Below are 57,671 nucleotides of genomic sequence, written 5' to 3' on the forward strand. Positions count from 1 at the left end.
TCGTGCAAAATATGCTGAGTTAACGTATGCGAAGCAGGGGTTGCAAACTTTTTTCCTGGTTACTTTATTAGTAGCAACCTTGCTGGCTATTATGTTGGCATTGGTTGTAGCACTTTATTTTGCGCGCCGTTTTGTTGAGCCTGTTTTATCGTTGGCAGAGGGCGCAAGAGCTGTTGCAAAAGGTGACTTTTCTCAAAAAAGGCCTATTTATCGAAATGATGAGTTTGGCAGGTTAACACATTTGTTTAACCATATGACGGAGCAGCTTAGTATTGCTAAAGATGTAGACGAGCGTAACCGTTTGCAGCAAGAAGCAGCACGCCATTATTTGGAATGTGTGTTAGCCAGTTTGACTACGGGCGTTGTGACTGTCGATGATACAGGCCGTCTGAAAACATATAATGAAAGTGCCGAGCATATTTTGGGTGTATCATTGAAAGAGTTGGAAGGAAGTAGTTGGTATAATTGGACAGGGAAGGCACCACAACAAGCAGTTTTAGCAGAAACATTTGCATCAATAGTTGATACTGCACCACTGGATAAACCTATTCAGTTAAGTTATGCAGCACCGGATGAAACCCGTATTTTATTAGCTAAAGCCACTATTTTGCCTGATGATAACGATAATGGGATTGTCATGGTATTTGATGATATTACTGCTTTAGTTCGTGCTCAAAAAGAAGCTGCATGGGGCGAGGTGGCAAAAAGATTGGCACATGAAATACGTAATCCGTTGACACCGATTCAACTTTCGGCGGAAAGGTTGGCATGGAAATTGCATGATAAGTTGGATGGCGTAGATGCGCAGATACTTACTCGTTCTACCGATACCATTATCAAACAGGTTGCAGCTTTAAAAGAAATGGTTGAAGCATTTAGAAACTATGCTCGTGCTCCTTCTCTTAAATTCGAACAGCTTAATTTAAACCAAATCATTGAAGAGGTTTTACTTTTATATGAAGGTAGTGCATGTACATTTAAGGCTGATTTGAGTAATATAGCCCTAACTATAGCAGCCGACACAACGGCCATGCGTCAGGTTTTACATAATATTTTAAAAAATGCAGCGGAAGCTGCAGAAAGTAGTACTTCCCCGCTTGTGTATGTTCAGACTTATCTGGATGGTAGTCAGGTTGTATTGAAAGTATCGAATAATGGCAAAAGCTTTAGTAAAGAAATGTTGCATCATGCTTTTGACCCTTATATTACCGATAAGCCGACAGGCACAGGTTTGGGATTGCCTGTAGTAAAAAAAATCATTGAAGAACATGGCGGTCGCATTAGCTTGAGTAATCTTGTAGAAGGTGGTGCGTGCGTCAATATAATCTTACCCGGATTGGTAGAAACTTATGCGCAGTAGCGATATTTTAATTGTTGATGATGAAATCGGTATCCGTGATCTTTTATCTGAGATTCTTCAGGATGAGGGATATACAGTAACTTTGGCTGAAAATGCCGAAGAAGCTCGTCAACTCAGACATCAAGTACGCCCAGCTATGGTATTGCTGGATATTTGGATGCCGGATTGTGATGGCATCACTCTTTTAAAAGAATGGGCAAAAAACGGGCAGCTTAATATGCCGGTAGTTATGATGAGCGGTCATGCGAGTATTGATACTGCCGTAGAGGCAACGAAAATCGGTGCGCTGGATTTTCTTGAAAAACCTATTGCATTACAAAAACTGCTCACTACTGTTGATAGGGCATTAAAATATGGTGAAATGCAGGCAGCATCTGGTTTATTGCTAGATAAATTAGGTAATAGCCCTTCTATTCAAGAACTCAATCGTACACTTGATGTAGCTATTAAAAAAAATAAATCTGCCTTGCTTTATGGTGAGCCCGGTTCACCTTTTGAATTAGTTGCACGCTATTTTCATAAAAGTGGTACACCATGGGTTGAGCCGAGTAAAACTGAACATATTGTCGATATTCCAAATGAGTTACTACAGAAAGCTTCCGGCGGTATTCTATATTTGGGAGATATTGCTCAATATAGTAAAAGCTTACAACAAGGGATCGCATTTTTATTGTCAAAGGCAGAGCGGAGTAATGTACGTATTATTTTTGCCAGTAGTCGCTACCAAGGTGATGCGATAGAAAATCAGATAGATACAAAACTGCAAGATACTTTACCTTCTTGTATTGTTGAAATCCCTCCGTTGCGCAATCAGTCTGAAGATATCGTTTTTTTTGTTGAACAAATTCTAAGTGAATTGGCAGAAACTCAAAAAATTCCTTTAGTTAAATTTAGTCCTGGTGCATTGAGTATGTTAAAACAATATGATTGGCCGGGTAATCTTGAGCAGCTAAGAAGCATCGTAAAAAATTTAGCATTGGCATCTAAAGAAAATTTTGTAGATGAGCCTGAGGTTAGTGCTGTGTTAGGTGATGTGACACGTCTACCAGTATCAGAGATGGTTGGTGGGTTTAATTTTAATATGCCTTTACGTGAACTTAGAGAAGAGCTTGAGCGACGCTATTTTGAATATCATATTGTTCAAGAAAATCACAATATGAGTCGTGTTGCTCAAAAAGTAGGCTTGGAGCGAACACACCTTTATCGCAAGCTAAAGCAATTAGGTATTAATTTTTCCCGTAGAGGAAGTGATAAAAAACAATTGGAATCATAACTTATTTTGATATACCAAAACATTAGGCCGAGACCTTTGCGAAATAGTCCTTCACCCGACAGCCGAACTCCAAACACAGGATTTCGGCTGTTTTTGACCGCAATATCCCCTTTATTACTCCTCAGATGCCTAATTAATAGGCATCCGGCTGCCTTTTAGGCAGCAATAGGCGCACGTAGCCTGTTGGCCGCCTTCAACAGGTTCAGACATATCGCTTTCAGATGGCTTTGCGCCGAGACTTTCTCCAGCCCGAAGTAGGCTGCCCGCGCATAGCGGAATTTACGGTGCAGCGTACCGAAACTCTGTTCCACTACATAACGGGTTTTCGATAAATGTTTGTTGCGGCGGGTTTGCGCTTCCGTCAGCGGACGGTTGCGGTGGGATTTACTCATAATGCCGTCTTTCAGTTTATATTCTTCCAGATGCTTTCTGTTTTCTGCACTGTCGTAACCTTTATCCGCATAGACGGTAGTCTCTTTGGCCATGCCTGCCAACAAAGGCAACAGATGTTTGCACTCGTGGGCATTGGCCGCTGTAATATGCAGCTTCTCAATATAACCTTCCGCATCGGTACGGGTGTGCTGCTTATAGCCTAATTGATGGTGACCGTTCTTCTTCACCCAACGGGCATCTTTGTCTTTGCTCGGTGTGGTTTGACCGGTTACCTCTCCTTCGCTATCAACCTCTATAGACTGACGTTGCTTACTGCCGGCCGTCTGAATAATCGTCGCATCAATAACGGCAGCCTGCGCTTTCTCTACCTTTAAGCCTTTTTCAGTCAGTTGGCGGTTAATCAAATCCAACAGTTCGGCCAAGGTATTGTCTTGTGCCAGCCAGTTGCGGTAACGGCAAAGGGTACTGTGATCGGGAATATTCATCTCGTCAAAATGACAAAACAGGTTGAAATCAATACGGGTAATAAGACTGTGCTCGAGTTCGGGGTCGGAAAGACTGTGCCATTGGCCGAGTAAAACGGCTTTAAACATAGCCAATAAGGGATAGGCGGGGCGGCCGCGGTGTTCTCGGATATAACGGGTTTTCTGACGATTCAGATACTGCTCTACCGGCTGCCAATCAATTACCTGTTCGAGCTTTAATAAAGGAAAGCGGTCAATGTGTTTGGCAATCATGGCTTGGGCGGTTTGCTGAAAGAACGTACTCATGAGAAATCCCTTAAATATCTTTGGTGAAAAATTTAAGGGATTTTTAGGGTTTTTGCAAAGGTCTCAGGCCGTCTGAAAAAAATTCAGACGGCCTAATATCTTGTATTTAATAGGCTTTTTTGTGTTATTCAAATAAAATATAATTTTATGTATATTTAATTTTTTAAGATGTTGTATAAGATAAATTTTTACATAAATACAACATATGATAAATAAATCTTTATATTTCTCTAAAAAATATTACATCTAATAAAAACTTCATTATAAAATTGAGTTTATGCACTAAAGTTTCATTTTATCTTTTAAGGTGCTTGTAATAGTTGATGTTGCTTATTTTGGATAGATTATTGCAATATTTCCAATCCCTACCTTTGGAGCTTCAATGCGAATTTTGTTGTATATTTTTTTAAGTAAATTCGTATTAAATGGGTGGGTTTATATAATATCTGAGTTATTTTTGATATATGAAGTTCACTATCTGATTTTAAATAGTTTAAAAGTAGAGTCTTATGAATAAATACACATTACACTATATCCCTTTATCTATTATGGCTGTTTTTGCTATGCCGGGTGTTCAGGCATCTGGTTACCATTTTGGTACACAATCTGTTTCCGCGCAAAGTACAGCCAATTCATCTGCTGCAGAAGCAAGTGATGCCTCCACACTATTTTATAATCCGGCGGGGCTGACAAAATTAGATGGACATGAAGTCTCTGCATCCATTAATTTTGTAGCACCTAGCGTCAAGTATAGCGAAGCAAATGCAATTTATAATGGTGGAACAGAAGTTACCACTAGCTCTAGAAGCGGAAAAATCACACAAGATATCGTGTTTGCACCTCACTTATATGGTGCCTATAAAGTAAATGAGGATATAACAGCCGGTTTGGGTGTTTATGTTCCTTTTGGTTCTGAAACAGAATATGATCGGGATTCTGCTCTAAGATACAATTTAAATAAAACAGAGCTAACTTCTATAGCAGTTGAGCCGGTATTGGCATATAAGCTAAATGAAAAACACTCTATTGCAGTGGGAGCCATTGCACAACACAGTTCTGCAGGATTAAGAAAATATGCAGACTGGGGAGCCTCCGCTCGTCCGAATATTGATACTAATGGGCTAGGTATTTTGGATGGGCATGCTGAAGTGAAAGGTAAAGATTGGGGATTTGGTTACCATTTAGCATGGATGTGGGATATCAATGAGAATACAAGGGTGGGTATTAATTATCGCTCACATATTAAACATAACTTAAAAGGAAATGCTGACTGGACTGCAGATGGAGTGGTGGCTAAGCAAATTTATGCCCAAACTATTGGGCAAACTATTGAAAATGGTGGAACAGGCTATGTGCCGCATGAAAAAGCCAGTCTGAAAATTACGACACCGGAATCTTTGTCAGTTCATGGGTTGCATCGTATTTCATCTAAATGGAATGTTTTTGGCGATGTAACCTGGACACGCCATTCACGTTTTAACAGGGCGGAACTAAAATTTGAAAATCCCAAACGTACACTTAGTGGGCAACAATCCAATCAAACCGTGATTTTACCTAATTGGCGTAATACTTATAAAGTGGCGCTTGGGGCATCATATCAAGTAAATGATCCCCTTCAAGTGAGATTTGGTGTTGCTTATGATCAATCTCCAGTGCGTAAAGCGCAAGAACGATTAGTTACTATGCCGGATAGCAACCGAATTTGGTATTCTGTTGGTGCTAAGTATAATTTAAATAAAAAACATGCATTCAATATTGCGTATAGTCATATACATATACAAAATGCCAATGCTATTGTATCCGGCCAACCTTCTAATGCAGCAGTAACCACGGTTGATAGTAATGTTTCATCTTTTGCGCGCTATAAAAGCCGTGCAAATATTTTGGGGCTTCAATACAATTATAAATTCTGAGCTTAAATATTATATTTAGCTATATAATATGATTAATTCTTTCGTTGAACTTAAAATGTGATTACCATAAAGCCATCTGATTCAGATGGCTTTGTTTTTGAATTTATTGGTAATAATAGAAAAAATTAATTTGAAGAGCCTTGTGTTATAATTCAAAATCGGTTTTGAAATTTAAGATTTGTGAGGAAAAAAATGTCTCTCTTTATTACGGATGAGTGCATTAATTGTGATGTTTGTGAGCCCGAGTGTCCTAATGACGCAATTTCTCAAGGGGAAGAAATTTATGAAATTAACCCTAGTTTGTGTACTCAGTGTGTCGGGCATTATGATGAACCACAATGTCAGCAGGTTTGTCCTGTAGACTGTATTTTAATTGATGAAGAAAATCCTGAAACTGAAGAAGAGTTACAGGCTAAGTATGAGAGAATTATTTTTGAAAAATAAAGTTATTTAAAATTAATGCTATAGTTGTAAGAAAAAAATAATATGGTTGAATTGTCTTGACTCAAAAAAATAAATCTATATAATCACGTTTCTCTTTATGGAGGGATTCCCGAGCGGCCAAAGGGGGCAGACTGTAAATCTGTTGCGAAAGCTTCGAAGGTTCGAATCCTTCTCCCTCCACCATAATCCAATCATAAAAATGTTGGAGCAGAGAATAAATTAAAGTAAGCGGGTGTAGCTCAATGGTAGAGCAGAAGCCTTCCAAGCTTACGGTGAGGGTTCGATTCCCTTCACCCGCTCCAAATAATCAGCCCATGTAGCTCAGGGGTAGAGCACTCCCTTGGTAAGGGAGAGGTCGGCAGTTCAATTCTGCCCATGGGCACCATCAGTTAATTGCAAACAAAAAGCTTTAGGAATAGGAAATTGCCATGGCTAAAGAAAAATTCGAGCGGAGTAAACCGCACGTAAACGTTGGCACCATTGGTCACGTTGACCATGGTAAAACCACATTGACTGCTGCATTGACCACTATCTTGTCTGAGAAATTTGGCGGTCAGGCTAAAGGTTACGATCAAATTGATAATGCTCCGGAAGAAAAAGCCCGTGGTATTACCATTAATACTTCACACGTAGAATACGAAACTGAAACCCGTCACTATGCACACGTAGACTGTCCGGGACACGCCGACTATGTGAAAAACATGATTACCGGTGCTGCTCAAATGGATGGTGCGATTTTGGTATGTTCTGCAGCAGACGGTCCTATGCCGCAAACTCGTGAACACATCTTGTTGGCTCGCCAAGTAGGTGTTCCTTACATTATCGTATTTATGAACAAATGCGATATGGTTGATGATGAAGAGTTGTTGGAATTGGTTGAAATGGAAATCCGCGACTTGTTGTCTAGCTATGATTTCCCTGGTGATGACTGTCCGATCGTTCAAGGTTCTGCATTGCGTGCTTTGGAAGGCGATGCTGGTTACAAAGAAAAAATTTATGAATTGGCAGCAGCTTTGGATAGCTACATTCCGACACCTGAGCGTGCTGTTGACAAACCGTTCTTGTTGCCGATTGAGGATGTATTCTCTATTTCAGGTCGTGGTACTGTCGTAACAGGCCGTGTTGAGCGTGGTATTATCAATGTTGGTGACGAGATTGAGATTGTAGGTCTGAAAGAGACTCAAAAAACCACTTGTACCGGTGTTGAGATGTTCCGCAAGCTGTTGGATCAAGGTCAGGCTGGTGATAACGTAGGTGTGTTGCTGCGTGGTACTAAACGTGAAGACGTTGAACGTGGTCAAGTATTGGCTAAACCTGGTTCTATTACGCCGCATACTAAGTTCAAAGCTGAAGTATATGTGTTGAGTAAAGAAGAGGGTGGTCGTCATACTCCGTTCTTTGCGAACTATCGTCCTCAATTCTATTTCCGTACGACCGACGTAACTGGAGCGGTATCTTTGGAAGAAGGTGTGGAAATGGTAATGCCGGGTGAGAATGTAACGATTTCAGTAGAGCTGATTGCTCCGATTGCTATGGAAGAAGGTTTACGCTTTGCCATTCGCGAGGGTGGTCGTACCGTAGGTGCCGGTGTAGTGTCTTCTATCATTGCTTAAAGTTTAAGGCCAGTAGCTCAATTGGTAGAGTATCGGTCTCCAAAACCGAGGGTTGGGGGTTCGAGACCCTCCTGGCCTGCCATATTAAAAATTAACCGGCCTAGTGCCGGTTAATTTTTTATTTTAATATTTGCGATTAGTTAAATTTGGTAGGTAATTTAAATAAGTAAAATAATAGATATTATGTTTTATGAGTATCTATCCTAAGTTTATTGTGTTTAATGGAAAAATGGAAAAATAATGACTGAGAATACACCGCAAGGTAAAGAAGAAAAGCTTTCGTCAGTTATAGAAACTAAAAATAAGTTATCTAATAAAAATGAAGATAATACAGGCTTTAAGGGTGCAGATGTATTTAAGTTGTTGATTGCTTTTGCATTTGTCGCAGTAGGCGTTTGGGCTTTTTATGATTATTCACACCTACCTATTTATACCCGATATTTATTTCCAGCTGTTGGCATAATCTTGGGATTAATTTTGGTGTTGTATTGGTGCGATTTTGGTAAGAGGTTGGTTTCATATATTAAAGCATCAATAGTCGAGTTCAAAAAAGTTGTTTGGCCAGTGCGTAAGGATTCACTGAGGATGACTATATTTGTGGTTATATTTGTAGCAATCTTATCATTATTTATTTATGCGGCCGATAGTTTGATTTCATGGCTGTTTTTTGACTTGTTGTTAAAGAGAGGATAAAGATGGCTAAACGTTGGTATGTTGTGCAAGCTTACTCTGGCTTCGAAAAAAATGTACAGAAAACATTACAAGAGCGTATTGCCCGAGAAGGAATGGAAAGTTATTTTGGTCAGATTTTGGTACCTGTTGAAGAAGTGATGGATATTAAAAATGGTCGAAAAACAGTTAGTGAAAGAAAATTTTTTCCTGGGTATGTGCTGATAGAAATGGAAATGACTGATGACTCTTGGCATTTGGTTAAAAGTACACCAAGAGTTTCTGGTTTTATTGGTGGTAAAGCTAATCGCCCTACGCCTATTACTAAAAAAGAAGTCGATTTAATATTGCAGCAGGTTCAATCTGGGGTTGAAAAGCCTAAACCGAAAGTTGAATTTACAGTTGGGCAGCAAGTTAGAGTTAATGAAGGGCCATTTGCTGATTTTACTGGTGTTGTTGAAGAAGTAAATTATGAGCGCAATAAATTACGCGTTTCGGTTCAGATTTTTGGTAGAGAAACGCCAGTAGAGCTTGAGTTTAATCAAGTAGAAAAAATACAATAAAACATTGTTGCTGATTTGTGTTTGATTGATTTTAATTAATTTATTAGTTATAATACTAGCTTAACTTTTTTGGGAAGCGGATTTTCTGCGTTTGACCCGTTTTTAGGAGTGTATTAAAAGTGGCAAAAAAAATTGTAGGTTACATTAAGCTGCAGATTCCTGCAGGTAAAGCTAATCCATCTCCTCCCGTAGGCCCGGCTTTGGGACAACGTGGATTGAATATTATGGAGTTTTGTAAAGCATTTAATGCTGCAACACAATCCATGGAGCCAGGGTTGCCGATTCCAGTTGTTATTACTGCTTTTGCGGATAAATCATTTACTTTTGTGATGAAAACGCCGCCGGCAACTATTTTGCTGAAAAAAGCTGCTGGTGTTCAAAAAGGTAGTTCTAATCCTTTGACAAATAAAGTGGGCAAAGTGACTCGAGCTCAGTTGGAAGAAATTGCAAAAACTAAAGAGCCGGATTTGACCGCTGCTGATTTGGATGCTGCTGTTCGTATTATTGCCGGATCTGCTCGTTCTATGGGCTTAGATGTGGAGGGTGTGTAATGGCTAAAATTTCTAAACGTTTAAAGGCTTTGCGCTCCTCTTTAGAGGCTAATAAGCTACATGTGATTGATGAAGCAATTGCTTTGGTAAAAAAATCTGCCACTGCTAAGTTTGATGAATCTATTGATGTTTCTTTTAACTTAGGCGTTGATCCGCGTAAATCAGATCAAGTTATTCGTGGTTCTGTTGTTTTACCTAAAGGTACTGGTAAAACTACTCGTGTAGCTGTTTTTACTCAAGGTGCAAATGTTGAAGCTGCTCAAGCTGCTGGTGCAGATGTAGTTGGTTTTGAAGATTTGGCTGAAGAGGTCAAAAAAGGCAATTTAAATTTTGACGTTGTGATCGCTTCACCAGATGCCATGCGTATCGTTGGTCAATTAGGTACGATTTTAGGTCCTCGTGGTTTAATGCCAAACCCTAAAGTTGGTACTGTTACACCAAATGTTGCTGAAGCAGTAAAAAATGCGAAAGCAGGCCAAGTTCAATATCGTACTGATAAATCAGGTATTGTGCATGCTACTATTGGTCGAGCTTCTTTTTCTGAAGCTGATTTGCGTGAAAATTTCAATGCTTTGTTAGATGCAGTCGTTAAAGCCAAGCCTGCTGCTGCTAAAGGTCAATATTTGAAGAAAATAGCCTTATCGAGCACAATGGGTTTGGGTGTTAGAGTTGATACTTCAAGTGTCAATTAAATAAAATTTTAAACAGCATTATATAAGTTGTATTTATTAATGCTGTTTAAAATTGGGCTACTTATTTTTAAGTAGATGTCCAAGACCGTAGGGATCGTAAGATTTAATCATAACTGCCCTACGCAGACGGTAGTCCTGAATCGAATAATCAAGTATTTCTTGTAAAATGTCTTTTTAGGTTGCCGCGCTGATGGAATACTAACAGTATTTCTTCTTTTAACAGTGGGAGGTAGACCTTGAGTCTCAATATTGAAACCAAGAAAGCAACAGTAGAAGAGATTAGTAGTGCGATTGCTAATGCTCAAACTATGGTAGTTGCTGAATATCGCGGTATCAGTGTTGCAAGCATGACTGAACTTCGTGCTAATGCACGCAAAGAAGGTGTATATTTGCGTGTTTTAAAAAATACATTAGCTCGTCGTGCTGTTGAGGGAACTTCATTTGCTGCTTTAGCGGATCAAATGGTTGGTCCTTTGGTATATGCTGCATCTGAAGATCCTGTTGCTGCTGCAAAAGTGCTGCATCAATTCGCGAAAAAAGATGACAAAATTATTGTTAAGGCAGGCTCTTACAATGGTGATTTATTAGATGTCGCCCAAGTAAGTGAATTAGCTTCTATTCCGAGCCGTGAAGAGTTGTTATCTAAACTGCTGTTCGTTATGCAAGCGCCTGTTTCAGGTTTTGCGCGTGCTTTGGCTGCTTTGGCTGAGAAAAAAGCTGGTGAAGAAGCTGCTTAATTAGTTTTGTTTTAATTATTTTTTATATAAATTTGGAGTTAAATAGCATGGCTATTACTAAAGAAGACATTTTAGAAGCAGTTGGTTCTTTGACCGTTATGGAATTGAATGACTTGGTTAAAGAGTTTGAAGAAAAATTTGGTGTATCTGCTGCAGCTGTTGCTGTTGCTGGTCCTGCAGGTGCTGGTGCTGCGGCCGCTGAAGAAAAAACTGAATTTGACGTAGTTTTGGCTTCTGCTGGCGATCAAAAAGTGGGTGTGATTAAAGTAGTCCGTGCTATCACTGGTTTAGGCTTGAAAGAGGCTAAAGACATGGTAGACGGCGCACCTAAAACAGTTAAAGAAGGCGTTTCTAAAGCTGAAGCTGAAGAGATCCAAAAACAACTGGAAGATGCTGGCGCGAAAGTTGAAATTAAATAATCATTTCGCGAGAAATAAGGCTGGTAGATTTTTCTGCCAGCCTTATTTCACTTGTTTTTATGCTGATCATTAAATATTTACATTTATTAACATTTTTAAATTGAATTATTTGAAAATAAATGTAAATATTTAAGTTTAATTATTTTCTATTAAGTTGTTACTTGTCTTGTTATTCACTTAAGTTTTAAGTGCATTAATCACTTTTTATGCTTAATTCTAAAACTTTGTTTGATGATAAAGCCTCCCACTAATGGAGTATTGTATGAGTTATTCTTTTACCGAGAAAAAACGTATTCGTAAGAGTTTTGCCAAAAGAGCGAATGTGCTTGGTGTTCCTTTTTTGTTGGCAACACAGCTAGACTCTTATTCTAAGTTTTTACAGTTGGATAAATTATTTAATCAGCGTAATGATGAAGGTCTTCAGGCTGCATTTAATTCTATTTTCCCAATTGTAAGTCATAATGGTTATGCAAGATTAGAATTTGTACATTATGTTTTAGGTGAGCCATTATTTGATATTCCTGAATGTCAATTACGTGGAATTACCTATGCAGCTCCATTACGCGCTCGCATTCGGTTGGTGATTTTAGATAAAGAATCTTCTAAACCAACGGTGAAAGAAGTACGTGAAAATGAAGTATATATGGGTGAAATACCCTTAATGACACCTAGTGGCTCATTTGTCATCAATGGTACAGAGCGTGTGATTGTTTCTCAGTTGCATCGTTCGCCAGGTGTGTTTTTCGAGCATGATCGTGGTAAAACTCACTCATCGGGTAAGTTGTTATTCTCTGCCCGTATTATTCCTTATCGTGGGTCTTGGTTAGATTTTGAATTTGATCCTAAAGATTTATTATATTTCCGTATTGACCGTCGTCGTAAGATGCCGGTAACTATTTTGTTGAAAGCACTTGGGTATGATAGCGAGCAAATTTTAGATATTTTCTATGATAAAGAAACCTTTTATCTTTCTAAAAATGGTGTTCAAACTGATTTGATTGTTAATCGCCTTAAAGGTGAAACTGCCAAATTAGATATTGTTGATAAAGACGGAAATGTATTGGTTGCCAAAGGCAAGCGTATTACTGCTAAAAATATTCGCGATATCAGCAATGCAGGGCTCACACGCTTAGATGTTGATCCGGAAAGCTTGCTGGGTAAAATATTGTCTGCTGATTTGATTGTTCCTGATACAGGTGAAGTTTTAGCTGCGGCAAACGAAGAAATCACTGAAGAATTATTAGCCAAATTAGATATTCACGCAGTTGAAAAAGTGGAAACACTTTATATTAATGAGTTGGATCAGGGGGGCTACATATCCAATACATTACGTACGGATGAGACGGCTGATCAACAAGCAGCACGAGTAGCTATCTATCGTATGATGCGACCAGGTGAGCCGCCAACAGAAGAAGCTGTAGAGTTACTCTTTAACCGTTTGTTCTTTAATGAAGACAGTTATGATTTGTCTCGTGTGGGACGTATGAAATTTAATACCCGTACTTACGAGCAAAAATTAACTGATATTCAAACGAACTCATGGTATGGACGTTTATTAAATGAAACGTTTGCGGATGCGGCAGAAAAAGGCGGATTTGTTCTGAGTGTGGAAGATATCGTTGTTTCTATTGCCACTTTAGTTGAGCTGCGTAATGGACATGGTGAAGTAGACGATATTGACCACCTGGGTAACCGCCGTGTGCGCTCTGTTGGTGAATTGGTTGAAAATCAATTCCGTAGTGGATTGGCTCGTGTTGAGAGAGCCGTTAAAGAACGCTTGAATCAGGCTGAATCTGAGAATTTGATGCCGCATGATTTGATTAATGCCAAGCCTGTTTCAGCGGCGATTAAAGAATTTTTTGGCTCTAGCCAACTGAGCCAATTTATGGATCAGACGAATCCATTATCTGAAATTACCCATAAACGCCGTGTATCTGCTCTTGGCCCGGGTGGTTTGACTCGTGAGCGTGCGGGTTTTGAGGTGCGAGACGTGCATCCGACTCATTATGGTCGGGTATGTCCGATTGAAACACCAGAGGGTCCGAACATTGGTTTGATTAACTCGTTGTCTGTTTATGCGCGTACCAATGAATATGGTTTCCTGGAAACACCTTACCGTCGTGTTATCGATGGAAAAGTAACCGATGAAATTGATTATTTGTCTGCTATTGAAGAAGGTCGTTATGTTATTGCGCAGGCAAATGCGGAATTGGATTCAGACGGCAACTTGACTGGTGATTTGATTACCTGTCGCGAAAAAGGTGAAACCATTATGGCCACGGCCGACCGTGTTCAGTATATGGATGTAGCAACAGGCCAAGTGGTATCGGTAGCAGCATCATTGATTCCATTCTTGGAGCATGACGATGCGAACCGCGCCTTGATGGGTGCGAACATGCAACGTCAAGCCGTACCTTGTTTGCGTCCGGAAAAACCGATGGTCGGTACCGGTATTGAACGTTCCGTAGCGGTGGATTCTGCAACTGCTATTGTGGCTCGCCGCGGAGGTATTGTTGAATATGTTGATGCAAACCGTATTGTAGTGCGTGTGCATGATGCTGAAGCTACGGCAGGTGAAGTTGGCGTCGATATTTATAATTTGATGAAATTTACCCGTTCAAACCAATCTACCAATATTAATCAACGCCCTGTCGTGAAGGCGGGTGACGTATTGCAACGTGGTGATGTGGTAGCTGATGGTGCATCCACCGATTTGGGTGAGTTGGCTTTAGGTCAAAATATGACTATCGCCTTTATGCCTTGGAACGGATACAACTATGAAGATTCAATTTTGATTTCAGAGAAAGTAGCGGCAGATGATCGCTACACCTCTATTCATATTGAAGAATTAAATGTGGTTGCGCGTGATACCAAGCTTGGTGCAGAAGATATTACTCGAGATATTCCGAATTTGTCTGAGCGTATGCAAAATCGTTTAGATGAATCAGGCATTGTATATATCGGCGCTGAAGTGGAAGCAGGGGATGTTTTGGTGGGTAAGGTAACACCTAAAGGTGAAACTCAACTGACGCCTGAAGAAAAACTACTGCGTGCCATTTTTGGTGAAAAAGCCTCAGATGTTAAAGATACTTCTTTGCGCATGCCAACTGGTATGAGCGGTACAGTAATTGATGTTCAAGTATTTACACGTGAAGGTATTCAACGTGATAAACGGGCACAAGCTATTATTGATTCAGAATTGAAACGTTACCGCCAAGATTTAAGCGATCAATTGCGTATTTTTGATAACGATGCCTTTAGTCGTATTGAGCGCATGATTGTTGGCCAAAAAGCCAATGGCGGACCTCTGAAATTAGCTAAAGATAGTGATATTACATCTGAATATTTGGCTTCTCTGCCTAGCAAACATGACTGGTTTGATATCAGACTGGCAGATGAATCACTGGCAAAACAATTAGAGCTGATTAAAGTCAGCTTGCAGCAAAAACGTGCGGAAGCCGATGAATTATATGAAGTGAAAAAGAAAAAGCTGACTCAAGGCGACGAATTGCAGCCGGGTGTTCAGAAAATGGTTAAAGTATTCATCGCCATCAAACGTCGTTTGCAAGCCGGTGACAAGATGGCAGGTCGACATGGTAATAAAGGTGTTGTATCCCGCATTCTGCCTGTAGAAGACATGCCTTATATGGCAGACGGCCGTCCGGTAGATATCGTGTTGAACCCGTTGGGCGTACCTAGCCGTATGAATATCGGTCAGATTTTGGAAGTCCATTTGGGTTGGGCGGCAAAAGGCATTGGTGAGCGTATAGACCATATGTTGGCCGAACAAAGAAAAGTAAGTGATATCCGCGCCTTCTTGAACCAGCTCTATAACAGCAGCGGTAAGCAGGAAAACCTTGATGATTTAAGTGATGAAGAGATTTTGGTTTTGGCTGAAAACTTGAAAGATGGTGCCACTTTTGCTTCACCTGTGTTTGACGGCGCAAAAGAAAACGAAATCTACGAGATGTTGAATCTTGCTTATCCGAGTGAAGATCCGGAAATACAAAAACTGGGCTTTAACGACAGCAAAACACAAATTACATTATATGACGGCCGCTCCGGCGAACCGTTTGACCGTAAAGTGACTGTCGGTGTGATGCATTATTTGAAACTACACCACTTGGTTGATGAAAAAATGCATGCCCGTTCTACCGGTCCTTATAGTCTTGTGACACAACAACCGCTCGGTGGTAAAGCCCAATTCGGTGGCCAGCGTTTCGGTGAGATGGAGGTGTGGGCGCTAGAAGCTTACGGTGCAGCCTATACCTTACAAGAGATGTTGACAGTGAAGTCGGATGACGTGACAGGCCGTACCAAAATGTACGAAAACATCGTTAAAGGTGAGCATAAAATCGATGCCGGCATGCCGGAGTCTTTCAATGTATTGGTGAAAGAAATCCGCTCATTGGGCTTGGATATCGATCTGGAACGTTATTGAATAATTACGGAACCGGTTTCAGACGGCCTATTTTAAGGAGGCCGTCTGAAAAAAGATTTTCAAATAAGTGGCTTTAAAATTTGTTATAGGCCGTCTGAAAATTACCGTTCCAAAAGGAGCAAAAATGAATTTGTTAAACTTATTTAACCCGTTGCAGTCTGCCGGTATAGAAGAAGAATTTGATGCGATTAAAATTGGTATTGCATCTCCGGAAACTATCCGATCATGGTCTTATGGAGAGGTTAAAAAACCTGAAACCATTAACTATCGTACCTTTAAGCCTGAACGTGATGGTTTGTTCTGTGCCAAAATTTTCGGCCCGGTTAAAGACTATGAATGTTTGTGCGGTAAATACAAACGCTTAAAATTTAAAGGCGTAACCTGTGAAAAATGTGGCGTTGAAGTAACGTTGTCCAAAGTACGTCGTGAACGTATGGGACATATTGAGTTGGCTGCGCCTGTTGCGCATATTTGGTTCTTGAAATCCTTACCTTCCCGTTTGGGTATGGTATTGGATATGACGCTGCGCGATATTGAGCGTGTATTGTATTTTGAGGCTTTTGTTGTCACCGATCCCGGTATGACACCGTTGCAACGTCGCCAATTGTTAACCGAAGACGATTACTACACCAAATTAGAAGAATATGGTGATGATTTCGACGCCAAAATGGGTGCCGAAGGCGTTCGTGAATTATTGCGAAGCTTGGATATCACTTCAGAAATCGAAGTGTTGCGTCAAGAATTGGAATCAACAGGTTCTGATACTAAAATCAAAAAAATTGCTAAACGTTTGAAAGTACTGGAAGCATTCCAACGTTCAGGTATGAAACTTGAATGGATGATTATGGATGTGCTGCCGGTGTTGCCGCCTGATTTACGTCCGTTGGTACCGTTGGATGGCGGTCGTTTTGCGACTTCTGATTTGAACGACTTATATCGTCGCGTAATTAACCGTAATAACCGTTTGAAACGTTTATTGGAGTTGCATGCGCCTGATATTATTGTTCGCAATGAAAAACGTATGCTGCAAGAAGCTGTAGATTCATTGTTGGATAACGGCCGTCGCGGTAAAGCCATGACCGGTGCGAATAAGCGTCCGTTGAAATCATTGGCCGATATGATTAAAGGTAAAGGCGGTCGTTTCCGTCAAAACCTGCTGGGTAAACGTGTCGACTATTCCGGCCGTTCCGTGATTACCGTTGGCCCTTACTTGCGTCTGCATCAATGCGGTTTGCCGAAAAAAATGGCTTTGGAATTGTTTAAGCCGTTTATTTTCCATAAATTGGAAAAACAAGGCTTGGCTTCAACCGTAAAAGCGGCAAAAAAATTGGTCGAGCAGGAAGTACCGGAAGTTTGGGATATTCTGGAAGAAGTGATTCGCGAACATCCGATTATGTTGAACCGTGCGCCGACATTGCACCGTTTGGGTATTCAGGCTTTCGAACCGATTTTGATTGAAGGTAAAGCCATTCAGCTTCACCCGCTGGTTTGTGCGGCATTTAATGCCGACTTCGACGGTGACCAAATGGCCGTTCACGTTCCGTTGAGTTTAGAAGCACAAATGGAAGCGCGTACATTAATGTTGGCTTCTAATAACGTGTTGTCTCCTGCTAACGGCGAACCGATTATTGTACCTTCACAAGATATCGTATTGGGTCTGTATTACATGACCCGTGACCGCATCAATGCAAAAGGTGAAGGCAGCTTGTTTGCCGATGTTAAAGAAGTACATCGTGCCTACCATACCAAACAGGTTGAGCTCGGTACCAAAATTACCGTTCGTTTGCGTGAGTGGGAAAAGAATGAACAAGGAGAGTTCGAACCTGTTGTTAAGCGCTATGAAACAACGGTCGGTCGCGCTTTATTGAGCGAAATTCTGCCTAAAGGATTGCCTTTTGAATATGTTAATAAGGCATTGAAAAAGAAAGAAATTTCTAAGCTGATTAATGCTTCGTTCCGTTTGTGCGGATTGCGTGACACAGTTATTTTTGCCGACCATCTGATGTATATGGGCTTCGGTTTTGCAGCAAAAGGCGGTATTTCGATTTGTGTCGACGACATGGAAATTCCGAAAGAGAAAGCCTCATTGTTGGCTGAAGCACAAAGCGAAGTGAAAGAGATTGAAGACCAATACCGTCAAGGCTTGGTAACCAATGGCGAGCGCTATAACAAAGTAGTCGATATTTGGGGTCGTGCCGGCGATAGAATCGCCAAAGCGATGATGGATAATCTTTCTACGCAGAAAGTGCTTGACCGTGATGGTAATGAAGTCGATCAAGAGTCGTTTAACTCTATTTATATGATGGCCGACTCCGGTGCTCGTGGTTCGGCTGCACAAATTAAACAGCTTTCCGGTATGCGTGGTTTGATGGCGAAACCGGATGGTTCCATTATTGAAACGCCGATTACCTCTAACTTCCGTGAGGGTCTGACTGTATTGCAATACTTTATTGCGACACACGGTGCGCGTAAAGGTTTGGCGGATACCGCGTTGAAAACAGCCAACTCAGGTTATCTGACCCGTCGTTTGGTTGATGTGACCCAAGATTTGGTGGTGGTGGAAGACGATTGCGGTACCACTGATGGCTTTGTCATGAAGGCCGTTGTACAAGGTGGTGATGTGATTGAGCCGCTGCGTGACCGTATTTTAGGCCGGGTAACTGCTTCCGATGTGATTGATCCTTCAAGCGGAGAAACCTTGGTAGAGGCGGGTACATTATTAAATGAGCAATTGGTCGATATCATTGACCAATCCGGTGTCGATGAAGTTAAAGTCCGTACGCCGATTACTTGTAAAACCCGTTATGGCTTGTGTGCACACTGCTATGGCCGTGACTTGGCACGAGGCAAGCTGGTGAATACCGGTGAAGCGGTTGGTGTGATTGCCGCTCAGTCTATCGGTGAGCCGGGTACTCAGTTGACCATGCGTACGTTCCACATCGGTGGTGCGGCTTCCCGTGCCGCAGCTGCAAGCCAAGTAGAGGCTAAGTCAAACGGTACCGCACGTTTTAGCAGCCAAATGCGTTATGTTGCCAACAATAAAGGCGAGTTGGTGGTGATTGGCCGCTCCAGTGAGTTGGTAATTCATGATGAAATCGGCCGTGAACGTGAGCGTCATAAAGTACCTTACGGTGCCATCTTGTTGGTTCAAGACGGTGCGGCGGTGAAAGCGGGCCAAACCTTGGCAACATGGGATCCGCATACCCGTCCGATGATTACCGAACATGCCGGCTTAATTAAGTTTGAGAATGTAGAAGAGGGCGTAACCGTTGCCAAACAGACTGATGATGTAACCGGTTTGTCTACATTGGTTGTGATTGACGGTAAGCGTCGTTCCGTATCTGCTTCTAAATTGTTGCGTCCGACCGTTAAACTGTTAGACGAAAACGGTGAAGAAATTTGTATGCCGGGTACGAAAACTGCAGTATCGATGACATTCCCTGTCGGTGCGGTGATTACGGTTCGGGAAGGCCAAGAAATCGGTAAGGGTGATGTATTGGCGCGTATTCCGCAAGCTTCATCTAAAACCCGTGATATTACCGGTGGTCTACCGCGTGTAGCCGAGTTGTTTGAAGCGCGTGTACCTAAAGACGCAGGCATGTTGGCCGAAGTAACTGGTACCGTATCGTTTGGTAAAGAAACCAAAGGCAAACAGCGTTTGATTATTACCGATGTTGACGGTGTAGCTTATGAAACGCTGATCTCTAAAGAGAAACAGATTTTGGTGCATGACGGTCAAGTAGTAAACCGTGGTGAAACCATTGTAGACGGTGCCGTTGATCCGCATGATATTCTGCGTTTACAAGGCATTGAAGCTTTGGCACGCTATATTGTGCAAGAGGTACAAGAGGTTTACCGTCTGCAAGGTGTGAAGATTTCCGATAAACACATTGAAGTGATCATCCGTCAAATGCTGCGTCGTGTGAATATTGCTGATGCCGGTGAAACGGGCTTTATTACTGGTGAGCAAGTTGAGCGCGGTGATGTGACCTTGGCCAATGAGCGGGCGGAAAAAGACGGCAAAGAGCCGGCTCGTTACGAAAATGTGTTATTGGGTATTACTAAAGCATCATTGTCAACCGACAGCTTTATTTCAGCCGCTTCATTCCAAGAAACAACGCGAGTGCTGACAGAAGCTGCCATTATGGGTAAACAAGACGAACTGCGTGGTTTGAAAGAGAACGTGATTGTAGGCCGTCTGATTCCGGCCGGTACAGGTTTAACTTACCACCGTACTCGCCGCCAAACATGGCAGGCTCATCATGAAGCTGAAGTCAATGAACAAGTTGATGAAGCACAATAAAGTTATTACTTATCTTTATTGAAAAAAACGCCAATTGAAATTTCAATTGGCGTTTTTTATGAAAGTAAATAGGATAGGTATTTGTATCATTTAAGCGAAATGTCAATATTTCTTATTGGAGGTTTTAATATCGCTATCTTATAAGGTTAGTTTCCTATATTGCTATATATCTTTTCAGTTCTATGTTTTATTAAATAGATTAAGACATCAGTCTGTGTAAAATGTTTTATATGCAAGTATTTAGGTATTGTTTTATTTTGATTTACTTTAAAGTGATATAGAAATTAAAAGGCCGTCTGAATATTCAAACGGCCTTTAATAAGTAAATAGCTGTGTATTATTTGTTCAATGAATCACGAATTTCACGTAATAGTAAGATTTCTTCAGAAGGTTCTGCAGGTGCTTCTTCTACTACGGGTTGCTCACGTTTCATTTTATTAATTAGTTTGATAACAATAAAAATAGCCGCTGCCACAATCACGAAGCTGATCAGTGTATTGATAAACAGGCCGATATTCATAGTTACCGCACCTACTTCTTGTGCTGCTGCAACACTAGCATAAGGCGCTGGTGTTGTACCTTCTTTTAGCGTAATAAAAAGGTTGGAGAAATCTACACCACCAATCAATATACCGATAGGCGGCATAATGACATCGTCTACCAAAGATTTAACAATGCCACTGAAGGCTGTACCGATAACCATACCGACAGCTAGGTCGATTACGTTACCGCGCATAATAAACTCTTTAAATTCTTTTGCTAAAGACATTACATTTCCTTTCTTGAAATCATATATGCAATAATGAATATTGTTGTTCTAAACCCAAACTGCGCATGGTACTGGATTTATTGCAACAATATGTATTTGATTGTTAAGTTTTGTTTTTTCGGCAGATAATTGCAGTTTTAGTTTCCATCAGAACTCAAAAAAGACCGTCTGTTAAGAAATGTAGTATTTTTACCAAAAGCAAAAAGGCCGACCTAAGCAATCCGGAGTATTGAATACTGCCTGTGCATTTAGTCAGCCCTTGAGCCATAAAGTTCATCATAAGTTGTGTTAACGGTTTTTAAACCAACTACCCCATAGTAATAATAGTACAAAGCCGAAATACAAAATGCTCCATACAGGTAAGGGAATACCTAAAAAATAATCAGGTATGGCACAGTCACCAAACCCTCTGATGATTGGTTCGTATAAATCGAACAGCGGCCAATCACGTAAACGAAATGTCCAAGGAGCGCCGCAAGAGGGGGCTGTGCCGGGAGGTAGGCTTTGAAGGTAAATTTGGTAGATAGCGACCCCCATACCGTACAAGGCAGGAATGCTCACTAAAATAGCACGTACGGTACGACCTAATCGGGTGGCCTGTTTGCCAAATACAGTAAGCAGGGCCATTATGCCGACAGCGATAACGGCCAACCGTTGCAAGATACATAATACACAAGGATTCATTCCCATGACGTATTGTGCAAAGAGTGAGCCGATAGTGGTCAGTATGGATAATACAACAATTAACCACAGTGATTTTCGAAACATATTTGTTATGACTCCATTTTTTGTATTCGATATGGGTTTAAGATTACCTGAATAAGTTTCAGACGGCCTTTAGCTTGTATCTATTGTAATGCAGCCCAAGCATCTCTGGCCTGCTTTGCTTGTTCAAAGTATCGGTGAAGTGCATCAGTATCACCATTCTCCAACATTGTAGCGAGTCGGGCTAGTTGGGCTTGTTGTCCACTTAATAATGCAAGCAGACTATTTTTATTTTCTAAGCAGATATCTGTCCAAATATCCGGATGGCTGGAGGCTATGCGGGTGAAATCGCGAAAACCTGAAGCGGCAAAATCAAAATAAACCTGTCCTTTTGGATGGTTCGCTATCTGATTTACATAAGCATAAGCTAAGACATGTGGCAGGTGTGATACTGCTGCAAAAATACTGTCGTGCTCGCTGGCACTCATTTGATGAGTCTGTGCGCCGACAGCCTGCCACAATGATGATACCCAATTCAAACTTTCAGTGTCTTCCTGTCCATGGGGGCAGATAATCAGCTTTTTATCTTGGAACAAGCCGAATTGAGCTGCCAAAGCACCACTGCGGTCTGAACCGGCAATAGGATGAGTTGCAATGCAGCGGGGCAAGTGATGCGGTAGATATTTTTGAAATGAATTGATTGCAGATTGTTTGGTACTACCGACATCAATTAATACACTATGTCTGTCAAGCACGTCCGAAAGTTGATGACAAACAGTAGGCAAGGTAGAAACAGGTGTTGCTATAATCACCAAATCGGCTCCGGCAAGTGCTTCGGTAGTAATCTGATTGAAAGCCACATCAATCACTTTGCGTTCTATTGCCCGTTCAAGATTGTCACGGTTAAGATCAATACCTGTTACCGAGGTTACCAAACCTTTATGTTTTAAATCGAGTACAAACGAACCACCTATCAGGCCGACACCTATTAGGGTAATATGTTTGGGCGGAGTAGGATTATTCATTGGACAGCAAGTTAAAACCATTAAAGTTCGCAGTTTACTCCAACCGCTGTTTGCTTAATAGTCTTAATGCTATTCTATTTAATGTTTACCTGATCGCCAAATCGACCAGATAATCCAAATACTGTTGCCCAATGCCAAGAGATAACCAATAAACCCCAACCATTTTGGACCGGTTTCTATGCTCATCACGATTGAAGAACCGATAATTAATGCTGCAGTGACTATGCCCATAGTCATGCGGTTTGTCGCATGATCAATTTGATGGCTAAGTTGGTTGAAATGTTTGAAATCAAGATGGATGCCGACCTGGCCTTTTTGTAGGCGGCGGCTGAGGCGGAAAATATTTTGTGGCAGCTCATCTAAAGCTTGGGCAATGGTTTGTGCGTGTACTTTACTTTTTCGTAATAGATATTCAGATGAAATACGTTCATTGAAAACTTCTTCAACAATTGGTTTGGCTTGTTCGAGCAGCTCAACACTGCCATCTAGCCGCTTAACCACGCCTTCAAGAGTAATCAGTGTTTTAAATAACATGACCAAGTCCCCTGGCAATGTTAAGCTATGGCGGCGCATGAGTTGGGTAATATCGTTGATAACTTGACTGATTCGTAAATCACGTATTGGTGTGTGTTCGTAATTTAATAACATTTCCAATACGTCGGCACCCAGCAGGTTTTCATCAGGTAAGTCACCTTGTGCCCAATTGCTCAATACATATTGCATGGTAAATTGATCATGGCGGGTGAGTGCATTAATCAGGCGCACGATTTCTCGGCGGCGCGTATTACTGAGATGGCCGACCAGCCCGAAGTCGATAAAGGTAATACAACCATTGTGGTTGATAAAAATATTACCGGGATGTGGATCGGCATGGAAAAAACCTTGTTTCAATATCATAGTGAACAGGGTGTCGGTAATCTGTTTTGCCAGATGGCGGCGCGTATCTGTATCAAATGTTTCGGACGGTATATTTTTTAATAAAGTATCGCTGATATATTCTTGTACAAGAATATGCCGGTTGGAATATTCTTGATACACTTTGGGAATATGGACAAAATTATCTTTTTCGAAAGTCGAAGCAAACCGCTGCATATAGCGTAGCTCAACTGACAAATCGGTTTCTTTCGCTAAGCTGCGGGAGAAATACTGTACCATTTGCACGGGTCGGTAACGTCGTGTTTCAGGAATTTCTGATTCAATAAGATTAGCTAAATGGGTTAAAATACGCAAATCCGCCTGAATGGTGGATTCGATATCGGGTCGTTTGATTTTAACGGCAACAGTCTCACCATTTAATAGTTCGGCGCGGTGTACTTGGGCGATAGAGGCGCTTCCGATAGGAGTTGGATCGATATTTTTAAATATTTCCCCGATAGGCCGTTCCAGATATGATTCGATAAATGTGCGGATATCGGCTGTTGGAATGGGGGTAACATTACTTTGCAGCTGTTCAAATTCCTCAATCCATTCGGCGCTGAAAATATCTACACGGGTAGAAAGTACCTGACCGAGTTTAACAAATGTCGGTCCCAATTCTTCAAACGCCATACGGAAACGGCGGGGCGTACTCATATAGCGGCTTGAGGGATCGGGATGGGTATCAATGGTACCTTGATAAGACAATTTGATACGTTGTACAAATTCGCCCAAACCGTATTTGCTCAAAATGCCGATAATCTCGCGCATACGTGGGAAGTCGCGCATGGCAAGTAATGTTGGAATCATCATAGCTTTTGCTGTATCTTAGCGGCTGATTTCAGAATTTAATGGTTATTTCACAAAAAATAGGTAAACATTGCGTTATCATTCCAACTTTGTGGCAGATAAAACGGCAATGTATTATCTCAATGTCTATACAGAATAACATAAAAGACAGGTAAGACTGTCTGAAAAGTAATACACGGAATATTATAGATGAATAATTTTAAACGATTGTTTGCTACTACTGTTACAACCGTGTGCTTAATGTTGGCAGATATACAACTCGCGCATGCCGACGAAATTGAAAACTTATTACGTTTACAAGCACAAGATGGATTCGTACAAGCGGTAGGTCATCAGGATAGTGAAAGTCAGAGTATTAGCGGCAGTGATGCCGATGATTTAATTAAAAGTGCAATGGGGCTGCTTGGAGTAGCTTACCGCTACGGCGGCAGTTCTGTCCGTACTGGTTTTGATTGTAGTGGCTTTATGCAGCATATTTTCAAAAACAGTATGCAAATTAATCTGCCGCGCACTTCGGCACAACAAGCCAAAATGGGTGTGCATGTCAACCGTAGTGATTTGCAACCGGGTGATATGGTATTTTTCCGAACAATGGGTAAAGGGCGCATTTCACATGTTGGTCTTTATATCGGTAACAATCGTTTCATTCATGCCCCTCGTACCGGTAAAAATATCGAAATTACCAGCTTAAGCAATAAGTATTGGAATTCGAAATATGCTTTTGGCCGTCGTGTAAAAAAAAATGACCCGTCACGTTTTTTAAATTAAAGGGGCAGTCATGAGTATGCCGGAAATGCCGAAATGGTATGGCGATGATGGTGAAATCGTTTCCTGTACCGAAAAAATCAAAGTCATGACTGAAAATATGACCGAACTTTTTCAGACGGCTCAAGATACGTTTGAAGATGCTTTGTTGATGGGGTGTAGTGAAGCACAATTGCGGGAATATTTGCAGCGTTTGGTTGATGGTGTAGAAAATCCTTATAAATAAGCTGATAGCATTAAGATTGGCTCTGCCGTTTGCCCATAGTATTTATAATATAGGCTGTGATACGCCGGCAAAGATAGGCCGTCTGAATAATATTTATTTATGATAGCTAAATTATCCGTTGATAATTTATATGGTAGAGGATTTATCTACCTGTTTTCTTTTATATTCTCACATCCTTTCAGACGGCCTCATTGCTATTGTTAGACTATTATCATAAAAAGATTGAGAGAAAAGGAAAAGAGGAGCACGCCAGTAATGATTAGGTCGTTAAGTATTATTTTCGGCTTTTTGGCCGTGGGTGAAGCCGTTGTTTATTTAACAGGTGTTAAGCTGCCCGGTAGTATTATCGGCATGGGGTGTTTGTTTGCCGCATTACATTTGGGTTGGGTGAAAACGGCATGGTTGCAACAGATGGTTGATGTGCTCATGGGCAATTTGTCACTTTTCCTTGTGCCACCCTGCGTGGCCGTAATGAGTTATTTGGATTTGGTACAACGGGATTTGTTGTCGATTGTAACTGCAACTGTGGTCAGCACGTTTTTGGTGATGTTTGTTACTGGTAAGGTACACGAATTAATGCGGAGGTTTTGGTCATGACCATATTCTCCAATCCCGCTTTATTATTGTTTATTACCGTTACTGCATATTGGATTGCCAATGTATTGCGCGTACGCACAGGTAGTTTTTTGTGCAACCCTGTGGTTTTAAGCACTATTACAGTGATTCTTTACCTAAAAATATTTGATATTAATTATGATACTTATCACGAGGCTGCCGGATTTATTGATTTTTGGTTGAAACCGGCGGTTGTATCGTTAGCCGTTCCACTTTATATCAATTGGAAAAAAATCCGCAGCCAATGGTTGCCGATTATCGTTTCTCAGGCGGCAGGCAGTGTTACCGGTATTATTACTGGTGTTTACATTGCCAAATGGACAGGTGCAGGGAGAGAGGTGGTGTTATCGTTGGCTGCAAAATCGGTGACCAACCCGATTGCCATCGAAATCACCCGTGCCATCGGCGGTATTCCTGCGCTTACTGCGGCTACTGTGATTTTGGCCGGTATGATGGGGCAGATGGTAGGCTTTAAGCTGATGAGTGCCAGCACTATACGTATGCCGACTTCTCAAGGTATTTCGATGGGTACCGCTTCACATGCGATGGGGATTGCTGCTTCGTTGGAACGCAGTCGGAAGCTGGCTGCTTATGCCAGTCTCGGTCTGATTTTTAATGGTGTACTGACAGCTATTTTGGTGCCGATTTTGATTCCGCTATTGGGTATTTGATGTTTTTGTGTCTATAAGGATAGGCCGTCTGAAACTTTTCAGACGGCTTATCCTTATAAAGAACTAGTTTCTAATTATAATGCAGCATTAACAAAAACGTTAAATAGGATACAATGACGATAAACCATACACTACGAGCATGTTTATGTTAACCGACGCATTCGGCCGCACCGTAGACTATCTGCGTATTTCCGTGACCGACCGTTGCGATTTACGCTGCACCTATTGTCTGCCTAAGGGGTTTAAAGGTTTTGCTGTCCCCAAAGATTGGCTCAGTATTGAAGAGTTGGCACGTGTTGCCTCTGCTTTTGCGCGCTTGGGCACCAAACGGTTCCGCTTAACCGGCGGGGAACCGCTGTTGCGTAAAGGTTTAACACAACTGGCCGCTGAAATTAACAATCAGCCGGGGGTGGAAGATATTTCCCTGACAACCAACGGTACCCAATTATTCAAACATGCCCAAGCGCTTCGTCAGGCCGGTGTGCGCCGCCTTAATATCAGTTTGGACAGTTTGCGTCATGATTGCGTGAAAGACATTACGGGAACGGATTGTTTGCCACAGGTGCTTGAAGGCATTAAAGCTGCTAAAGAAACCGGTTTTGAGCGGATTAAAATCAACATGGTGCCCCTTAAAGGCATTAATGAATATGACTTGGACGATATGGTGGCGTTTTGTATTGAGAACGGTTTTATTCTCAATTTGATTGAAGCAATGCCGATGGGGGCTACCGGACAGGCGCATGCGAAAGTCAGCTTGCAGCCGGTGTTAACACAATTACAACAAAAGTTTGATCTAACCCCTTTTAACGGCACTATTGGTGGCGGCCCTGCACGTTATTGGCAAAGTAGCGACGGTGGTTTTACCCTCGGCTTGATTACGCCGATGAGCCAGCATTTTTGTGAAACTTGTAATCGTGTGCGTCTTTCCGCTACTGGTGATTTACACCTCTGTCTCGGTCAAGAAGATAAGGTTGCATTGCGCCCGATGCTGCGTGACGGCTGTAGTGATGATGAGTTGGAACAAGCGATTCGTAAAGCAGTGATGCGTAAACCCGAGAAACATGAGTTTGTGGAAAACCCGTATAAAATTATTCGTGTTATGGCGTTAACCGGAGGGTAAATAAAATAGCATGGTATGGTGGATAGGCCGTCTGAAATATTTCAGACGGCCTATTGGCTTAATATGGCTATGGCTAAAATTGAGATGGTTTTGTTTTTTTAATGCCTTATCAAAATCTTATTGTCAGGCTTGAATTTTCGATGGATTCCATAATATATCGTGTTATGATAAGGCTATTATGATACTGATTTAAAAAAGGAAGACCACTATGCCGTTGCTTGATAGTTTTAAAGTAGATCACACCCGTATGCAGGCGCCTGCCGTACGTATTGCCAAAACCATGCGTACGCCGAAAGGTGATGATATTACTGTTTATGATCTACGTTTTTGTGTGCCGAATCAGGAAATTTTATCGGAAAAAGGTATCCATACCTTGGAACATCTATTTGCCGGCTTTATGCGCGAACACTTAAATGACGATAATGTCGAGATTATCGATATTTCGCCGATGGGTTGCCGAACCGGCTTTTATATGAGCCTGATTGGCACGCCGGAAGAAGAAAAAGTTGCGTCGGCATGGTCGGCTTCTATGGAAGATGTTTTGAATGTGCAAAGCCAGAAAGAAATCCCCGAACTGAATGAATACCAATGTGGCACTTATCAGATGCATTCTTTAATTGAAGCGCAAGATATTGCCAGAAAGGTATTGGAGCGCCATATTGGTGTAAATAAGAGTGAAGACTTAATGTTGGATGAGAAATTACTCGGTGCTGATTAACCATTATTATAATAAGATAAATTGGCTGTATGAAAAAACCTATACTTAATAGGGTGTCGATTAATACAAATAAGGAGCGGATGGGTTGTCCGCTCCTTATTTGTATTGAGAATAAAAGGATATATTGTAGAAATAGATTTGTCATTTTAAATTTGAAATAGAGTTTGAGTGTGGGCAAATGATTTATTCTAGCTAAGCACTATGAGCTTTAGCCCTAATTTTAGTCAAATTTCTAAAAAATTTATTACGGTGATAGAATTTAATTTTCTTTAAAAACATGTATATATGTATTTTTAACTTAATAAAAACAATTATCATTTGCAAAAAGTGATTTTTTGCGTATAATTCAATTCAACAACTCGCAAACAGACAAGCAAGGAGAGCAAAATGCCTGAAAGTATTTTTAAGCAAATTTCTCTCGATATTCTGAGATTGCATCAAAGAGCTGTTCATTCGCTGTTGGCAACACAATGCAGCGATTGCCCTGAAGTTTACGATACAGTTTTTGTGATTGTTGACGGAAGATATTATGTAGGATTGCCCGAAGAGTTGCAAAACGAACCATTTAAAGGCATCTTGCTGATTGAAAACGAAGATACGGAAACACGTTTAAGCTGGGTGGCAACAGCCCGTACAGTGAAGCGTAAAGAAAATACATATAACCGTGTGTTGAAGGCGTTACAGCGTCGTGTTCAATCCACAAAAGAGACATTTATACAGGCAGCCAATTTTTGTTTGTTGGAGCTGACGCCGCAGCAAGGTTGTCTGACTGTTAGTAACGAGAGAGATTATATGCTTTCACCATCTGATTTGATGAAAGCGCTGTATCCGGCAAAGCGTTCAGTTGAAGAATTTGCCTTGTAAAAGTTTTGGTAGTGGTTTGTGTTCCTTTTGCGCCCCCTCGTGGGGCGATTTTTTTTGTAAATTTTTTATTATTATAGCAAGGGAAATGGGGTGGTGAAACTATATAATGGCTGTCGATACCTAAATTTGAGTGATTTGTACCAATTTTGATACTACATATATAGCTGATAAAACATCGGTATAGGCAATATGTGCAGGGGTGGATAAAAAAATATATATAATGGAATGTATGGTTAAAATATAAAATAAGTGTGGTTAAAATTCACCATCTATCTGACTAAAAAACATTCAGACGGCCTGATGCTATTGTAGGCCGTCTGAATGCTTTTATATATGGTTATACACATAATATGGTGGCTATATTGATGGTTTTACCTTTAAATCTTCATTAAAAACAAGGGCTCGCTTATCTCGGTTGTGCTATAATCCGCCCTTGTCTTTCTCACTGATAACAAGAAAAAATCATGAAAAAAATACTTACAACCCTGTTTATTTTATTGTTTTCTTCTGTAGCATGGGCACAGCGTGCCGTGCCTGCCGATATGGATATCGCGATTTTGAAGCAAGTAAACTACCCACAGGTGGTGCTCAGTAATGGTGGTATTCCGTGGTTGAAAATCCTAACTTTAGGCTGGCTTGATAATAATGTTTCGGCTTTTAATACCACTCATGATTTGCGTATTAAAGACGAACGCAACCGTTTTATCGTACGGGGCAAACTGCCTTACCATACCGGTAAAACCGTTGCTCTGCGTCGCGATGCGGCTGGAAATATTACGGAAATATGGCTGCTGACCCCTGCGGAAAAACAGGCTTTTGAGCAGCGTGCCGCTATCCGACAACCTTAACCCTATTTGATAAGTTTGACATGAAAAAAGTATTTATCCGCACATTCGGCTGCCAAATGAACGAATACGACAGTGAAAAAATGTTGTCCGTATTGGCAGAAGGTGATGAATTAGTGCAAGTAAACGAGGCTGAGGAAGCCGATATTATCCTTTTTAATACGTGCTCTGTGCGAGAAAAGGCACAGGAAAAAGTATTTTCTGATTTAGGACGGGTAAAATCGCTCAAAACCAAAAATCCCAATTTGATTATTGGGGTGGGTGGTTGTGTGGCTTCACAAGAGGGTGAAACGATTATTAAGCGTGCACCTTATGTGGATGTGGTTTTCGGCCCGCAAACATTGCACCGTCTGCCTCAAATGATTGTGGATAAGGAAACAACCGGCCTTTCCCAAGTCGATATTTCGTTTCCCGAAATTGAAAAATTCGACCATCTGCCGCCTGCACGGGTGGAAGGCGGATCGGCTTTTATTTCGATTATGGAAGGCTGTTCGAAATATTGTAGTTTTTGCGTGGTGCCTTATACGCGCGGCGAAGAATTTTCCCGTCCGTTAAACGATGTTTTAACTGAAATCGCCAACCTTGCCCAACAAGGGGTTAAAGAAATCAATTTGTTGGGTCAGAATGTGAATGCCTATCGCGGTATGATGGATGATGGCGGTATTTGTGATTTTGCAACATTGCTACGCATCGTTCATGAAATTCCGGGTATTGAGCGCATGCGCTTTACCACTAGCCACCCGCGTGAGTTTTCGGATGCCATTATCGAGTGTTACCGAGACCTACCCAAATTGGTTTCACACTTGCATCTACCGGTACAAAGCGGATCGGATCGTGTACTAAGTGCCATGAAACGCGGTTATACGGCGCTGGAATATAAATCGATTATCCGCAAATTGCGGGCTATCCGTCCTGATTTATGTTTGAGTTCGGATTTTATTGTCGGCTTCCCCGGTGAAACGGAACGCGAGTTTGAGCAAACATTAAAACTGGTAAAAGACGTAGCATTCGACCTCAGCTTTGTATTTATTTACAGCCCGCGCCCTGGTACGCCTGCGGCCAACTTGCCGGACGATACCCCGCATGAAGAAAAAGTTCGCCGTCTGGAAGCGTTGAACGAAATTATTGAAGCGGAAACTGCGCGTATCAATCAAAGTATGGTCGGCACGGTTCAGCGTTGTTTGGTAGAGGGTATTTCCAAGAAAGACCCAGATCAGTTACAAGCCCGTACAGCCAATAACCGAGTGGTGAATTTCACAGGTAATCCGCGATTAATTAATGAAATGGTGGAGTTAACCATTACCGAAGCGTATACGTTCTCGTTACGTGGTGAAATTGTTACCCGTTGAGAAAGTATTGTATAGCTAATGAGGCCGTCTGAAACTTCAGACGGCCTGAGACCTTTGCGAAATAGTCCTTCACCCGACAGCCGAACTCCAAACACAGGATTTCGGCTGTTTTTGACCGCAATATCCCCTTTATTACTCCTCAGATGCCTAATTAATAGGCATCCGGCTGCCTTTTAGGCAGCAATAGGCGCACGTAGCCTGTTGGCCGCCTTCAACAGGTTCAAACATATCGCTTTCAGATGACTTTGCGCCGCTACTTTCTCCAGCCCGAAGTAGGCTGCCCGGGCATAGCGGAATTTACGGTGCAGCGTACCGAAACTCTGTTCCACTACATAACGGGTTTTCGATAAATATTTGTTGCGGCGGGTTTGCGCTTCCGTCAGCGGACGGTTGCGATGGGATTTACTCATAATGCCGTCTTTCAGTTTATATTCTTCCAGATACTTTCTGTTTTCCGCACTGTCATAACCTTTATCCGCATAGACCGTTGTCTCTTTGGCAATGCCTGCCAATAAAGGCAACAGATGTTTGCACTCATGGGCATTGGCCGCTGTAATATGCAGCTTCTCAATGTAACCTTCCGCATCGGTACGGGTGTGCTGCTTATAGCCTAATTGATGATGACCGTTCTTCTTCACCCAACGGGCATCTTTATCTTTGCTCGGTGTGGTTTGACCGGTTATCTCTCCTTCGCTATCAACCTCTATAGACTGACGTTGCTTACTGCCGGCCGTCTGAATAATCGTCGCATCAATAACGGCAGCCTGCGCCTTCTCTACCTTTAAGCCTTTCTCAGTCAGTTGGCGATTAATCAAATCCAACAGCTCGGCCAAGGTATTGTCTTGTGCCAGCCAGTTGCGGTAACGGCAAAGGGTACTGTGATCGGGAATATTCATCTCGTCAAAATGACAAAACAGGTTGAAATCAATACGGGTAATAAGACTGTGTTCGAGTTCGAGGTCGGAAAGACTGTGCCATTGGCCGAGTAAAACGGCTTTAAACATAGCCAATAAGGGATAGGCGGGACGGCCGCGGTGGTCTCGGATATAACGGGTTTTCTGACGATTCAGATACTGCTCTACCGGCTGCCAATCAATCACCTGTTCGAGCTTTAATAAAGGAAAGCGGTCAATGTGTTTGGCAATCATGGCTTGGGCGGTTTGCTGAAAGAACGTACTCATGAGAAATCCCTTAAATATCTTTGGTGAAGAATTTAAGGGATTTTTGGGGTTTTTGCAAAGGTCTCGGCCTTTGATTATCTTGAGCTGAGTGGTGTTCTTTATCGGACGAATTGCCCGTGCCTATTTAACCTGATTTTAATAGTGCACCTACTGCTTTTCTAAGGTGGAATCAAGTAAACTAGGCCTCTTTCAAAAATAAGAATTATTATTATGTATGTAGGTGAGCGTTTTAACGCATACAGCCATTTGGCGGGCACATTGCTTGCTGTTACCGGGCTGGTGTTATTGTTGGTAAAAGCTGCGGCAACGATGGATATTTATAAAGTAGTTAGTGCGGCGGCTTATGGTATGTGTTTGGTGATTTTGTATGCTGGTTCGACGGTTTATCACAGCGTGCGTAAACCGGAAACCAAAGCAATGTTGCAAAAGGTGGATCATTGTGCAATTTATTTATTGATTGCCGGTAGTTATACCCCGTTTAGTTTGGTGTCTTTACATGGTACATGGGGATGGTGGCTGTTCGGTATTTCTTGGGGATTGGCGGTTTTCGGTATCGCTCAAGAGTTGACCATCGGGCGCAAGAGTGAAAAACGGCTATTATCGCTAATTTTGTATGTGTTGATGGGATGGTTGGTAGTAGTAGCGATTTTCCCGCTGGTGCGTAACCTATCTTCGGCAGGGCTGTTTTGGCTGGTGTTGGGCGGCTTACTTTATAGCGGTGGCATTTATTGGTTTGTGAATGATGAAAAAATCAAACACGGGCATGGTATTTGGCATTTATTTGTGCTAGGCGGCAGCTTGGCACAGTTTATCAGTATTTATTTCTATGTGATTTAAACGTTTTGTTTATCTCATACTATTTATCTTACCATTCGCGACAAATATCGCTTTAACGTATAATTTAGGCCATCTGAACACAATATACCGATACCGTGCCTGAAGCTTTCGATTTAAATATTTTTTTAAAAAACCTGCCTAATCTGCCGGGTGTATACCGTATGCTCGACAGTAAAGGGCAGGTTTTGTATGTCGGCAAAGCGGTTAATCTTAAGCGGCGTGTTTCCAGTTATTTTCAAAAAAACGACCATTCGCCACGCATTATGCTGATGGTGAGACAGATTCATTCGGTCGAAACGACCGTGACCCGTTCGGAAGCGGAAGCTTTGATTTTAGAAAATAATTTAATCAAAGCGTTGTCACCCAAATACAATATTTTATTCCGTGATGATAAAAGCTATCCTTATTTGATGTTGAGCGGGCATGAGTTCCCGCAAATGGCCTATTATCGCGGTACCTTAAAAAAGCCGAACCAATATTTCGGCCCTTATCCCAACGGATATGCCGTACGCGACAGCATACAGATTCTGCAAAAAATCTTTCAATTGCGTACTTGTGAAGACAGTACGTTTCAACATCGCGACCGTGCCTGCCTGCTTTATCAGATTAAGCGCTGTTCGGGCCCTTGCGTCGGGCATATTTCTTATGAAGATTATCAAGAAAGCGTGCGGGAAGCGGCTACTTTTCTCAATGGGAAAACCGGCGAGCTGACACAAATGCTGCATCATAAAATGAACCAAGCCGCCGCCGCCTTGCAGTTTGAAGAAGCCGCCCGTTATCGTGACCAAATTCAGGCACTCGGCTTGGTTCAGAGCCAGCAATTTATCGACAGTAAAACCCCCAATAACCCCAACGATATCGACTTATTGGCGCTGGTGGTCGAAAAGGGTGGGGTATGTATTCATTGGGTCAGCATACGCGGCGGCCGCCATGTGGGGGACAAAAACTTCTTTCCCGATGTCCGTAACGATCCCGAACCGGACGGCCAAGACTATGCCGAGGCATTTGTGGCGCAACATTATTTAGGCAAGAGCAAGCCGGATATTATTATCAGCAATTTTACCCTACCCAAAGTGCTTCAGACGGCCTTGAGTGAAGAGCACGGCAAGCAAATTCAATTTGTTACCAAAACGATTGGCGAGCGTAAAGTATGGCTGAAGATGGCGGAACAGAATGCCCGCCTTGCCCTTGCACAACACCAATTACAACAAGGCAGCCGTCAAAACAGAATCGAAGAATTGGCAAGGATTCTGAATATGGATTCGGACAGCCTGCAACGCTTGGAATGCTTCGATATCAGCCATACGCAAGGTGAAGCGACCGTGGCGTCTTGTGTGGTCTACGACGACCACGATATCCAACCCGCACAATACCGCCGCTACAATATTACTACTGCCAAAGCGGGTGATGATTATGCCGCTATGCGCGAAGTGCTGACCCGTCGTTACGGTAAACTGGCCGAGGCGGAAGCCAACGGTGAAAGTGTGAAATGGCCGGATGCCGTATTGATTGACGGCGGCAAAGGGCAGGTTGGTGTAGCGGTAGAGGTATGGACGGAGCTGGGGCTGCATATTCCCATCATCGGTATTGCCAAAGGCCCCGAGCGCAAAGCGGGCTTGGAAGAGCTGATATTGCCTTTTACTGGTGAGACATTCCGACTGCCACACAACAGCCCGGCCTTGCATTTATTACAAACCGTGCGCGATGAGTCACACCGTTTCGCCATTACCGGCCATCGTAAAAAACGCGATAAAGCGCGTGTGACTTCTTCTTTAAGCGAGATACCCGGCGTTGGTGCCAAACGCCGTCAGGCATTGCTCACCCGTTTTGGCGGGTTGCGCGGCATTGTTGCGGCCAGTGTGGAAGATTTGGCACAAGTGGAAGGTATCAGTAAGTCACTGGCTGAAAAAATTTATGACAGCCTTCACTGAAATTCAAAGATAATGATATGGATAAATACGTAATGCAAAGACAATCCATACAACAATATTTCAGACGGCCTAAACGAATAACACAAGCTATCGTTTAAATTCGTTATAATCCACCATAAAAAATAGAATAAAAAAGTGTGCTAATCAAACAAGGCTGGTTGACTATCCGGAAATGTAGTAACGTAGGTAATATACAAAAACCTACTATCACATATTTTGAGCAGATGTAATAAGGATAGCTCTTTATTGAAAATATAATCAGGCATAGCAGTAGTGTTGGTCTGATTGATAACCGGTCATATTTGGAAGCCCTAATGGCAGCTTGTTGCACATAAGGCCGTATTTCAGAAATCTACAGCCATCTGGAAACACAAACCACAGAAAGCCGATTCAATTATGCCTTGGAATTTCCCCATTTTTCTTACTTGGATGCGTGTCTTGCTGATTCCGGTATTTACTATATTGTTTTATTTACCGGATAGTTGGTTAGACAGACAAACCGTTAATTGGGCTGCTGCCGCTATTTTTGCGGCTGCTGCTGTTACCGATTGGTTCGACGGCTTCTTAGCACGTCTTTGGAAGCAAACATCGGAATTTGGCGCTTTTCTTGATCCGGTTGCCGATAAACTGATGGTGGCCGTGGCTTTATTACTTTTGGTCAGCTTGGATCGTACTTATGTGATTTTTGCGATGATTATCATCGGTAGGGAAATCACCATTTCCGCATTACGTGAATGGATGGCACAAATGGGGCGGCGTAGCAGTATCGCCGTTGCCACCATTGGTAAATTTAAAACAGCGGCGCAAATGGTAGCCATTTTATTATTACTTATCGGACTGGAAGATTTTCACGGTTTGAACCTGATGGTTATCGGCAACATATTGATGTTTATTGCATCTGTGCTGACAATTTGGTCGATGTTCTATTATTTGAAAATGGCATGGAAAGAATTCGAGCATTAAACTTACACAAAATACTTGACAGTAATTTTTCAGATACTATAATAGCTTTCTCTTTTGCACAGCATGTGGTGCAGCGCAAAAGTTTAAGCGGGAATAGCTCAGTTGGTAGAGCGCAACCTTGCCAAGGTTGAGGTCGCGAGTTCGAGACTCGTTTCCCGCTCCAAAATTTTTATTTCAAATGTAATTTCTCAATGCGGGAATAGCTCAGTTGGTAGAGCGCAACCTTGCCAAGGTTGAGGTCGCGAGTTCGAGACTCGTTTCCCGCTCCAAAAGCTGCATTTGAATTTGCGGGAATAGCTCAGTTGGTAGAGCGCAACCTTGCCAAGGTTGAGGTCGCGAGTTCGAGACTCGTTTCCCGCTCCAAATTAAAATCAAGTCGTGAATACCACTTAAATCGGCTTGAATAGTTTTAAGGCGGGATAGCAAAGTGGTTATGCAGCGGCCTGCAAAGCCGTCTACGCCGGTTCGATTCCGACTCCCGCCTCCACAATTTATAAATATCCCTTTTCATGGCGGGGTGGCAGAGTGTTTATGCGATAAAGGGTGCAACCTTTATACAGGCCGGTTAAAATCCGCGCCCCCGCCTCCAAAGTTTTATTTTTTACTGTTTTTATTGTGATAACAATTTTAAAAACAGCGCCCGGGTGGTGAAATAGGTAGACACAACGGACTTAAAATCCGTCGACCCTAAACAGGTCGTGCCGGTTCGATTCCGGCTCCGGGCACCAATTGAAAATAGTCTTTAGAAATTTTTTCTAAAGACTATTTTTTTATAACTCGAAGCAGGAACTAAGGGGGATTACATATATTTAGATGGTCAACACAAAAATCATTTTGAAGTTTTTGATGAAAATAGAAAATTTAAAATGATGTTAAATATTGACGGCTCCTTAAATAGATCAAAAACCAAACAAGGAAAATATAGAACATTAAATGTTAAATAGGATGAAATGATGAAAATAAACGATTTAAATTCAGTAAGAGACTCACTTAGAGAATTGGGTCTCAAGCAAGGAATTGACCTTGGCGACGAAAAGGCAATTGCAAAATTCAATGATGAAGTTCCTTTTGATTCACGATGGTTCGATTCACGATGGCTTTGCTGCTATTTGGAAGACTGGAATGAAGAACTGGAAGAACGCCTTCATTATTTTTTTAAGAATATGAGTGACTACCAAGATGCAATGGACAAAGAAGATATTAAATCTGCCACTAGTTCCTTCCACGCAGCTTTGTCCTGTGCTGGTGATGTCAGCAATATCTTTGGCTATATCAAAAATGATATGGTTAAACTCCTACACGGTGAGGATAAAACAACTGATTTCCAATGGCCACAATTTAATAATGAATAGAACGCAGTAAGCTATAAGGTATAGCATTCGTTGCCCACGTGGTTTAATGAGTTCCCTGCTGTTCATAAATAAACCCCATGCCGTCTGAAAAATCCAAATCTTTCAGACGGCATGATTGCATTGTTTTTGCTGCCAATGCCTATGAAAACAGCACCATTCTCTTGAGCGCGGCAGATATTCCCGCTGCCAACGGCAAATTCACTTCAAGCTAAGAAAATTGAAGTAGAGACAACAATATAATTGTGAAAAATATTCTCCAGATTATATGAAATATATTTCTTATCGCTATCAAGCAAAATTAAGTATGCATAGCCATAAGAGATATTGAATTTATTGAAAGTGGATTATTTCGTATTGGTATGAGATAAATAAAAGCCAGAGCAGTTGCTCTGGCTTTTATCATTAAGCTTCACCTTGAAGCGGATTAGTGTTAAAGGTATAGAGGAAGATTTTCCATTGGCCATTCACTTTTCGCATTACAAAAACTTCGCGGTTTAAGTCAATCACGGTTTTTTGTTCTTTGAAGTTGGTTACTACCGAACCTACGTGATGGTGTGTTCTCACAACGGCAGTGTCACCATTAATCCAAATGGTATCAAAAGCAAAGTCGGTTTCAAATTTTTCACGTTGGAACAGATCGTCATATTGTTGACGTCTTTCTGCGGTGGTGTCGGCAGTCAATTTGTCGTTCCATTGTGAATAGCTTTCATCAGCGAATAAGTTCAAAATAGTTTTGGTATCGCCGGCATTGAGTGCATTTTGATATCGAATAATGGTGTCATATACATTTTTTTGCTCGGCGGCAATTTGGCGGTTGGTAGAGTATTTAAAAGTTCCGCCAGATTGCTCCGGTGATGTTGCTCTTACAGCTGTTGCAGTATGTGTATCAGCAGCTAATGCGTTGCCACTGAAAAGAAAAGAAGCGGTTAATGCTGCAACTAAAAAGTGAGATGATTTCATAATATGACCTCCATTTATGTTTTGACTATTACAGTCAGGTTAATTTAAGTTTTAAAAAAAATTAAAAATATTTAATATACAAATAATTACCGTTTATAAAATAGGTTGTTTGAAAGTTTTCAGACGGCCTTTTTTATTTTTTACAATGATTAATTAAGATTAATTAACGGCTTTCGGTACGACCTAAATGGTCATAGTGGTATTGGAAAGCAGCATCGGAAGTTTGGCCGCGGGGGGCAATAAATTTAACACTGTCATCGTTTTTGCGGGCGCGGATCATGCCTTGATGTTGTACTTCTTGCAAGCCGGCAATCGGGCCTGAGTCGTTGGCGTGATCATATTTAGGCATGTGGGCACCGCGGGCAGAAGCGAAAGAGGCAGCGAAAGTAGCTAAAGCGGCGAAAGTCAGTACGGTTTTTTTCATGATGGTTATTCCTTTTTGTATATGGTGTGTTTTATATTTTAAATATCAGACAACGTTTGTAATGTGTTGTCTGTTTTGTTGATGTGTGTATTCTATAAAACAACCAATAATTAATGAATAGTCGTTTTATTTATTGTTTGTTTCTTATTTGGAAATCAAGAGTGATAAATAATGGCTCTAAAAACCTATACTTTGTTATAAGCAAATACCTATATAAAAAATGCATAGTTTTTATACATATTGGGTTATTATGTAAGCATTAGATGTTAGGTAATTAAACCTTTCGGATGGTTGGAATCCAATTTTATTTATTGCATTATTTTTTATGGTATTAAATGTAAGTTTATAAAAGTGAATATATAGAGGCACATGTTTTATCATTGAGTGAAAACTTTTACTAATGATTGATTCTTGTAGGGAATGACAATGGATATTCGTAAGCAGCATTTAAAACAGGCTGTTGACCAACAGATTATCAATGCAAAGCAGGCTGATGATTTATGGGCGCTGTGGCAGCAGCAAAACGAGCATATACCGCAATTTGGTATGACCCACGTTTTATATTACATCGGCGGGCTGTTGGCTATTGGTGCCATGTCTTTATTTATGACTTTAGGTTGGGAAACGTTCGGCGGAGCAGCCGTTGTGTTGCTTTGCTTGATTTATGGCGTAGCGGGTGTTGCGCTGACTGAATATTTCCGAAACCGTCGTTTACATATTCCGGCCGGTATTTGTGCCGTATTTGTGGTGGTTTTGGTGCCGTTGGCGGTTTATGGTGCGCAGCAGGCATTGGGCTTCTGGCCGGATGATGAGTTAGTTTATCGTGATTATCATCGTTGGATTGATTGGCGTTGGTTGATAATGGAGTTGGCAACGTTGGCCGGAGCAGTTGTCATGCTTTGGCGGTATCGCTATCCGTTTTTGGTGATGCCGCTTGCGGTAACACTTTGGTATATGTCGATGGATATTGCCGACTGGGTTTTTTATGGTCAAGACGGTGTTTATGATTGGACATTTAAACAACAAGTCTCAGTTTGGTTTGGCATGGTAATGATTTTATTGGCATTTTGGATAGATGCCCGCAACCGTAGCCGGCTGGATTATCCGTTTTGGCTGTATTTGTTTGGTGTGATAACTTTCTGGGGCGGGCTCAGCATGATGGATTCTGATAGCGAGTGGAGTAAGTTCGGCTATTTTCTGATTAATGCTGCTATGGTGTTTGGCGGAGTGCTTATCCGCCGCCGTGTATTTGCCGTATTCGGAGCTTTGGGTATGTTTGGCTATTTTTGGCATTTGGCAGATAAAGTATTTAAAGACAGTTGGCTGTTCCCGATTTCATTAACTTTGGTAGGGCTGGGTATTGTGTTAACAGGGGTTTGGTGGCAGAAGAACGAAGCGGTCTTAACACAAAAATTGCAGAGTAAGATGCCGGAAGCTATGCGCCGCTTTATGCAGCGAAAGTTTTAAAATTTGAAGTATATTTATATTGATGTTTTTTTATTAAGGGTGTGACTACAGGCCGTCTGAAAATGATTTCAGACGGCCTTGTTTGATGATTTTTCCGCTTTTGCTTCTTGTTCGGCTTTATATTGGCGCAGATAGGCAAGGGCAGCTTCTTTTTCCTCTTGTGTTCCATATTTTAAATCACGTTGGGCACGGCGGTAGGTGGCGCGTTCACGGGCTTCTTCGATTTGTTGTGCCTGATAGGTTTCTCGATTGGCGGAAACCACCCTTTGATTTTGTTGCGCTTGTGCGCGTGCCATTGCCTTGGCAATAAGGTCGGCAGGATTAAATGAGGCTTGCGTTTTCGGTGTGCTTTCTGATAGCGCCGTGTTGGACGGTGTATGTTGTGCTGCTTTTGCCAAAGCTTCACGCTCGGCTAAATATTGGTGGCGTTCTTCGGCATCCCGCTCTTTTCGCTCCTGATGCCAATCGTAACGGCGGCGGGCATGTTGGGCGGCAGCAAAGCGCGGCATAGATTCACTATTCGCTAAAAACCGGGCTTGCGGTAAATAATCGGTTTGCACCGGTTGCATATAAATACAGTCGACAGGACATGGTTCGACACATAAACCGCAACCGGTACATTCTTGGCTGATAACGGTATGCATGAGCTTAGAAGCGCCCATAATGGCATCAACCGGACAGGCGCGGATGCAGGCAGTGCAGCCGATACAGGTTTCTTCATCAATCCAAGCGAGGGCTTTTTCTTGAATTTTGGCCGGTGCTAGGGGAGGTTGATTGAGTAGGGTGGCAATTTCCAACATAACCGTTTCACCGCCCGGCGCGCAAAGATTAATAGCGGCTCGGCCTTCTGCCAAAGCTTCGGCATAAGGTTTGCAACCTTGATAACCGCATTCCCGGCATTGGGTTTGCGGTAGCAGTCGGTCTAAGCGGTGGGAAAGATCCATGATAGGGCTCGGATAGGTAGATATATGTATTTTATCAAAAATTAGCTGGAAAAATGAGGCAATCGGAAATAGCCAAAAATAAGAATAGATGGAATGATGCTAACGATGAATGCAAAGATGTGTTTATTAAATCTAAAGAGTGGATTCTGTGATTTGATATGCTAATATCTGAATCCCATTATCCAGCCGTTTATGGGCATGTGGGTAACGGGATTCAGACGGCCATATATTAATCTTCTTGATCTTCTTCAGGGTCGTTCAGTGCGTTAATGCTGTAACCGCCATCAACATAAGTGATTTCACCGGTAATACCGGAAGCGAGATCAGACAATAGGAATGCAGCAGTATTACCCACTTCGGTAATGGTAATATTACGCCCGATCGGGTTGTGTGAGGCTACATGACTCAGCAGTTTGCTGAAATCGGCAATACCTGATGCGGCCAGCGTTTTAATCGGGCCGGCGGAAATGCCGTTGCAACGGATACCTTCTTTGCCCAGGCAGGAAGCGGTAAAGCGGATGCCGGCTTCAAGACTGGCTTTGGCCATGCCCATAACATTGTAATGCGGAATGGCACGAACGGCTCCCAGATAAGTCAACGCCAAAATGGCACCGTTGCGTCCTTGCATCATGGGGCGGGCGGCTTTAGCCAAAGCCGGCAGGCTGTATGCGGAAACTTCATGGGCAATTCTGAAAGCTTCGCGGTTGATGCTGTCAAGAAAATCACCATCCAAAGCCTCGCGCGGCGCGAAACCGATAGAGTGTACCAAGCCGTCCAAGCCGTCCCATACTTTACCTAAATCGGTAAAGGTTTTTTCTATTTCGTCATCATTTTGTACATCGCAGCGGAATACCAATTCTGAGCCGAGATCTGCCGCCATTTTGCGTACACGCTCTTCTAATTTGTCTACAACATAAGTAAAAGCCAGATCCGCGCCTTGTTCACGGCAGGCTTTGGCAATTCCGTAAGCGATAGAACGCTCGGAAATCATGCCGGTAATCAGAATTTTTTTACCTTGCAAAAAGCCCATGTTTGTTATCCTTTAGTGTTTAGTAGTGGTTCTGCGGGGGATTAAACAGCATATTATATCAAAACTGTGAGACAGGGCATAGAAAATGACGAATCTGTTTCAGACGGCCTGTATGTTTTGTATCCATCATGATGGCCGTCTGAAAATAATAACCATGAAAATATGCTGCTGTTTACTTCGCCAAACCGCCAAATCTATATCTTTGTATGTGATAAGAAAAACGTCTTCCCGCTATGGGAAGACGTTATGCAAAACAAAAATATAGTGTTATTTATTGGGCGGCAGAAGCTTCAGCAGGTATAGCGGATGCGGTTGCTGCAGCTTCGCTGGCAGCACCTTGGGCGGCGGCCTCACCCCACGCAGCAGGATATTTGTATCCGGCGAAACGTTCTTTGGCATAGGTTTTAAATTCATCAGAATTATATGCTTCGGCAACGTCTTTCACCCATTGGCTGTCTTTATCGGCAGTTTTTACTGCTGCCCAGTTAACATAAGCGAAGCTCGGTTCTTGGAACAGGGTTTCGGTTAGCTTCATGCCGCTGCTCATGGCGTAGTTGCCGTTGACAATGGCAAAGTCCACATCCGCACGGCTACGGGGAAGTTGTGCCGCTTCAAGCTCTACGATTTGAATGTTTTTCTGATTCTCTGCAATATCGTGTTTGGATGCGGTCAGCGGATTAACGCCGTCTTTTAATTTAACCCAGCCTAAATCATTCATCATTACTAAGGCGCGAGCAAAGTTTGATGGATCATTGGGCGCAGAAACGCTGCTGCCATCTTTAATATCGTCTAAGGATTTCAATTTGCCGGGATAGAGGCCTAAAGGCGCGGTCGGTACTTGGAATACTTCGGTAATATCTAATTTATGTTCTTTTTTAAAGTCGTCCAAATAAGGTTTGTGTTGGAATACATTAATATCCAGCTCACCTTCTGCCAAAGCCAAATTGGGGCGGACATAATCGGTGAATTCAATTAATTTAACCGTGTAGCCTTTTTTTTCTAAAAGTGGTTTGATTTCTTCTTTAACCATGTCGCCGAAATCACCGACAGTTGTGCCGAAAACGATTTCTTTTTTTTCAGTAGTTGCAGAAGCTGCATTATCTGAGGCGGCAGATGAAGCAGTTTCGGTTTGGCTGCCACAAGCGGCTAATAGCAATGCTAATGTGCTAATAGAGAATGTTTTTTTTAAAAATGTAGATGCTTGCATAAATAGATCTCCTTGAATGGTGCAAAAATTAGTTAAGGCCGTCTGAAACGCTTACTAATGGTGTTTGAATTTAGTTTTAACGTTTATCGAGTTTGCGAGAAATAAAATTTCCTAGTCCCTGAATAACAATAACCAAAAATACCAAAATAGCTACAATAAAAATAATTACTTCAGTTTGGTAACGGTAATAGCCGTAGCGTATTGCCAAGTCACCCAAACCGCCGCCGCCAATCATGCCTGCTGCCGCGCTATAAGAAAGCAGCCCGATTGCTAAAACGGTAATACTGGAAACCATACCTGAACGGGCTTCATTTAGCAGCACTTTGCGAATAATGGTTAATGGTTTAGCCCCCATACTGCTAGCCGCTTCAATCACGCCACGAGGCACTTCGCGTAAGTTTTGTTCTACAAGACGGGCGAAGTAGAATACGCCGGAAACACTTAATACCAAAGAAGCAGCAACCGGGCCGATGGTGCTGCCAACAATGGCACGGGTTGCCGGAATCATGGCAATCATCAAGATAACGAAAGGGAAAGCACGCATCAGGTTAACCAGATTATCCAAAAACAAATTAACTGAGCGGTTATAGTAAAGCTGTCGGCTGGATGTGATGAATAACCACACACCTAAAAGTGTGCCGAAAAGAGTAGCAAATGTTGTGGAAAGGCCAACCATGATAAATGTTTCCCACAATGCTTGTATGATTTCACCACTCATATTGCTAATGGTTTCAATTGCCAGTGTGAAAGTTAAATCGGCCATCTTAATCCTCCCTCACTAGCTCACGGCCAATTTCGGATTGTGCGTGTATCTGGTTGTTTTCAACATTCACCACTTCAACGATTTTGCCTTGATGCAATAGTGCGGTACGGTTACATAAGCGGCGGATAACACTCATCTCATGGGTCACGACTACGATGGTTACGTTGAAACGTCGGTTGATGTCTTCCAGGCATTCTAAAACGCTGCGGGTGGTGGCGGGGTCGAGTGCAGAAGTCGGCTCATCGGCTAAAATAACTTTCGGGTTGGAAGCTAATGCGCGGGCAATGCCGACACGTTGTTTTTGGCCGCCTGAAAGTTGGGCAGGGTAGTGCCCTGCACGGTTTTCAAGGCCGACGATTTCCAAACATTCGGCAACACGTTGTTTGATTTTTTCAATCGGCCAACCTGCGATTTCCAGTGGGAAAGCAACATTATCGGCAACGGTGCGGTTGCTGAGTAAGTTAAATTGTTGGAATACCATGCCGATATTTTGTCGTGCTTGACGCAATGCGGCAGGGCTTAAAGCGGTCAGCTCTTCACCGCCTACAGTTACTTTACCGCTGTCGGGGCGTTCGAGTAGGTTGATGAGTCGCAATAAGGTGGATTTGCCGGCACCTGAATAACCCATTAAACCGAATATTTCACCCTCTTTGATTTCAAGTGTGGTCGGTTCGACGGCGGTAAACCATGTTTTGTCTCGGTGTTGATAACGTTTGGAAACGTTTTCCAAAATAATCATAATCTTCTCAATAAATACAATAAGGCCCGTTGTGTAATACAGCGGGCCTAAAGTCAAAAACGGAAGGTTGCAAACCACAACCATACGCTTTAGCTGTTTAACGCCCGCAAGCTGTATCAAATCGGCGTAGTTAATTTTAGGGAATATTACTGTAAATTAAACAAATCGGCAAGGTAAGTTTGGCTATTATAGAGTAGAATTTATTTAACCTCTTCATAGAGGATAATTGGTTATGTTATGGAGGCTAATATTATGAATGCTAAAAAAATATTATTTTATGCGGTAATGTTCGGATTGTTGGCTGCGTGTAGTCGTCCATATCAAGAAATTCGTGATTTACAAAATAAGCTTTCAGTTGCTGAAACCGCTGCCGAACTTTCTGCACAGAACACCCGAAATTTAGAAAATACGTATTCCGATATATATTTTGAATTAAATAGCCTGACTGTTGAAAATTTTAAAGAAATGGTGGCAAAAGGTCATACGGTTTATGCTTATATAGGCCGACCGAGTTGTGGTGACTGTAATGCTTTTGAACCTATGTTAAAGCGCTATATTCGCCAGCGCAAACTCTCTAATAAAATTTATTTTATTAACGTTCATCGCCTCTACCAAAATAAAACCGAATGGGAAGCATTTAAAATGCAATATGGGTTAAAGGGCACGCCGGTATTGGCGAAATATAGTGGTGGCAGATTGATTAATAAATTGGATTTTGAAGAAAATGGTGGTATCCGTGCGGATGATTTGGAGCAATGGTTGGATAAAAACAATATGTAAGTTATTTTTTATAGCGAAATAGGCGGGAGGATAGTGTCTGGCGTCATGTACCATCAGAACTAAAGACAAATAAAGTTTATTGGTAACTTTTATATGCTGTATTTCTCGGGGTTTATAAGAATATAAAAAAACAAGCTCCGATGGGTAGCTTGTTTTTTTATATGGATATTGTATCTGTCGATACAAAAATATTAACGTTGACGAGCTTTAAAGCGTGGGTTGCTTTTGCAAATAACGTAAACTTTACCTTTGCGGCGTACGATTTGGCAATCACGATGGCGTGATTTGGCCGATTTCAAAGAAGAAAGTACTTGCATTATTATTTATCCTTTCTGAATGTGTTCATCATTGTTTTGTAGCGTTGGTTGAACTTGCTTGCACGACCTTCGTTGTTGTATTCACGCTGTTTACCGGTATAAATCGGATGAGAAGCAGAAGATGTATCCAACATGAAAACAGGATATTCGTTGCCATCGGTCCATTCCATGGTTTTGCCGTGTGTGTCGGTGCACGAACGGATCAACCAGCCTTCATTGGCACCGCTGTCGAAAAACAATACGGTACGGTAGTTTTCGGGGTGTATATTTGGTTTCATTTTAAAATCCTTGTTTTAATTTTATATTGTAACAGTTTAATTCATTGAAGAAAAGCCATCAAGTATTCTATAAAAGTGGACTTGGGTGTCAAATATGCTGTTTTTGGCATAAAACCGACTATTTTCAGTGCTATAAGGCAGAAAATCCTATAGGTGGATAATCTTATAAAGGGCGCGATTATAAATCGGAATTGTTGCATCTTGGCAAAGTATTTTTATTGGGTTTTGTGAAATTTAATTAATTATATTAATTGGGGGCATTTTTAATGGGGGTTAAGAAAAAAGCCGTCTGAATTTTTTCAGACGGCTTTTACAATTGAATTAAATAAGCAGTGATTGATTAACTCATTTGCACGGCTTGGATAGCAGTCAATGCAACAGTGTAAACAATATCGTCAACCAAAGCGCCGCGTGATAAATCGTTTACCGGTTTGCGTAAACCTTGCAGCATCGGGCCAACGCTCAATACATTCGCATTACGTTGTACGGCTTTATACGTACAGTTACCGGTATTCAGATCAGGGAAGATCAATACGGTTGCCTGTCCGGCCACTTTGCTATCCGGTGCTTTGGATTTGGCTACACTCGGTACGGTAGCAGCATCATATTGTAAGGGGCCGTCTACATCGATATCGGGGCGTTTTTCACGCACTAAAGCGGTGGCTTGGGCTACTTTTTCAACGGCAGGGCCTGCACCTGATGTACCGGTTGAATAAGAAATCATAGCCACTTTGGGCGCGATACCGAATGCTTTGGCTGAGTCTGCAGATTGAATGGCAATATCGGCCAGTTGCTCGGGTGTAGGCTCGGGGTTAACGGCGCAGTCACCATACACCAATACTTGGTTGGGCAGTAACATAAAAAATACGCTCGATACCAAGCTGGCGCCCGGAGCGGTTTTAATCAATTGCAATGCCGGGCGGATGGTGTTGGCAGTAGTGTGTACGGCGCCGGATACCAAACCGTCTACATCATTTTGTGCCATCATCATGGTGCCGAGAACAACGGTATCCTGCAATTGTTCGCGAGCTTGTTCAGGTGTAAGCCCCTTGCTTTTACGCAACTCGCACATTGGTTCGACATATTGTTCAATCAATGTGGCGGGGTCAATGATTTCGAGCGAATCGGGAAGGGTGATATGGCGCTCGTTGGCAACGGCTTCTACTTCATCGCGTTTGGCTAACAATACGCAGCGGGCAATGCCTTTTTGATGACAGATAACGGCAGCCTGTACGGTGCGCGGTTCCGCACCTTCGGGCAATACGATGCGTTTATTGGCTTTGCGTGCGGCATCCATCATATTCACACGGAATTGTGCCGGCGACATACGGCCGCTTTTTTTTAATAATAAATCAGTGTTAACAATATTGTCTTTTGAACCGATATAGGTCAAACCGGTTTGTTCGGCCAATGAGGCACCGGTACCGGCATCGGCGGCGTCGAGTACGAAGCCGGCTAATACGTCGGGAGCAGTCGCGTAGGCTTGTTTGGCAGTATTGAGTTGTGCCGCCAGATATTCGGGTGTTCTGCCTTCGGCAGATACGGCAAAGACAACATTGGCATCAAGTGATAAAGCCAACTCGATATTGCGTGAGGAAAGAAAAATATTTTCCGGATCGGGTTTAATGCCTTTGATAACAACATTTTGTGTATCTAATTTAGATACTTGGGAAACCAACATATCCAGCCAGTCATCACATCTGCCTTCGCAAAGCATTTTTTCTGCTTCGCCGGTTTCATCGAAAGCGCGGGAAGCGGTTGCATCGGGCAATGCCGCTGCTACGGCTTGGGTAACGGCCCAGCTATCGGAACGGGTGGATACGGGTACAATCAATACAGTAGCCATAAATTATTTTGTCCTTTTCTTTGTTTGTGAATATAGGGAGTATAGATCGTTGATTTTATCACTTAGGTCGTGCCGGTTATACCGCTAATTACAATATAGTGGTAAAAGTCGGCACGATTTACTGAAAATTAGGAAAGTAGTGACACCAATGCCGCTTTAATAGTGTGCATACGGTTTTCGGCTTGGTCAAATACTACGGATGCTTTACTTTCGAACACGTCTTCGGTCACTTCAACGCCGTCCATGCCGAACGTTTGGTAAATCCATTCGCCAATTTTGGTTTCACGGTTATGGAATGCAGGTAGGCAGTGCATAAATTTAACATTGGGGTTGCCCGCATCGGCCATTAATTTAGCGTTGACTTGATAGGGGGTGAGCAATTCGATACGCTCTTTCCATACGCTTTCCGGTTCGCCCATAGAAACCCATACATCGGTATGAATATAGTCTACACCTTTAACGGCTTCTTGTGGGTTATCGGTTAATAATATGCGTGCCCCACTTTGTTCGGCGATTTCATGCGCCTGTTTAATTAGTTGTTCAGACGGCCATAAGTGGCGAGGGGCACCGATGCGGACATCCATGCCGAGTAAAGCACCACCCAATAGCAGAGAATTACCCATATTGAAGCGGGCATCGCCCATATAGGCAAACGCGATTTCACGGAGCGGTTTTTGGCAATGCTCGCGCATGGTCAGCATATCGGCGAGAATTTGAGTGGGGTGGAATTCGTCGGTCAGGCCGTTGAATACGGGTACGCCGGCATATTTGGCCAGCTCTTCAATCGTGTTTTGGCTGAAACCCCGGTATTCGATGGCATCAAACATGCGGCCCAATACGCGGGCGGTGTCTTTAATGCTTTCTTTGTGTCCGATTTGGCTGCCGCCGGGTTCGAGATAGGTTACCGATGCGCCTTGGTCGTGGGCGGCAACTTCGAAAGCGCAACGGGTACGGGTGGAGGTTTTTTCAAAAATCAAGGCAATGTTTTTGCCGGTTAAGGCTTGTTTTTCAGTACCGTTTTTTTTGGCGGCTTTGAGCTCGGCAGATAAATCCAGCAAATGTTCTATTTCGGCAGATGTGTAGTCCAACAATTTTAAGAAGTGACGATTTTTTAGATTCATGGCGGGCTTTCGGTTAATCGGAAACTATATTTTCAGACGGCCTGCGATAGGGCATGATGGGAATAGTAATTTATTTTTGATATTCGTTCAAATCAAGCGGTTTTGTGAATCGGTGTCGCCGTCATAAAAAGGAAACGACGGCGGCAAATATTTTTTCAGACGGCCTTTAAACGGTAAAGGAAAGTGGTTTCTTGTTGTCGTGCAAAAGCCAGTGGGTCTTCTTTGTCATAGGCTTTGCGGTGTTTGGGTGTGGTGTGGGATACGTCGATAAGGCTTAATGAGGCCGTCTGAAAACATTGCGCTAAAAAATCGGGTTGTCTTAAATGCAGATGTTCTGCTAGGTCGGACATAATCAGCCATGCTTCGCCTTGTTCGTTCAAATGGCTTTTAACGCCATTCAGAAAGCTTTTCAGCATGGCGTTGTCAGGATCATATAGTGCGGATTCGATGGCCGATGTGGGCTTGGCGGGCAGCCACGGCGGGTTGCAGACAATTAAATCGGCACGTTCTTGCGGAAATAAATCCGTATTTTCTATGCGGACGGCGTCGGCAAAACCAAGACGGCGGATATTGTTTTCGGCGCAGGCAATAGCGCGTGGGTTGGTGTCTGTGGCGGTAATATGCGGTACGCCTTTGCGGGCAAGTAGGGCGGCGATAACGCCCGAACCGGTGCCGATATCGAAAGCGGTTTGGCAGTTTGGCGGTAGCGGTGCTTGTGCGATGAGGTCGAGATATTCGCCGCGTAAGGGTGAGAAGACACCGAAAGGAACATGGATTTCGGTGTTCAAAGCGGGAATATAGACGCCTTTTTTATGCCATTCGTGGGCGCCGATAAAACCCAGCAAAAGGTTTAGTGGTAATAAAAAAGGTTGGTCGTTGGGTGTGCCGTATACGTCGGTTAAGGCATCGGCAATGATAGGCGCGCGCGGTAAATCCAAACTGAAACCCGTGCCGATTTCTACCGCCAACATATTCACAATACGGCTGTTTTGTGCCTGCCGCATACGGTGGGTGTGAAAGGCCGTCTGAATATCGGTGATGGGTTTGGTTGCCGATTTGCGAAGCTGTTTTTTGACGGCTGCCAATACTTGTTTGGCATTGTGAAAGTCGCCCGTCCATACCGTTGCGGTGTGGGCATAGGCGTTTTTCAGAATGGAACGGGCATTGCTTTCTTGTTGGTAAACCGCTTGTTGCGGTGGTTTTTGCGTGCTTTCGTTACGCCATTCGATGGTTGTTTCGTGATGGGTGGGAATAAAAATAGGCATGGGTCGCAGTATTGGGAATGAATAGAGGGTGTCGCTCATTTTATCGCAATCGTTTTGCGAATCCCACGAAGCCGGGCATGGTTATGTTTTTCAGACGGCCTGTTATGCAGGCAGAACCGATTTATTGCGGAGGTAAAACTAATCTTTTTTTCGCTTCGCCCTTGGGTGGGCATCATCATATACGTTGGCCAAATGATCAAAATCCAAAGTGGTATAAATCTGGGTGGTGGATAAGCTGCTGTGGCCGAGCAATTCTTGTACCGCCCGAATATCGTGGGCGGATTGTAACAAATGGCTGGCGTAGCTGTGCCGCAGCATATGCGGGGAAATATGTTGTGGGCTGCCGTGGCGTAAAGCCCATTCACGCAGGCGGATTTGAATTTGGCGGATACCTAAGCGGCTGCCTTGGCGGCCTGTAAATAAAGCTTTTTCACCCTCTGCCGCATGGCGTTGCGGCAGATAGGCTTGAAGCGCGGCAATACTTTGGCGGCCAAGCGGAACGCGGCGTTGTTTGTTGCCTTTGCCCCATACGCTAACCCAACCGTCGTTTAATAAAATATCATCCAAATCAAGCCGGTGTATTTCGCCGACCCGTAAACCACTGCCGTATATCAGCTCGAAAATAGCATGGTCGCGCACCGATAGCGGTTCGTTATCGGTGTCGTTGTCCAATAAATGATTAAGGATTTCCTGCTCAATGGCTTTCGGCAGTCTTTGGGGAATTTTGGGGGCGCTTAATCCACTCATCGGATCATGATTCAGCAATCCTTGTTGTTGCAGCCAGCTACTATATTGCCGCCAAACAGAAAGTTTTCGCGCCATGCTTCTTTCGCTTATGCCCATTTGCGACAGTTTTTTTAAGGCGGCGGTAAAGTGGCGGCGGTGTGTCGGTTCCGTATAGGTATGCTCGGGCAGCAAGGTTTGCAGTTGTGCCAGGTCGCGGCGGTATGCTGCAACGGTATGCGCGGACTTGGCCTGTTGTTGCAGTGAGGTGAGGTAGCTATCTTGATAGTCAAAAAAATGGGCAAGCTGCATAAAATACCGTATCGGATGGTTGGGGCGGAATAATCATGTTTTGGGTTTAGATAAATGATTCCTTGTGTTATTCGGGGTGCCGATAAAAATAGGATGCGATAAGTTTTGCCGTTTCGATATAAAAGTTTTTTGGGGTTTCAACGGCCGACAATATCGGTTAGCGGCCAGCGCGGTTTAACATTAAATTTGCCTGCTTCTTGTTGGTTTTGCAAACGCATGGCGCCGGCAAAAGCAATCATGGCGCCGTTATCGGTGCAATATTCCATTGGTGGAAAATAAACATGAACGGCTTCGGCTGCCGGTTTCAGACGGCCTTTGCCTTTGGGCTGTACTTTCAGACGGCCTAATGCCTCACGAAGTTTCCAGTTCGCGCCTACGCCGCCGGCAACCACAAGGGTACGGAAACCGGTATCCAAAAGAGCTTTATGGGCTTTTGCAACCAATACATCCACGACGGCATCTTGGAATGCGCGGCAGATATCGTTGCGAGTTTGTTCGGGCATCTCGCCGTTGTGCTCCTCGCGGACTTTTTGCACGGCGGTGAGTACGGCTGTTTTCAAGCCGGAAAAACTCATTTGCAAATCGTCGGAATGCAGCATCGGGCGTGGAAATTGGAATGCATCCGGTGAGCCGAGTTTGGCCAGTTGTGAAAGTTTGGCGCCGCCGGGGTAGGGCAGACCGAGTAGTTTGGCTGTTTTGTCAAAGGCTTCACCGGCCGCATCGTCGACACTCTCGCCGAGTAGGGTATAGTCGCCGATACCGCGTACTGCCATAAATTGGGAATGTCCGCCGGATACCAATAAGGCAATAAAGGGGAATTCGGGTTGTTGTTCGGCAAGCAGCGGAGACAGTAGATGGCCTTCTAGATGATGGACGGGAATAACGGGTTTGTTGAGCGAAAAAGCCAGTGCATTGGCATAGCTCGAACCGGCCAGTAGTGCGCCGCCTAAGCCGGGGCCTTGTGTGAAAGCTACGGCATCAATATCGCTATATTGAACGTTTGCCTCTTCCATGCAGCCACGGGTTAGCGGTACCAGCCGGCGGATATGATCGCGGCTGGCAAGCTCGGGCACAACACCGCCGTATTCGGCATGCATCGCCATTTGTGTGTGTAGTTGGTGTGCTAACAATCCGCGTTCGGTATCGTAAAGCGCTACACCGGTTTCATCACAAGAAGATTCTATTCCCAATACCAACATATTTATGAGGCCGTCTGAAAAGTAAAAAACAGATTATTTTAGCGGATTTCTTTAGAGCATGTTTGTATATCGCTTTAAGCCGTCTGAAACGCTATATCGATTGTGTTCAGACGGCCTGGATGAAATCTGCCAATAGGTTCGTTAATATAGATGGAGATATGACCGATTGCTTGAGAATGGCATCAGATATTTCTGCCAAACCATTCTACTCTGCCGATAATGGCAATATCTTCATCCATATTGTTTAAATTAATTTCAAATGTCGGATAAGCTTCATTTGCCGAAATTACATTAATTATGCCGCCGGGCATTAATTGCAAACGTTTGACTAATAGGTTTTCATTTAAACGCAACACATACAAGCCGTCGCGAGGTGTGGTTTCGCCGTGGTTGATCAAAATAGAGTCACCATCGTTGAGTACGCCTTCCATCGAATCGCCTTTTACGGAAATCACGGAAAGGTTTTTGGTGTCGCGGGTAATGTAGTTTTCTACCCAATACCGTCGGAAAGCCATCGTAAACAAAGGTTTTTCATCTTCTACCAGTCGTCCGTGCCCGGCGGCCGCCTGAATATCGTAGCGGGGGATAAATACAAATTCATCAATATCAACCGGATTGCCGAGCGTATCTTCCGCATGGGCAGGTTGTTTTTGTGCATCGGGATAAGGTTCGCCTTCCCCTGTTAGCAGCCAATCTATGCTGCATCCTTTTAATTGCTTAATTTTTTTTAAGGTTTCTGCTTTGGGTAGGCCGCCTTCATGCCAAATCCGGCTAAAGCCTGCGATGGTCATTTCAATATCGGCAGCAATTTTTGCCTGCTTGGCTTCGTCTTTCCAAAGAAAAGCTAATCTGTCTTTGAAAGTATCCATATTTATCCTTAGTTTGTATATGGCTTTGATGTGCACACGGGATGTTGGGGTTTATTTTATCTTAATTTTGAATAAAAAGTAAGATTTATTTTACTTTTAGTAAGAAAAACTATTGCATTTTAAATTTTATCTTAGTAATATAGTAAAAAATTCAGATTTTACGAAAATTAATTTTTTAATTGTAGTAAAAATAAATTATCAAAATATTGGATTATAGTTTTTCATACCGAATAGTAAGAATTAATAAATTCTAATGATATGGGACTTTTTGATTCGGTTAATTCATTAGCATATAGGAAGTCAATCATGAAAAATCGTCGAAATAACAGCTTGATACTTACGGGTATATTTGCCTTCGCGTTGGCAGGGTTATCCTCCGGCTCGCTCGGAGCAAAGTCGGCAGAAGTGTTTGCTTATGAATTGGGGTGCGGTAGTTTAAACCAACAACATGCAAGAGCAATGAACAGTATTGAACGGGCACTTTCTCAAGAATGTGCTTCAGTAGAGGCGGCGCAAGCGTGGGAACAGTCTTATAATGGATTGGATGCCCAAGGGTTAATGGGTGGCGTGGTTTATGAGTAGATGATTTTTTGGGTATGGTTGCTTAAGTATTTTATTTTTGTTGTTTAAAGATTGATGAGTTAATGTGGGAAAAAGATAAAGAATAGGTTGTCTGGATTTTTCAGGCAGCCTGAGACCTTTGCAAAAACCCAAAAATCCCTTAAATTCTTCACCAAGATAATTAAGGGATTTTTGGGTTTTTGCAAAGATCTTAGCTGATAAAAAAACAACCGCACTTTTAGTATAAAATCTTAAAAAATTGATAGGGATTATTAAATTAATCTACATTAGTCTTTTATTTCTAACAGGATGCTACCCTTGCCGGCCTTTTGATTGGAATTGTAATCAACCTTATGAGCTACCTTGGCATAAAGCTGCTGACTTATGTGGTAAAACTCAGCTTAAATTAGCAAAAGAGAAGTTAAAATCACTTTATACAGATGATATTGAATTTGATATTATGGCTCAGTGTAGTGTATCTCATGGGGAATACAAGTTTGATTCTGATCCTAAATATTCGAATATAAAGTAGAGTTGGTTTCAAAAATAGTAAAGTGCAGTATGACCAGCTCTTAATCAATCACCTGCTCAAGCTTTACTTTAATAAGGAAAGCGGTTGATGTGTTTGGCAATCATGGCTTGTGCGGTTTGTTGGAAGAAAGTACTCATGAGAAATCCTGGAATGTCTTGGTGAAGAATTTAAGGGATTTTTGGGCTTTTGCAAAGGTCTTAGGCCGTCTGAAATAATATAAGGAACTATAAAAAGGAGTAAAAAATGAGTGAGAAATATGATTTTGCTACTGCCGATTTGATTGATATCGCACCAGATACACCTTCTTGCGAAACCCAATTCCGCCACTTCGGCCGCCGTTATCGCTTCTACGGCAAAATCCGTACCATTCGTTGCCATCGTGATAACGGTTTGGTGAAAAAATTAATGAACAGCCATTCCGACGGCGAGGTATTGGTGGTAGATGGCGGCGGTGATCTGTATAGCGCGCTGATGGGCGATATGATTGCGGGTGCCGGTGCGGCCAACGGTTGGGCAGGGGCGGTGATCTTCGGTCCGATTCGCGACAACGAAGCCATTAACGATATGGAATTCGGCGTGAAAGCATTGGGCAGCAATCCGCGTAAAAGTGCCAAAGACGGTGCGGGTGAGGTGGATGTGCCGGTTAGTTTCGGTGGCATTACCTTTACCCCGGGTCATTATCTATACAGCGATTCGGACGGTATTTTGGTATCGGAACAACCGCTTCATAAGGAATAATACACAATGCAGATAACATCAAAATGGTTGGACGGCAGTTGCTTTGTCGCGACAACCGAAAGTGGCCACAGTGTGGTGATGGAAGGCATGGCGGCTGAGGGGCATGCCAAACGCGGGCCCAGCCCGATGGAAATGCTGTTGCTCGGTGTGGCCGGTTGCTCCAGTATCGATGTGGTGATGATTGCCGAGAAACAGCGGCAGGATATTGTCGATTGTCAAGCTACGGTAACGGCAAAGCGTGCCGACACGACACCGCGCGTGTTTACTGAGATTCATATCCACTTTAAAGTGATTGGCCGCGATTTGAAAGAAAGTGCAATTGAAAAAGCAGTACAGATGTCGGCCGAAAAATATTGCTCGGCTTCGATTATGTTGGGCAAGGCTGCTAAAATAACACATAGTTTTGAAATTGCCGCCGCTTGATTTTCTCATGTCGTGAAAATTATCCGTCAGGCCGTCTGAAAAGCTTTTGCAGCATGATTTCTACGATTCGGGTATGATGACTTTGATTTTCGAAGTAATTGTTGCAATAACGTTTTTCAGACGGCCTAAATGCCGTAAACCCAATGATGGTTTATAATTCGGCATTCCAATGCGGGCACAATAGCAGGAAATGCCTTCGTGTTGCTTCCTGGTATGGCTAGTTCACTGCAAACTCTTTGGCTTGAAGCCTGACCGAATATTAAAAGAAATTTGATGATATTGTACGCAACCGGATAAGGCTGTTTCTATGACTGCCTATCTGCTGTAACCGCCTACCAACAGGCAGAAAAAAATCGTATGAGTGAAACCCTAGATTATTTGACTGAAGCGCCTACCATTTCATCGATACTTGAAGAGCGCCATGATTCCGAGCTTTTCCGTGTGTATGCGGAAATTCTCGACGGTATTACCGATCATAAGCTTCGTCCCGGACACAAACTGACTGAGTCTGATTTATGTCGCCGGATGATGTGTTCCCGCAGCACGGTACGCAGTGCGCTGTCTTTATTGGCACACGATAAAATTGTGGATTTGCAGCCTAATAGAGGGGCTTTTGTGCATGTGCCCGATGCCAAAGAAACACAAGATGTGTTTAAAATGCGGGTAGCATTGGAAGAAACCATTATCAATATGCTGTTAGACGAGCCCGACTTGGAAGAGTGTACCCGCCCGCTTTATGAATTGATAGAGCGGGAAGAGGCCGCCTTCAACCGTTCCGACCGTGTGAGTTGGAACCGTTTGTCTAATGCCTTTCATGTTGAATTGGCGCGGTTATTGGATAACGATGTATTGTTGGGTATTGTAAACCGCTTATGCGCACGTTCGTCTTTGATTATCGCCGTGTTTGACGCACCGAAAGACCGCCTGCGTCATACTTATTGCGAACACCGCGAAATTCTCGATTATTTGGTAGCGGGCAAAGGCACCAAAGCGCGTAATCTGATGCGCAAACATTTGGGGGAGTGTCAGGCCAGATTGCTGCGTAAATTTGAGGATGAAATATAACGGAATAATAGTTATATTTTGCATGGTTCGGATTATTAAAAAAGGCCGTCTGAAATATTTTCAGACGGCCTTTGATATTGCTTTAGTATGCAAACCTTATTAGGGCTGTTTGTTTTCTTCGCTGTCTAAGAAGCTTTTCAGGCGGTCGCTTCGGGTCGGATGGCGAAGTTTGCGCAAGGCTTTGGCTTCGATTTGGCGAATACGTTCGCGGGTTACGTCGAACTGTTTGCCAACTTCCTCAAGCGTGTGGTCGGTATTCATATCAATACCGAAGCGCATACGCAATACTTTGGCTTCACGCGGTGT

54 protein-coding genes, 9 tRNA genes and 1 pseudogene (2 of these 64 only partly in view) are annotated in these 57,671 nt (G+C 42.7%); 42 read left to right on the forward strand and 22 right to left on the reverse strand.

Translation table 11 applies throughout. The annotated features are described in order from the left end of the window. Nucleotides 1–1,360: the 3' portion of a sensor histidine kinase gene (locus D0T92_RS03385; RefSeq protein WP_151050231.1), read on the forward strand. Its footprint begins 764 nt before the window's first position; 1,360 of the gene's 2,124 nt are visible here — the last part of the coding sequence; its start codon lies beyond the left edge, outside the window; the stop codon is at nt 1,358–1,360. After that, nucleotides 1,350–2,633: a sigma-54-dependent transcriptional regulator gene (locus D0T92_RS03390; RefSeq protein ID WP_151050233.1), complete on the forward strand. Its 1,284-nt coding sequence runs from the start codon at nt 1,350–1,352 to the stop codon at nt 2,631–2,633. Before D0T92_RS03385 ends, D0T92_RS03390 begins: the two co-directional genes overlap by 11 nt. 155 nt (nt 2,634–2,788) lie before the next feature. On the opposite strand, the gene D0T92_RS03395 is transcribed toward D0T92_RS03390, so the two are convergent. After that, nucleotides 2,789–3,796 carry an IS5 family transposase gene (locus tag D0T92_RS03395; protein WP_151050235.1) on the reverse strand — a complete coding sequence of 336 codons (1,008 nt, stop codon included), beginning with the start codon at nt 3,794–3,796 and terminating at the stop codon, nt 2,789–2,791. 509 nt (nt 3,797–4,305) lie between these two features. Here D0T92_RS03395 and D0T92_RS03400 point away from each other — a divergent pair. The 15 genes and pseudogenes from D0T92_RS03400 (at nt 4,306) to rpoC (ending at nt 20,141) form a co-directional block, all read left to right on the forward strand. Further along, nucleotides 4,306–5,709 carry an OmpP1/FadL family transporter gene (locus tag D0T92_RS03400; protein ID WP_191963663.1) on the forward strand — a complete coding sequence of 468 codons (1,404 nt, stop codon included), beginning with the start codon at nt 4,306–4,308 and terminating at the stop codon, nt 5,707–5,709. A gap of 192 nt (nt 5,710–5,901) precedes the next feature. Then, a complete protein-coding gene (locus D0T92_RS03405) occupies nt 5,902–6,153 on the forward strand; it encodes a YfhL family 4Fe-4S dicluster ferredoxin (RefSeq protein WP_151050237.1) in 252 nt (83 codons plus the stop codon). A 99-nt stretch (nt 6,154–6,252) separates the two neighbouring features. Next, nucleotides 6,253–6,336 (forward strand) — tRNA-Tyr (locus D0T92_RS03410). A gap of 45 nt (nt 6,337–6,381) precedes the next feature. Further along, a tRNA-Gly gene (locus tag D0T92_RS03415) sits at nt 6,382–6,455 on the forward strand. An 8-nt stretch (nt 6,456–6,463) separates the two neighbouring features. Continuing rightward, nucleotides 6,464–6,538 (forward strand) — tRNA-Thr (locus D0T92_RS03420). A 43-nt stretch (nt 6,539–6,581) separates the two neighbouring features. Further along, nucleotides 6,582–7,766, forward strand: a complete 1,185-nt coding sequence (gene tuf / locus D0T92_RS03425; RefSeq protein ID WP_151049960.1) for an elongation factor Tu — start codon at nt 6,582–6,584, stop codon at nt 7,764–7,766. 6 nt (nt 7,767–7,772) lie between these two features. Continuing rightward, nucleotides 7,773–7,848, forward strand: a tRNA-Trp gene (locus tag D0T92_RS03430). A 449-nt stretch (nt 7,849–8,297) separates the two neighbouring features. After that, nucleotides 8,298–8,459 (forward strand): annotated as a pseudogene (secE, locus tag D0T92_RS11505) (preprotein translocase subunit SecE); the annotation flags it as partial. Between the two features lie 2 nt (nt 8,460–8,461). Beyond that, the gene (gene nusG / locus D0T92_RS03440; RefSeq protein WP_151050241.1) at nt 8,462–8,998 is read left to right on the forward strand and encodes a transcription termination/antitermination protein NusG; all 537 of its coding nucleotides are present in this window, start codon (nt 8,462–8,464) and stop codon (nt 8,996–8,998) included. Between the two features lie 119 nt (nt 8,999–9,117). Continuing rightward, entirely contained in the window at nt 9,118–9,549 is a 432-nt protein-coding gene (rplK, locus tag D0T92_RS03445) for a 50S ribosomal protein L11 (RefSeq protein ID WP_151050243.1), read from the forward strand. After that, nucleotides 9,549–10,241, forward strand: a complete 693-nt coding sequence (rplA, locus tag D0T92_RS03450) for a 50S ribosomal protein L1 (protein ID WP_151050245.1) — start codon at nt 9,549–9,551, stop codon at nt 10,239–10,241. Before rplK ends, rplA begins: the two co-directional genes overlap by 1 nt. A 236-nt stretch (nt 10,242–10,477) precedes the next feature. Next, entirely contained in the window at nt 10,478–10,978 is a 501-nt protein-coding gene (gene rplJ / locus D0T92_RS03460) for a 50S ribosomal protein L10 (protein ID WP_151050247.1), read from the forward strand. 47 nt (nt 10,979–11,025) lie between these two features. Next, on the forward strand, nt 11,026–11,397 hold the full coding sequence (gene rplL / locus D0T92_RS03465; RefSeq protein ID WP_151050249.1) for a 50S ribosomal protein L7/L12: 372 nt from the start codon (nt 11,026–11,028) through the stop codon (nt 11,395–11,397). 262 nt (nt 11,398–11,659) lie between these two features. After that, on the forward strand, nt 11,660–15,838 hold the full coding sequence (gene rpoB / locus D0T92_RS03470; protein ID WP_151050251.1) for a DNA-directed RNA polymerase subunit beta: 4,179 nt from the start codon (nt 11,660–11,662) through the stop codon (nt 15,836–15,838). Nucleotides 15,839–15,962: 124 nt separating this feature from the next. After that, nucleotides 15,963–20,141: a DNA-directed RNA polymerase subunit beta' gene (rpoC, locus tag D0T92_RS03475; RefSeq protein ID WP_151050253.1), complete on the forward strand. Its 4,179-nt coding sequence runs from the start codon at nt 15,963–15,965 to the stop codon at nt 20,139–20,141. 337 nt (nt 20,142–20,478) lie between these two features. Here rpoC and mscL read toward each other — a convergent pair whose 3' ends face one another. The 4 genes from mscL to D0T92_RS03495 all read right to left on the reverse strand — a co-directional run bounded on the left by mscL (nt 20,479) and on the right by D0T92_RS03495 (nt 24,368). After that, on the reverse strand, nt 20,479–20,910 hold the full coding sequence (mscL, locus tag D0T92_RS03480; RefSeq protein WP_151050256.1) for a large-conductance mechanosensitive channel protein MscL: 432 nt from the start codon (nt 20,908–20,910) through the stop codon (nt 20,479–20,481). Nucleotides 20,911–21,198: 288 nt separating this feature from the next. Continuing rightward, the gene (locus D0T92_RS03485; protein WP_151050257.1) at nt 21,199–21,678 is read right to left on the reverse strand and encodes a disulfide bond formation protein B; all 480 of its coding nucleotides are present in this window, start codon (nt 21,676–21,678) and stop codon (nt 21,199–21,201) included. An 80-nt stretch (nt 21,679–21,758) separates the two neighbouring features. After that, nucleotides 21,759–22,640, reverse strand: coding sequence for a prephenate dehydrogenase (locus tag D0T92_RS03490; protein WP_151050259.1), 882 nt, complete (start codon nt 22,638–22,640; stop codon nt 21,759–21,761). 78 nt (nt 22,641–22,718) lie between these two features. Further along, nucleotides 22,719–24,368: an ABC1 kinase family protein gene (locus D0T92_RS03495; RefSeq protein WP_151050262.1), complete on the reverse strand. Its 1,650-nt coding sequence runs from the start codon at nt 24,366–24,368 to the stop codon at nt 22,719–22,721. Nucleotides 24,369–24,554: 186 nt separating this feature from the next. Between D0T92_RS03495 and D0T92_RS03500 the strand changes: the two genes are divergently transcribed. The 9 genes from D0T92_RS03500 (at nt 24,555) to miaB (ending at nt 31,538) form a co-directional block, all read left to right on the forward strand. Further along, the gene (locus D0T92_RS03500; protein WP_151050264.1) at nt 24,555–25,133 is read left to right on the forward strand and encodes a C40 family peptidase; all 579 of its coding nucleotides are present in this window, start codon (nt 24,555–24,557) and stop codon (nt 25,131–25,133) included. A 10-nt stretch (nt 25,134–25,143) separates the two neighbouring features. Continuing rightward, nucleotides 25,144–25,356 (forward strand): hypothetical protein, encoded by a 213-nt coding sequence (locus tag D0T92_RS03505; protein ID WP_151050266.1) that lies wholly within the window; start codon nt 25,144–25,146, stop codon nt 25,354–25,356. 255 nt (nt 25,357–25,611) lie between these two features. After that, complete coding sequence (locus tag D0T92_RS03510) at nt 25,612–25,953, forward strand: CidA/LrgA family protein (RefSeq protein ID WP_151050268.1); 342 nt, start codon at nt 25,612–25,614, stop codon at nt 25,951–25,953. Further along, on the forward strand, nt 25,950–26,642 hold the full coding sequence (locus tag D0T92_RS03515; protein ID WP_151050270.1) for an LrgB family protein: 693 nt from the start codon (nt 25,950–25,952) through the stop codon (nt 26,640–26,642). Before D0T92_RS03510 ends, D0T92_RS03515 begins: the two co-directional genes overlap by 4 nt. A gap of 145 nt (nt 26,643–26,787) precedes the next feature. Continuing rightward, entirely contained in the window at nt 26,788–27,762 is a 975-nt protein-coding gene (gene moaA, locus D0T92_RS03520) for a GTP 3',8-cyclase MoaA (RefSeq protein WP_151050272.1), read from the forward strand. 208 nt (nt 27,763–27,970) lie between these two features. Beyond that, nucleotides 27,971–28,480 carry an S-ribosylhomocysteine lyase gene (luxS, locus tag D0T92_RS03525; protein WP_151050274.1) on the forward strand — a complete coding sequence of 170 codons (510 nt, stop codon included), beginning with the start codon at nt 27,971–27,973 and terminating at the stop codon, nt 28,478–28,480. A gap of 387 nt (nt 28,481–28,867) precedes the next feature. Then, a complete protein-coding gene (locus D0T92_RS03530; RefSeq protein ID WP_151050276.1) occupies nt 28,868–29,344 on the forward strand; it encodes a pyridoxamine 5'-phosphate oxidase family protein in 477 nt (158 codons plus the stop codon). A 464-nt stretch (nt 29,345–29,808) separates the two neighbouring features. Beyond that, nucleotides 29,809–30,192, forward strand: coding sequence for a hypothetical protein (locus D0T92_RS03535; protein ID WP_151050278.1), 384 nt, complete (start codon nt 29,809–29,811; stop codon nt 30,190–30,192). 20 nt (nt 30,193–30,212) lie between these two features. Further along, nucleotides 30,213–31,538 (forward strand): tRNA (N6-isopentenyl adenosine(37)-C2)-methylthiotransferase MiaB, encoded by a 1,326-nt coding sequence (gene miaB, locus D0T92_RS03540; RefSeq protein WP_151050280.1) that lies wholly within the window; start codon nt 30,213–30,215, stop codon nt 31,536–31,538. Between the two features lie 173 nt (nt 31,539–31,711). Here miaB and D0T92_RS03545 read toward each other — a convergent pair whose 3' ends face one another. After that, complete coding sequence (locus tag D0T92_RS03545; RefSeq protein WP_151049527.1) at nt 31,712–32,719, reverse strand: IS5 family transposase; 1,008 nt, start codon at nt 32,717–32,719, stop codon at nt 31,712–31,714. Nucleotides 32,720–32,929: 210 nt separating this feature from the next. Here D0T92_RS03545 and trhA point away from each other — a divergent pair, with 210 nt between their 5' ends. The 10 genes from trhA (at nt 32,930) to D0T92_RS11695 (ending at nt 38,014) form a co-directional block, all read left to right on the forward strand. Continuing rightward, nucleotides 32,930–33,556: a PAQR family membrane homeostasis protein TrhA gene (gene trhA, locus D0T92_RS03550; protein WP_151050282.1), complete on the forward strand. Its 627-nt coding sequence runs from the start codon at nt 32,930–32,932 to the stop codon at nt 33,554–33,556. A 95-nt stretch (nt 33,557–33,651) separates the two neighbouring features. Then, entirely contained in the window at nt 33,652–35,487 is a 1,836-nt protein-coding gene (gene uvrC, locus D0T92_RS03555) for an excinuclease ABC subunit UvrC (RefSeq protein WP_151050284.1), read from the forward strand. Between the two features lie 396 nt (nt 35,488–35,883). Next, on the forward strand, nt 35,884–36,450 hold the full coding sequence (gene pgsA, locus D0T92_RS03560) for a CDP-diacylglycerol--glycerol-3-phosphate 3-phosphatidyltransferase (protein WP_151050286.1): 567 nt from the start codon (nt 35,884–35,886) through the stop codon (nt 36,448–36,450). An 87-nt stretch (nt 36,451–36,537) separates the two neighbouring features. Beyond that, nucleotides 36,538–36,613 (forward strand) — tRNA-Gly (locus D0T92_RS03565). A gap of 30 nt (nt 36,614–36,643) precedes the next feature. Then, nucleotides 36,644–36,719: transfer RNA gene (locus D0T92_RS03570), tRNA-Gly, on the forward strand. Between the two features lie 18 nt (nt 36,720–36,737). Continuing rightward, nucleotides 36,738–36,813, forward strand: a tRNA-Gly gene (locus D0T92_RS03575). Nucleotides 36,814–36,863: 50 nt separating this feature from the next. Further along, nucleotides 36,864–36,937: transfer RNA gene (locus tag D0T92_RS03580), tRNA-Cys, on the forward strand. A 151-nt stretch (nt 36,938–37,088) separates the two neighbouring features. Then, a tRNA-Leu gene (locus D0T92_RS03585) sits at nt 37,089–37,178 on the forward strand. 222 nt (nt 37,179–37,400) lie between these two features. Further along, nucleotides 37,401–37,802, forward strand: coding sequence for a DUF6853 family protein (locus tag D0T92_RS03590; RefSeq protein WP_225315132.1), 402 nt, complete (start codon nt 37,401–37,403; stop codon nt 37,800–37,802). A 77-nt stretch (nt 37,803–37,879) separates the two neighbouring features. After that, nucleotides 37,880–38,014, forward strand: coding sequence for a hypothetical protein (locus tag D0T92_RS11695; protein WP_263641693.1), 135 nt, complete (start codon nt 37,880–37,882; stop codon nt 38,012–38,014). A gap of 190 nt (nt 38,015–38,204) precedes the next feature. On the opposite strand, the gene D0T92_RS03595 is transcribed toward D0T92_RS11695, so the two are convergent. Further along, on the reverse strand, nt 38,205–38,762 hold the full coding sequence (locus D0T92_RS03595; RefSeq protein ID WP_151050288.1) for a YybH family protein: 558 nt from the start codon (nt 38,760–38,762) through the stop codon (nt 38,205–38,207). A 163-nt stretch (nt 38,763–38,925) separates the two neighbouring features. Continuing rightward, entirely contained in the window at nt 38,926–39,186 is a 261-nt protein-coding gene (locus tag D0T92_RS03600) for a hypothetical protein (RefSeq protein WP_151050290.1), read from the reverse strand. A gap of 426 nt (nt 39,187–39,612) precedes the next feature. Between D0T92_RS03600 and D0T92_RS03605 the strand changes: the two genes are divergently transcribed. Next, complete coding sequence (locus D0T92_RS03605; protein WP_151050292.1) at nt 39,613–40,653, forward strand: DUF2157 domain-containing protein; 1,041 nt, start codon at nt 39,613–39,615, stop codon at nt 40,651–40,653. A 68-nt stretch (nt 40,654–40,721) separates the two neighbouring features. Here the strand turns inward: D0T92_RS03605 and D0T92_RS03610 are convergent, their stop codons facing one another. The 5 genes from D0T92_RS03610 to D0T92_RS03630 form a co-directional block, all read right to left on the reverse strand. Further along, nucleotides 40,722–41,597: an RnfABCDGE type electron transport complex subunit B gene (locus tag D0T92_RS03610; protein WP_151050294.1), complete on the reverse strand. Its 876-nt coding sequence runs from the start codon at nt 41,595–41,597 to the stop codon at nt 40,722–40,724. A 229-nt stretch (nt 41,598–41,826) separates the two neighbouring features. Further along, nucleotides 41,827–42,627, reverse strand: coding sequence for an enoyl-ACP reductase FabI (fabI, locus tag D0T92_RS03615; protein ID WP_151050297.1), 801 nt, complete (start codon nt 42,625–42,627; stop codon nt 41,827–41,829). A 271-nt stretch (nt 42,628–42,898) separates the two neighbouring features. Then, complete coding sequence (locus D0T92_RS03620) at nt 42,899–43,834, reverse strand: MetQ/NlpA family ABC transporter substrate-binding protein (RefSeq protein ID WP_151050299.1); 936 nt, start codon at nt 43,832–43,834, stop codon at nt 42,899–42,901. 76 nt (nt 43,835–43,910) lie between these two features. Beyond that, the gene (locus tag D0T92_RS03625; protein ID WP_151050301.1) at nt 43,911–44,597 is read right to left on the reverse strand and encodes a methionine ABC transporter permease; all 687 of its coding nucleotides are present in this window, start codon (nt 44,595–44,597) and stop codon (nt 43,911–43,913) included. A 1-nt stretch (nt 44,598) separates the two neighbouring features. Continuing rightward, on the reverse strand, nt 44,599–45,336 hold the full coding sequence (locus tag D0T92_RS03630; protein WP_151050303.1) for a methionine ABC transporter ATP-binding protein: 738 nt from the start codon (nt 45,334–45,336) through the stop codon (nt 44,599–44,601). Nucleotides 45,337–45,588: 252 nt separating this feature from the next. Between D0T92_RS03630 and D0T92_RS03635 the strand changes: the two genes are divergently transcribed. Continuing rightward, a complete protein-coding gene (locus D0T92_RS03635; protein WP_151050305.1) occupies nt 45,589–46,116 on the forward strand; it encodes a thioredoxin family protein in 528 nt (175 codons plus the stop codon). A 191-nt stretch (nt 46,117–46,307) separates the two neighbouring features. Here the strand turns inward: D0T92_RS03635 and ykgO are convergent, their stop codons facing one another. From ykgO to D0T92_RS03675, 8 genes are all read right to left on the reverse strand, one after another. Beyond that, on the reverse strand, nt 46,308–46,433 hold the full coding sequence (ykgO, locus tag D0T92_RS03640) for a type B 50S ribosomal protein L36 (protein WP_151050307.1): 126 nt from the start codon (nt 46,431–46,433) through the stop codon (nt 46,308–46,310). A gap of 2 nt (nt 46,434–46,435) precedes the next feature. After that, nucleotides 46,436–46,711 carry a type B 50S ribosomal protein L31 gene (locus D0T92_RS03645; RefSeq protein WP_151050309.1) on the reverse strand — a complete coding sequence of 92 codons (276 nt, stop codon included), beginning with the start codon at nt 46,709–46,711 and terminating at the stop codon, nt 46,436–46,438. Between the two features lie 340 nt (nt 46,712–47,051). Further along, a complete protein-coding gene (gene pta / locus D0T92_RS03650; RefSeq protein WP_151050312.1) occupies nt 47,052–48,557 on the reverse strand; it encodes a phosphate acetyltransferase in 1,506 nt (501 codons plus the stop codon). A 128-nt stretch (nt 48,558–48,685) separates the two neighbouring features. Beyond that, nucleotides 48,686–49,678 carry an ornithine carbamoyltransferase gene (gene argF, locus D0T92_RS03655; protein ID WP_151050314.1) on the reverse strand — a complete coding sequence of 331 codons (993 nt, stop codon included), beginning with the start codon at nt 49,676–49,678 and terminating at the stop codon, nt 48,686–48,688. A 155-nt stretch (nt 49,679–49,833) separates the two neighbouring features. Then, on the reverse strand, nt 49,834–50,943 hold the full coding sequence (locus D0T92_RS03660; protein ID WP_151052958.1) for a methyltransferase: 1,110 nt from the start codon (nt 50,941–50,943) through the stop codon (nt 49,834–49,836). A 138-nt stretch (nt 50,944–51,081) separates the two neighbouring features. Next, entirely contained in the window at nt 51,082–51,978 is an 897-nt protein-coding gene (locus D0T92_RS03665) for a tyrosine recombinase XerC (RefSeq protein WP_151050316.1), read from the reverse strand. A gap of 137 nt (nt 51,979–52,115) precedes the next feature. Beyond that, nucleotides 52,116–53,177 (reverse strand): tRNA (adenosine(37)-N6)-threonylcarbamoyltransferase complex transferase subunit TsaD, encoded by a 1,062-nt coding sequence (tsaD, locus tag D0T92_RS03670; RefSeq protein WP_151050318.1) that lies wholly within the window; start codon nt 53,175–53,177, stop codon nt 52,116–52,118. Nucleotides 53,178–53,359: 182 nt separating this feature from the next. Then, on the reverse strand, nt 53,360–54,046 hold the full coding sequence (locus D0T92_RS03675; protein ID WP_151050320.1) for a S24 family peptidase: 687 nt from the start codon (nt 54,044–54,046) through the stop codon (nt 53,360–53,362). 306 nt (nt 54,047–54,352) lie between these two features. On the opposite strand from D0T92_RS03675, the gene D0T92_RS03680 reads away from it, so the two are divergent. The 4 genes from D0T92_RS03680 (at nt 54,353) to D0T92_RS03695 (ending at nt 57,365) form a co-directional block, all read left to right on the forward strand. Beyond that, nucleotides 54,353–54,628 (forward strand): hypothetical protein, encoded by a 276-nt coding sequence (locus tag D0T92_RS03680; protein WP_151050322.1) that lies wholly within the window; start codon nt 54,353–54,355, stop codon nt 54,626–54,628. A gap of 754 nt (nt 54,629–55,382) precedes the next feature. Further along, on the forward strand, nt 55,383–55,877 hold the full coding sequence (rraA, locus tag D0T92_RS03685; protein WP_151050324.1) for a ribonuclease E activity regulator RraA: 495 nt from the start codon (nt 55,383–55,385) through the stop codon (nt 55,875–55,877). 6 nt (nt 55,878–55,883) lie between these two features. Next, on the forward strand, nt 55,884–56,300 hold the full coding sequence (locus tag D0T92_RS03690; protein ID WP_151050326.1) for an OsmC family protein: 417 nt from the start codon (nt 55,884–55,886) through the stop codon (nt 56,298–56,300). 357 nt (nt 56,301–56,657) lie between these two features. Next, the gene (locus tag D0T92_RS03695; RefSeq protein ID WP_151050328.1) at nt 56,658–57,365 is read left to right on the forward strand and encodes a GntR family transcriptional regulator; all 708 of its coding nucleotides are present in this window, start codon (nt 56,658–56,660) and stop codon (nt 57,363–57,365) included. A 99-nt stretch (nt 57,366–57,464) separates the two neighbouring features. Here the strand turns inward: D0T92_RS03695 and rpoD are convergent, their stop codons facing one another. After that, nucleotides 57,465–57,671 carry the final stretch of an RNA polymerase sigma factor RpoD gene (gene rpoD / locus D0T92_RS03700; protein WP_151050330.1) on the reverse strand. The gene runs 1,770 nt beyond the window's last position, so only the last 207 of its 1,977 coding nucleotides appear in the window; its start codon lies beyond the right edge, outside the window; its stop codon occupies nt 57,465–57,467.

Origin of the sequence: Neisseria zalophi (assembly GCF_008807015.1) — a bacterium.
Classification (GTDB): Bacteria; Pseudomonadota; Gammaproteobacteria; order Burkholderiales; family Neisseriaceae; genus Neisseria; species Neisseria zalophi.

Bases quoted from the DNA above. Each gene is read 5' to 3' on its own strand.
- D0T92_RS03390 (WP_151050233.1), top strand. From the start codon at position 1,350: ATGCGCAGTAGCGATATTTTAATTGTTGATGATGAAATCGGTATCCGT.
- D0T92_RS03395 (WP_151050235.1), bottom strand. From the start codon at position 3,796: ATGAGTACGTTCTTTCAGCAAACCGCCCAAGCCATGATTGCCAAACAC.
- D0T92_RS03400 (WP_191963663.1), top strand. From the start codon at position 4,306: ATGAATAAATACACATTACACTATATCCCTTTATCTATTATGGCTGTT.
- D0T92_RS03405 (WP_151050237.1), top strand. From the start codon at position 5,902: ATGTCTCTCTTTATTACGGATGAGTGCATTAATTGTGATGTTTGTGAG.
- tuf (WP_151049960.1), top strand. From the start codon at position 6,582: ATGGCTAAAGAAAAATTCGAGCGGAGTAAACCGCACGTAAACGTTGGC.
- nusG (WP_151050241.1), top strand. From the start codon at position 8,462: ATGGCTAAACGTTGGTATGTTGTGCAAGCTTACTCTGGCTTCGAAAAA.
- rplA (WP_151050245.1), top strand. From the start codon at position 9,549: ATGGCTAAAATTTCTAAACGTTTAAAGGCTTTGCGCTCCTCTTTAGAG.
- rplL (WP_151050249.1), top strand. From the start codon at position 11,026: ATGGCTATTACTAAAGAAGACATTTTAGAAGCAGTTGGTTCTTTGACC.
- rpoB (WP_151050251.1), top strand. From the start codon at position 11,660: ATGAGTTATTCTTTTACCGAGAAAAAACGTATTCGTAAGAGTTTTGCC.
- rpoC (WP_151050253.1), top strand. From the start codon at position 15,963: ATGAATTTGTTAAACTTATTTAACCCGTTGCAGTCTGCCGGTATAGAA.
- mscL (WP_151050256.1), bottom strand. From the start codon at position 20,910: ATGTCTTTAGCAAAAGAATTTAAAGAGTTTATTATGCGCGGTAACGTA.
- D0T92_RS03485 (WP_151050257.1), bottom strand. From the start codon at position 21,678: ATGTTTCGAAAATCACTGTGGTTAATTGTTGTATTATCCATACTGACC.
- D0T92_RS03490 (WP_151050259.1), bottom strand. From the start codon at position 22,640: ATGAATAATCCTACTCCGCCCAAACATATTACCCTAATAGGTGTCGGC.
- D0T92_RS03495 (WP_151050262.1), bottom strand. From the start codon at position 24,368: ATGATGATTCCAACATTACTTGCCATGCGCGACTTCCCACGTATGCGC.
- D0T92_RS03500 (WP_151050264.1), top strand. From the start codon at position 24,555: ATGAATAATTTTAAACGATTGTTTGCTACTACTGTTACAACCGTGTGC.
- D0T92_RS03505 (WP_151050266.1), top strand. From the start codon at position 25,144: ATGAGTATGCCGGAAATGCCGAAATGGTATGGCGATGATGGTGAAATC.
- D0T92_RS03510 (WP_151050268.1), top strand. From the start codon at position 25,612: ATGATTAGGTCGTTAAGTATTATTTTCGGCTTTTTGGCCGTGGGTGAA.
- D0T92_RS03515 (WP_151050270.1), top strand. From the start codon at position 25,950: ATGACCATATTCTCCAATCCCGCTTTATTATTGTTTATTACCGTTACT.
- moaA (WP_151050272.1), top strand. From the start codon at position 26,788: ATGTTAACCGACGCATTCGGCCGCACCGTAGACTATCTGCGTATTTCC.
- luxS (WP_151050274.1), top strand. From the start codon at position 27,971: ATGCCGTTGCTTGATAGTTTTAAAGTAGATCACACCCGTATGCAGGCG.
- D0T92_RS03530 (WP_151050276.1), top strand. From the start codon at position 28,868: ATGCCTGAAAGTATTTTTAAGCAAATTTCTCTCGATATTCTGAGATTG.
- D0T92_RS03535 (WP_151050278.1), top strand. From the start codon at position 29,809: ATGAAAAAAATACTTACAACCCTGTTTATTTTATTGTTTTCTTCTGTA.
- miaB (WP_151050280.1), top strand. From the start codon at position 30,213: ATGAAAAAAGTATTTATCCGCACATTCGGCTGCCAAATGAACGAATAC.
- D0T92_RS03545 (WP_151049527.1), bottom strand. From the start codon at position 32,719: ATGAGTACGTTCTTTCAGCAAACCGCCCAAGCCATGATTGCCAAACAC.
- trhA (WP_151050282.1), top strand. From the start codon at position 32,930: ATGTATGTAGGTGAGCGTTTTAACGCATACAGCCATTTGGCGGGCACA.
- pgsA (WP_151050286.1), top strand. From the start codon at position 35,884: ATGCCTTGGAATTTCCCCATTTTTCTTACTTGGATGCGTGTCTTGCTG.
- D0T92_RS03590 (WP_225315132.1), top strand. From the start codon at position 37,401: ATGATGAAAATAAACGATTTAAATTCAGTAAGAGACTCACTTAGAGAA.
- D0T92_RS11695 (WP_263641693.1), top strand. From the start codon at position 37,880: ATGCCGTCTGAAAAATCCAAATCTTTCAGACGGCATGATTGCATTGTT.
- D0T92_RS03595 (WP_151050288.1), bottom strand. From the start codon at position 38,762: ATGAAATCATCTCACTTTTTAGTTGCAGCATTAACCGCTTCTTTTCTT.
- D0T92_RS03600 (WP_151050290.1), bottom strand. From the start codon at position 39,186: ATGAAAAAAACCGTACTGACTTTCGCCGCTTTAGCTACTTTCGCTGCC.
- D0T92_RS03605 (WP_151050292.1), top strand. From the start codon at position 39,613: ATGGATATTCGTAAGCAGCATTTAAAACAGGCTGTTGACCAACAGATT.
- D0T92_RS03610 (WP_151050294.1), bottom strand. From the start codon at position 41,597: ATGGATCTTTCCCACCGCTTAGACCGACTGCTACCGCAAACCCAATGC.
- fabI (WP_151050297.1), bottom strand. From the start codon at position 42,627: ATGGGCTTTTTGCAAGGTAAAAAAATTCTGATTACCGGCATGATTTCC.
- D0T92_RS03620 (WP_151050299.1), bottom strand. From the start codon at position 43,834: ATGCAAGCATCTACATTTTTAAAAAAAACATTCTCTATTAGCACATTA.
- D0T92_RS03625 (WP_151050301.1), bottom strand. From the start codon at position 44,597: ATGGCCGATTTAACTTTCACACTGGCAATTGAAACCATTAGCAATATG.
- D0T92_RS03630 (WP_151050303.1), bottom strand. From the start codon at position 45,336: ATGATTATTTTGGAAAACGTTTCCAAACGTTATCAACACCGAGACAAA.
- D0T92_RS03635 (WP_151050305.1), top strand. From the start codon at position 45,589: ATGAATGCTAAAAAAATATTATTTTATGCGGTAATGTTCGGATTGTTG.
- ykgO (WP_151050307.1), bottom strand. From the start codon at position 46,433: ATGCAAGTACTTTCTTCTTTGAAATCGGCCAAATCACGCCATCGTGAT.
- D0T92_RS03645 (WP_151050309.1), bottom strand. From the start codon at position 46,711: ATGAAACCAAATATACACCCCGAAAACTACCGTACCGTATTGTTTTTC.
- pta (WP_151050312.1), bottom strand. From the start codon at position 48,557: ATGGCTACTGTATTGATTGTACCCGTATCCACCCGTTCCGATAGCTGG.
- argF (WP_151050314.1), bottom strand. From the start codon at position 49,678: ATGAATCTAAAAAATCGTCACTTCTTAAAATTGTTGGACTACACATCT.
- D0T92_RS03660 (WP_151052958.1), bottom strand. From the start codon at position 50,943: ATGCCTATTTTTATTCCCACCCATCACGAAACAACCATCGAATGGCGT.
- D0T92_RS03665 (WP_151050316.1), bottom strand. From the start codon at position 51,978: ATGCAGCTTGCCCATTTTTTTGACTATCAAGATAGCTACCTCACCTCA.
- tsaD (WP_151050318.1), bottom strand. From the start codon at position 53,177: ATGTTGGTATTGGGAATAGAATCTTCTTGTGATGAAACCGGTGTAGCG.
- D0T92_RS03675 (WP_151050320.1), bottom strand. From the start codon at position 54,046: ATGGATACTTTCAAAGACAGATTAGCTTTTCTTTGGAAAGACGAAGCC.
- D0T92_RS03680 (WP_151050322.1), top strand. From the start codon at position 54,353: ATGAAAAATCGTCGAAATAACAGCTTGATACTTACGGGTATATTTGCC.
- rraA (WP_151050324.1), top strand. From the start codon at position 55,383: ATGAGTGAGAAATATGATTTTGCTACTGCCGATTTGATTGATATCGCA.
- D0T92_RS03690 (WP_151050326.1), top strand. From the start codon at position 55,884: ATGCAGATAACATCAAAATGGTTGGACGGCAGTTGCTTTGTCGCGACA.
- D0T92_RS03695 (WP_151050328.1), top strand. From the start codon at position 56,658: ATGAGTGAAACCCTAGATTATTTGACTGAAGCGCCTACCATTTCATCG.